50 protein-coding genes and 7 pseudogenes (1 of these 57 running past the window's edge) are annotated in these 57,671 nt (G+C 43.7%); 24 read left to right on the top strand and 33 right to left on the bottom strand.

The annotated features are described in order from the left end of the window. The 5 genes from oxyR to argC form a co-directional block, all read right to left on the bottom strand. Positions 1-385, bottom strand: the 5' end (the start) of a protein-coding gene (oxyR, locus tag Phpb_RS00260) for a DNA-binding transcriptional regulator OxyR (protein ID WP_065388658.1). 521 nt of this gene lie to the left of the window's left edge; 385 of the gene's 906 nt are visible here — the first part of the coding sequence; the start codon lies at positions 383-385; its stop codon lies beyond the left edge, outside the window. A 149-nt stretch (positions 386-534) separates the two neighbouring features. Further along, positions 535-1,914 carry an argininosuccinate lyase gene (argH, locus tag Phpb_RS00255; RefSeq protein ID WP_065388657.1) on the bottom strand — a complete coding sequence of 460 codons (1,380 nt, stop codon included), beginning with the start codon at positions 1,912-1,914 and terminating at the stop codon, positions 535-537. Between the two features lie 152 nt (positions 1,915-2,066). Then, a complete protein-coding gene (locus Phpb_RS00250) occupies positions 2,067-3,281 on the bottom strand; it encodes an argininosuccinate synthase (protein WP_065388656.1) in 1,215 nt (404 codons plus the stop codon). 68 nt (positions 3,282-3,349) lie between these two features. Then, positions 3,350-4,123, bottom strand: a complete 774-nt coding sequence (gene argB, locus Phpb_RS00245; RefSeq protein ID WP_065388655.1) for an acetylglutamate kinase — start codon at positions 4,121-4,123, stop codon at positions 3,350-3,352. Positions 4,124-4,148: 25 nt separating this feature from the next. Next, positions 4,149-5,153 carry an N-acetyl-gamma-glutamyl-phosphate reductase gene (argC, locus tag Phpb_RS00240; protein WP_065388654.1) on the bottom strand — a complete coding sequence of 335 codons (1,005 nt, stop codon included), beginning with the start codon at positions 5,151-5,153 and terminating at the stop codon, positions 4,149-4,151. A gap of 102 nt (positions 5,154-5,255) precedes the next feature. Between argC and argE the strand changes: the two genes are divergently transcribed. The 3 genes from argE (at position 5,256) to Phpb_RS00225 (ending at position 10,217) form a co-directional block, all read left to right on the top strand. Next, the gene (gene argE, locus Phpb_RS00235; protein ID WP_065388653.1) at positions 5,256-6,413 is read left to right on the top strand and encodes an acetylornithine deacetylase; all 1,158 of its coding nucleotides are present in this window, start codon (positions 5,256-5,258) and stop codon (positions 6,411-6,413) included. 280 nt (positions 6,414-6,693) lie between these two features. Continuing rightward, positions 6,694-9,330 carry a phosphoenolpyruvate carboxylase gene (ppc, locus tag Phpb_RS00230; RefSeq protein WP_065388652.1) on the top strand — a complete coding sequence of 879 codons (2,637 nt, stop codon included), beginning with the start codon at positions 6,694-6,696 and terminating at the stop codon, positions 9,328-9,330. Positions 9,331-9,638: 308 nt separating this feature from the next. Continuing rightward, positions 9,639-10,217, top strand: coding sequence for a YolA family protein (locus tag Phpb_RS00225; RefSeq protein WP_065388651.1), 579 nt, complete (start codon positions 9,639-9,641; stop codon positions 10,215-10,217). Between the two features lie 314 nt (positions 10,218-10,531). On the opposite strand, the gene Phpb_RS00220 is transcribed toward Phpb_RS00225, so the two are convergent. Both Phpb_RS00220 and Phpb_RS00215 read right to left on the bottom strand, forming a co-directional pair. Further along, positions 10,532-10,927 carry a type III secretion system chaperone gene (locus Phpb_RS00220; protein WP_065388650.1) on the bottom strand — a complete coding sequence of 132 codons (396 nt, stop codon included), beginning with the start codon at positions 10,925-10,927 and terminating at the stop codon, positions 10,532-10,534. 2 nt (positions 10,928-10,929) lie between these two features. Next, a complete protein-coding gene (locus Phpb_RS00215; protein WP_065388666.1) occupies positions 10,930-11,865 on the bottom strand; it encodes a hypothetical protein in 936 nt (311 codons plus the stop codon). A 321-nt stretch (positions 11,866-12,186) separates the two neighbouring features. Here Phpb_RS00215 and Phpb_RS00210 point away from each other — a divergent pair, with 321 nt between their 5' ends. Further along, a complete protein-coding gene (locus tag Phpb_RS00210; RefSeq protein WP_065388649.1) occupies positions 12,187-12,456 on the top strand; it encodes a type II toxin-antitoxin system TacA family antitoxin in 270 nt (89 codons plus the stop codon). 319 nt (positions 12,457-12,775) lie between these two features. On the opposite strand, the gene Phpb_RS27715 is transcribed toward Phpb_RS00210, so the two are convergent. From Phpb_RS27715 to metB, 5 genes are all read right to left on the bottom strand, one after another. Next, the gene (locus Phpb_RS27715; RefSeq protein WP_075489347.1) at positions 12,776-13,318 is read right to left on the bottom strand and encodes a hypothetical protein; all 543 of its coding nucleotides are present in this window, start codon (positions 13,316-13,318) and stop codon (positions 12,776-12,778) included. 728 nt (positions 13,319-14,046) lie between these two features. Then, the gene (gene tcbA, locus Phpb_RS00200) at positions 14,047-21,567 is read right to left on the bottom strand and encodes an insecticidal toxin complex protein TcbA (protein ID WP_082302497.1); all 7,521 of its coding nucleotides are present in this window, start codon (positions 21,565-21,567) and stop codon (positions 14,047-14,049) included. A gap of 642 nt (positions 21,568-22,209) precedes the next feature. Continuing rightward, entirely contained in the window at positions 22,210-23,094 is an 885-nt protein-coding gene (gene metF / locus Phpb_RS00195; protein ID WP_065388647.1) for a methylenetetrahydrofolate reductase, read from the bottom strand. Positions 23,095-23,436: 342 nt separating this feature from the next. Then, entirely contained in the window at positions 23,437-25,872 is a 2,436-nt protein-coding gene (locus tag Phpb_RS00190) for a bifunctional aspartate kinase/homoserine dehydrogenase II (RefSeq protein WP_065388646.1), read from the bottom strand. A gap of 2 nt (positions 25,873-25,874) precedes the next feature. Continuing rightward, entirely contained in the window at positions 25,875-27,035 is a 1,161-nt protein-coding gene (gene metB, locus Phpb_RS00185) for a cystathionine gamma-synthase (protein ID WP_065388645.1), read from the bottom strand. Positions 27,036-27,333: 298 nt separating this feature from the next. Here metB and metJ point away from each other — a divergent pair, with 298 nt between their 5' ends. After that, positions 27,334-27,651, top strand: coding sequence for a met regulon transcriptional regulator MetJ (gene metJ / locus Phpb_RS00180; protein ID WP_036780112.1), 318 nt, complete (start codon positions 27,334-27,336; stop codon positions 27,649-27,651). A gap of 128 nt (positions 27,652-27,779) precedes the next feature. Here metJ and rpmE read toward each other — a convergent pair whose 3' ends face one another. Further along, positions 27,780-27,995, bottom strand: coding sequence for a 50S ribosomal protein L31 (gene rpmE / locus Phpb_RS00175; RefSeq protein WP_036780114.1), 216 nt, complete (start codon positions 27,993-27,995; stop codon positions 27,780-27,782). Positions 27,996-28,215: 220 nt separating this feature from the next. Between rpmE and priA the strand changes: the two genes are divergently transcribed. The 7 genes from priA (at position 28,216) to rraA (ending at position 36,333) form a co-directional block, all read left to right on the top strand. Further along, positions 28,216-30,414: a primosomal protein N' gene (gene priA, locus Phpb_RS00170; RefSeq protein WP_065388644.1), complete on the top strand. Its 2,199-nt coding sequence runs from the start codon at positions 28,216-28,218 to the stop codon at positions 30,412-30,414. 326 nt (positions 30,415-30,740) lie between these two features. Continuing rightward, positions 30,741-31,769: a DNA-binding transcriptional regulator CytR gene (gene cytR / locus Phpb_RS00165; protein WP_065388643.1), complete on the top strand. Its 1,029-nt coding sequence runs from the start codon at positions 30,741-30,743 to the stop codon at positions 31,767-31,769. A gap of 69 nt (positions 31,770-31,838) precedes the next feature. Further along, positions 31,839-32,666 carry a cell division protein FtsN gene (ftsN, locus tag Phpb_RS00160; RefSeq protein ID WP_065388642.1) on the top strand — a complete coding sequence of 276 codons (828 nt, stop codon included), beginning with the start codon at positions 31,839-31,841 and terminating at the stop codon, positions 32,664-32,666. 124 nt (positions 32,667-32,790) lie between these two features. After that, positions 32,791-33,321 (top strand): ATP-dependent protease subunit HslV, encoded by a 531-nt coding sequence (gene hslV, locus Phpb_RS00155; RefSeq protein ID WP_065388641.1) that lies wholly within the window; start codon positions 32,791-32,793, stop codon positions 33,319-33,321. Between the two features lie 11 nt (positions 33,322-33,332). Continuing rightward, the gene (gene hslU / locus Phpb_RS00150) at positions 33,333-34,664 is read left to right on the top strand and encodes an ATP-dependent protease ATPase subunit HslU (RefSeq protein WP_065388640.1); all 1,332 of its coding nucleotides are present in this window, start codon (positions 33,333-33,335) and stop codon (positions 34,662-34,664) included. A 95-nt stretch (positions 34,665-34,759) separates the two neighbouring features. Beyond that, positions 34,760-35,677, top strand: coding sequence for a 1,4-dihydroxy-2-naphthoate polyprenyltransferase (locus Phpb_RS00145; protein WP_065388664.1), 918 nt, complete (start codon positions 34,760-34,762; stop codon positions 35,675-35,677). Between the two features lie 146 nt (positions 35,678-35,823). After that, positions 35,824-36,333 (top strand): ribonuclease E activity regulator RraA, encoded by a 510-nt coding sequence (gene rraA, locus Phpb_RS00140; RefSeq protein ID WP_065388639.1) that lies wholly within the window; start codon positions 35,824-35,826, stop codon positions 36,331-36,333. Between the two features lie 68 nt (positions 36,334-36,401). On the opposite strand, the gene zapB is transcribed toward rraA, so the two are convergent. After that, complete coding sequence (gene zapB / locus Phpb_RS00135; protein ID WP_065388638.1) at positions 36,402-36,644, bottom strand: septal ring assembly protein ZapB; 243 nt, start codon at positions 36,642-36,644, stop codon at positions 36,402-36,404. A 303-nt stretch (positions 36,645-36,947) separates the two neighbouring features. On the opposite strand from zapB, the gene Phpb_RS00130 reads away from it, so the two are divergent. After that, a complete protein-coding gene (locus tag Phpb_RS00130) occupies positions 36,948-37,778 on the top strand; it encodes an MIP/aquaporin family protein (RefSeq protein ID WP_036780131.1) in 831 nt (276 codons plus the stop codon). Between the two features lie 30 nt (positions 37,779-37,808). Further along, positions 37,809-39,332, top strand: a complete 1,524-nt coding sequence (gene glpK / locus Phpb_RS00125) for a glycerol kinase GlpK (RefSeq protein WP_065388637.1) — start codon at positions 37,809-37,811, stop codon at positions 39,330-39,332. 56 nt (positions 39,333-39,388) lie between these two features. Here the strand turns inward: glpK and emrD are convergent, their stop codons facing one another. Next, a complete protein-coding gene (gene emrD / locus Phpb_RS00120) occupies positions 39,389-40,573 on the bottom strand; it encodes a multidrug efflux MFS transporter EmrD (RefSeq protein WP_065388636.1) in 1,185 nt (394 codons plus the stop codon). A gap of 334 nt (positions 40,574-40,907) precedes the next feature. On the opposite strand from emrD, the gene fpr reads away from it, so the two are divergent. Then, positions 40,908-41,654 carry a ferredoxin--NADP(+) reductase gene (gene fpr, locus Phpb_RS00115; RefSeq protein ID WP_065388635.1) on the top strand — a complete coding sequence of 249 codons (747 nt, stop codon included), beginning with the start codon at positions 40,908-40,910 and terminating at the stop codon, positions 41,652-41,654. 2 nt (positions 41,655-41,656) lie between these two features. Here the strand turns inward: fpr and Phpb_RS00110 are convergent, their stop codons facing one another. Then, entirely contained in the window at positions 41,657-42,091 is a 435-nt protein-coding gene (locus Phpb_RS00110) for a DUF805 domain-containing protein (RefSeq protein ID WP_065388634.1), read from the bottom strand. 67 nt (positions 42,092-42,158) lie between these two features. Between Phpb_RS00110 and Phpb_RS00105 the strand changes: the two genes are divergently transcribed. Continuing rightward, a complete protein-coding gene (locus tag Phpb_RS00105) occupies positions 42,159-42,761 on the top strand; it encodes a YiiQ family protein (RefSeq protein WP_205634715.1) in 603 nt (200 codons plus the stop codon). A gap of 121 nt (positions 42,762-42,882) precedes the next feature. Beyond that, positions 42,883-43,647, top strand: coding sequence for a triose-phosphate isomerase (tpiA, locus tag Phpb_RS00100; protein ID WP_065388632.1), 765 nt, complete (start codon positions 42,883-42,885; stop codon positions 43,645-43,647). A 52-nt stretch (positions 43,648-43,699) separates the two neighbouring features. On the opposite strand, the gene Phpb_RS00095 is transcribed toward tpiA, so the two are convergent. The 6 genes and pseudogenes from Phpb_RS00095 to Phpb_RS00075 all read right to left on the bottom strand — a co-directional run bounded on the left by Phpb_RS00095 (position 43,700) and on the right by Phpb_RS00075 (position 48,746). Next, positions 43,700-44,695: a sulfate ABC transporter substrate-binding protein gene (locus Phpb_RS00095; RefSeq protein WP_065388631.1), complete on the bottom strand. Its 996-nt coding sequence runs from the start codon at positions 44,693-44,695 to the stop codon at positions 43,700-43,702. 174 nt (positions 44,696-44,869) lie between these two features. Further along, positions 44,870-45,841, bottom strand: a complete 972-nt coding sequence (pfkA, locus tag Phpb_RS00090) for a 6-phosphofructokinase (RefSeq protein WP_065388630.1) — start codon at positions 45,839-45,841, stop codon at positions 44,870-44,872. Between the two features lie 374 nt (positions 45,842-46,215). Next, positions 46,216-46,386, bottom strand: a pseudogene (locus Phpb_RS23175) (type II toxin-antitoxin system RelE family toxin); the annotation flags it as partial. Positions 46,387-46,496: 110 nt separating this feature from the next. After that, positions 46,497-47,441: a phosphatidate cytidylyltransferase gene (locus tag Phpb_RS00085; protein WP_181150209.1), complete on the bottom strand. Its 945-nt coding sequence runs from the start codon at positions 47,439-47,441 to the stop codon at positions 46,497-46,499. Then, positions 47,438-48,079 carry a lysophospholipid acyltransferase family protein gene (locus Phpb_RS00080; RefSeq protein WP_036780155.1) on the bottom strand — a complete coding sequence of 214 codons (642 nt, stop codon included), beginning with the start codon at positions 48,077-48,079 and terminating at the stop codon, positions 47,438-47,440. The genes Phpb_RS00085 and Phpb_RS00080 overlap by 4 nt, the downstream gene beginning before the upstream one ends. Continuing rightward, entirely contained in the window at positions 48,072-48,746 is a 675-nt protein-coding gene (locus Phpb_RS00075; protein WP_036780157.1) for a CDP-alcohol phosphatidyltransferase family protein, read from the bottom strand. The genes Phpb_RS00080 and Phpb_RS00075 overlap by 8 nt, the downstream gene beginning before the upstream one ends. Positions 48,747-49,255: 509 nt before the next feature. Between Phpb_RS00075 and Phpb_RS00070 the strand changes: the two genes are divergently transcribed. Then, complete coding sequence (locus Phpb_RS00070; protein WP_065388629.1) at positions 49,256-49,447, top strand: hypothetical protein; 192 nt, start codon at positions 49,256-49,258, stop codon at positions 49,445-49,447. Between the two features lie 235 nt (positions 49,448-49,682). Here the strand turns inward: Phpb_RS00070 and Phpb_RS00065 are convergent, their stop codons facing one another. Further along, on the bottom strand, positions 49,683-49,988 hold the full coding sequence (locus tag Phpb_RS00065) for a type II toxin-antitoxin system RelE/ParE family toxin (protein ID WP_065388628.1): 306 nt from the start codon (positions 49,986-49,988) through the stop codon (positions 49,683-49,685). Between the two features lies 1 nt (position 49,989). Continuing rightward, on the bottom strand, positions 49,990-50,268 hold the full coding sequence (locus tag Phpb_RS00060) for a damage-inducible protein J (protein ID WP_065388627.1): 279 nt from the start codon (positions 50,266-50,268) through the stop codon (positions 49,990-49,992). A 72-nt stretch (positions 50,269-50,340) separates the two neighbouring features. Between Phpb_RS00060 and Phpb_RS24265 the strand changes: the two are divergent. The 4 genes and pseudogenes from Phpb_RS24265 to Phpb_RS27195 form a co-directional block, all read left to right on the top strand. Further along, a pseudogene (locus tag Phpb_RS24265) lies at positions 50,341-50,635 on the top strand (transposase); the annotation flags it as partial. 780 nt (positions 50,636-51,415) lie between these two features. Next, on the top strand, positions 51,416-51,658 hold the full coding sequence (locus Phpb_RS00050) for a type II toxin-antitoxin system ParD family antitoxin (RefSeq protein ID WP_065388625.1): 243 nt from the start codon (positions 51,416-51,418) through the stop codon (positions 51,656-51,658). Further along, a complete protein-coding gene (locus Phpb_RS00045; RefSeq protein ID WP_065388624.1) occupies positions 51,651-51,935 on the top strand; it encodes a type II toxin-antitoxin system RelE/ParE family toxin in 285 nt (94 codons plus the stop codon). Before Phpb_RS00050 ends, Phpb_RS00045 begins: the two co-directional genes overlap by 8 nt. 331 nt (positions 51,936-52,266) lie before the next feature. After that, positions 52,267-52,359 (top strand): annotated as a pseudogene (locus tag Phpb_RS27195) (helix-turn-helix transcriptional regulator); the annotation flags it as partial. A gap of 203 nt (positions 52,360-52,562) precedes the next feature. Here the strand turns inward: Phpb_RS27195 and Phpb_RS00040 are convergent. The 6 genes and pseudogenes from Phpb_RS00040 to Phpb_RS24670 all read right to left on the bottom strand — a co-directional run. Beyond that, positions 52,563-52,910 (bottom strand): type II toxin-antitoxin system HicB family antitoxin, encoded by a 348-nt coding sequence (locus Phpb_RS00040; protein ID WP_065388623.1) that lies wholly within the window; start codon positions 52,908-52,910, stop codon positions 52,563-52,565. Beyond that, the gene (locus Phpb_RS00035; RefSeq protein ID WP_065388622.1) at positions 52,903-53,181 is read right to left on the bottom strand and encodes a type II toxin-antitoxin system HicA family toxin; all 279 of its coding nucleotides are present in this window, start codon (positions 53,179-53,181) and stop codon (positions 52,903-52,905) included. The genes Phpb_RS00040 and Phpb_RS00035 overlap by 8 nt, the downstream gene beginning before the upstream one ends. Before the next feature lie 168 nt (positions 53,182-53,349). Continuing rightward, entirely contained in the window at positions 53,350-53,568 is a 219-nt protein-coding gene (locus Phpb_RS00030; protein ID WP_023045648.1) for an ogr/Delta-like zinc finger family protein, read from the bottom strand. A 54-nt stretch (positions 53,569-53,622) separates the two neighbouring features. Continuing rightward, a complete protein-coding gene (locus Phpb_RS00025; protein ID WP_065388621.1) occupies positions 53,623-54,675 on the bottom strand; it encodes a contractile injection system protein, VgrG/Pvc8 family in 1,053 nt (350 codons plus the stop codon). A gap of 304 nt (positions 54,676-54,979) precedes the next feature. After that, positions 54,980-55,180 (bottom strand): annotated as a pseudogene (locus Phpb_RS23160) (structural protein); the annotation flags it as partial. Next, a pseudogene (locus Phpb_RS24670) lies at positions 55,173-55,265 on the bottom strand (phage holin family protein); the annotation flags it as partial. The pseudogenes Phpb_RS24670 and Phpb_RS23160, both read right to left, overlap by 8 nt. Between Phpb_RS24670 and Phpb_RS00020 the strand changes: the two are divergent. After that, a pseudogene (locus Phpb_RS00020) lies at positions 55,254-56,117 on the top strand (terminase large subunit domain-containing protein); the annotation flags it as partial. The pseudogenes Phpb_RS24670 and Phpb_RS00020 sit on opposite strands and share 12 nt — an antisense overlap. A gap of 104 nt (positions 56,118-56,221) precedes the next feature. Here Phpb_RS00020 and Phpb_RS00015 read toward each other — a convergent pair. The 3 genes from Phpb_RS00015 to Phpb_RS24260 are packed head-to-tail and all read right to left on the bottom strand — an operon-like array spanning position 56,222 to position 57,023. Further along, a complete protein-coding gene (locus Phpb_RS00015; RefSeq protein ID WP_051691050.1) occupies positions 56,222-56,527 on the bottom strand; it encodes a helix-turn-helix domain-containing protein in 306 nt (101 codons plus the stop codon). Positions 56,528-56,535: 8 nt separating this feature from the next. Continuing rightward, entirely contained in the window at positions 56,536-56,766 is a 231-nt protein-coding gene (locus Phpb_RS00010) for a type II toxin-antitoxin system RelE/ParE family toxin (protein ID WP_165603257.1), read from the bottom strand. Beyond that, on the bottom strand, positions 56,730-57,023 hold the full coding sequence (locus Phpb_RS24260) for a hypothetical protein (protein ID WP_205634714.1): 294 nt from the start codon (positions 57,021-57,023) through the stop codon (positions 56,730-56,732). Before Phpb_RS24260 ends, Phpb_RS00010 begins: the two co-directional genes overlap by 37 nt. On the opposite strand from Phpb_RS24260, the pseudogene Phpb_RS00005 reads away from it, so the two are divergent. Then, positions 56,971-57,513 (top strand): annotated as a pseudogene (locus Phpb_RS00005) (tyrosine-type recombinase/integrase); the annotation flags it as partial. The gene Phpb_RS24260 and the pseudogene Phpb_RS00005 overlap by 53 nt on opposite strands. Between the last annotated feature and the right edge of the window lie 158 nt (positions 57,514-57,671).

Raw genomic sequence — 57,671 nt, 5'->3', positions numbered from 1 at the left:
TCTGGGCTTCATACAAATACATTTCCAACTTAGGAAACAAACCATGAAGCCCAGGAATAATATGAGGCAACAGATATGGGCCAATAGTAGGGATCAGGCCAATATGCAGAGGACCAGACATGTTTTCCCCTTGCAGTGACGCCATTTCCTGCAAAATTCTAACCTCACGGAGAACCGTTCTGGCCTGTTCTACTAATAATATCCCTTGTTGAGTGAATAAAACTTTACGGCTGGTGCGTTCCAATAACATTACACCCAGATCATCCTCAAGCTTACGAATTTGCCCGCTCAATGTAGGCTGGCTGACGTGGCAAGAATCAGCAGCACGGCGAAAGTGCCGATGCTCCGCAAGCGCCACAAGATATTCCAGATCGCGGATATTCATTCCCACCTCAACTAATATGAATGATAGAAACTACCAATAGATAATTATATCAACGTGAGGGAAAGACTATCAGATAATCATTAAAAACTTATATATAAAGATCGCATTTATTTTACAGGGGATAGATTCATCTCCCCTGCTGATAATGACTAACTTAATTTTAGCCTCTGTTTAGCCTCTGAAATCGCTTTCATGACCTGTTTTTGCGATACGCCACCCTTTGCAAGTCGTTTGTCCAGACAAGATTGCAGAGACAAAATATCATATACATCATCAGTAATTGCACTGCTGAACTTCTGCAACTCTGCCAATGACAACGCTTCCAGTGCCTTACCCTGAGCAAGCGCCATAATCACAATTTCCCCAACAATATGGTGAGCTTCACGGAATGGAACACCTTTTGCAACCAAATAATCAGCTAATTCGGTCGCATTAGCATAACCCTGTTTAGCTGCTTCTGCACAACGTGAACGCCTGACCTGAATGCCATCTAACACCAACGCTGCCATATGCAAACAATCCAGCCAAGTGTCCAGCGCATCAAATAACCCCTCTTTATCCTCCTGCATATCTTTATTATAGGCCAACGGCAGACCTTTCAACGTCATCATCATGCCGGTCAATGCCCCCTGCACCCGGCCACATTTCCCACGGATTAACTCCAGCGCATCCGGGTTTTTCTTCTGTGGCATCAGAGAAGAACCGGAAGTGACTCGATCTGACAGTTCAATAAATCCTGCTTCACCGCTATTAAAGAAAATGAGGTCTTCCGCAAAACGGGAAAGATGGATCATACTGATACTGGCATTAGATAGCAGTTCCAATACATGGTCACGATCTGAAACACTATCCAGACTGTTACGTGTCGCTGAAGCAAAACCCAGCCATGATGCCAGTTGTTCGCGATCAATATTATAAGCAGTTCCAGCCAATGCACCACACCCAAGCGGGCTGGTATTCAGCCTCTTTAAAGTATCCTGTAACCGACTTTCATCACGAACCAACATTTCCACATATGCCAAACACCAGTGAGCAAATGTGATAGGCTGCGCTCTTTGCAGATGGGTATAGCCCGGCATCACCGCATCCTGATTATTCTCCGCGGTAATCACCAACGCCAGCTGTAACTCCACAATTGCCTGATGGAGATGTGAAATGTATTCTTTACACCAAAGTTTGAGATCTGTCGCCACCTGATCGTTACGACTACGCCCAGTATGGAGCTTCTTACCCAAATCGCCAACTTTACTGATTAGTTGCCCTTCTACCCAACTATGGATATCTTCTGCATCACTTTGCAAGATGGCTTGTGGATTAGCCTGAACCTCATTCAGTAATTCATTTAATGCCAACTCCAGTTTTTGTTGTTCCTCAACGGTTAGCACACCAACCGTTACCAGCGCTTTCGACCATGCAACTGAACCGGTAATATCTTGTTCCGCCAACCGGTAATCAAAGCGAAGTGAATCGTTAAATTGTTTAAACCGTTGATCTGCTTTCTGACTGAAACGCCCGCCCCAGAGTGCCATATTTTTGTTCCTGATTATCTGATGTCTGAGTGATTGATAACCTTGTATAAACAGCAATTTCATTTGCAACATGGAGATAATAGACTAGAGAAATCAAATACAAACATGAATTCACGATCTGACCATTATCTCCATAACCACGAACGATAAAATTACTCTTTACTATTTAACGCCCGAATACGCGAAGAAAGAGAATACAAACGGATAAATCCTCCTGCATGGCTGTGATCATAAACCTCATCTTCACCAAACGTTGCAAACGCTTCAGAATAGAGACTATTTGTTGATCTCTTCTGGATCGCCGTCACCTGACCTTTATAGAGTTTCAGAACCACTTCACCACGGACATCTTCAGCCAACGTCTCAGCGGCTGCCTGAATAGAGTGACGTAGTGGGGCAAACCAACGTCCATCATAAACAACATAGGACATTTCCAGTCCAAGCTGCTGACGCCATTTCAAGCTATCACGGTCCAGAACCAGTTGTTCAACACCACGTAACGCGGCCATCATAATGGTTCCTCCCGGTGTTTCATAACAACCACGAGATTTCATTCCCACCAGCCGGTTTTCCACAATATCGATCCGGCCGATACCATGTTTTGCTCCCAGAGCATTCAGCATTTCAAGGCATTGATATGGAGACATCACCTTGCCGTTAACCCCAACAACCTCGCCTTTCTCAATGGTGACACTGACCAATTCAGCTTCATCTGGCGCCTCTTCTGGAGCAACTGTCCACACCCAACAATCTTTATTGGATTCATTCCAGGTGCTTTCCAGTACACCGCCTTCGGTAGAGATATGCCACGCATTCTCATCACGGCTATAAATTTTCTCCAATGTTGCAGTGGTTGGAATATCTCGCGCTTTCAGATAATCCAACAACGCCTCACGGGAACGCAAATCCCACTCTCTCCACGGTGCGACAACTTTTAGCTGAGGGGCTAATGCCGTATAAGTGCTTTCAAACCGCACCTGATCGTTCCCCTTACCTGTTGCGCCATGAGCAAGCGCATCCGCCCCCACTTTCAATGCTAATTCAACCTGTGCTTTAGCAATAATTGGTCGTGCCATTGAAGTGCCCAATAAATAGCTACCCTCATACAGAGCGCCAGTTTTCAGCACCGGATAAACATAATCTTTAATAAACTCCTCACGTAAATCCACAACATGACATTCTGATGCGCCAGAGCGCAAAGCTTTCTGCTCCACGCCCTCCAGATCTTCACGGCTTTGTCCCACATCGGCGACAAACGCAACAACTTCACAATTATCATAATGCTCTTTCAGCCAAGGAATAATGGCAGAAGTATCCAGACCACCAGAATAAGCAAGAACGATCTTTTTAATATCTTTAGTATGCATGAAGTTACCCTTTAAAATTCCGTTGTTATTCATCAGCAAAGCTTTGCCGAAAATTAATCAAACTTAATTTAAGCCAGAATACGAGTACCGACGGGAACACCGTTAAACAGGTCGGTCAGTTGATCTGCATGACGCCAACTAGCGATATCTACCGGGCGACCTAATGTCCTAGCGGCATCTAGAGCTGCATTCACCTTCACAACCATGCCGTCAGTAATGATGCCCTGCACAATAAGTTGTTCCGCCTTCTCAGCATTAATGTCAGGGATCTTCTGCCCTTTACCATCTAAAATACCGCTAACATCAGAGAGTAATACCAAATCAGCACCTAACGTTTGAGCTATCGCCGTTGCTGCCTGATCGGCATTCACATTCATCAATTCCCCTTTATCAGTTACACCAATGGAACTAATAATGGGTATATAACCTGCATCCAGCAGCGTTTTCAGCAACTTAGCATCGCCCGGCATCGCTTTCCCCACATGCCCCAACTCTTCATTCAGTTGGGAAACCCTGACCACATTACCATCTCCTAAATATAATCCAACTGATGCAAGTTGATATTTAGTCGCCCACGACAACAAGGTCTTATTGGCTATACCCGCTAACGCTCCCGTAATCATCCCAATTTGATCAGCGGGTGTTACCCGCAATCCTTGTTTCTTCTCTATCGGTAGCTGCAACTTCTGCATCAACTCATCCACCAGACAGCCACCACCATGAACAATAACCAACTGGCGTTCATGCGTTTGTCGATATTCCTGCAATGCAGTAAACACGCGTTCCAATGCTTCTTCATTGTCCAGTAACACGCCACCTAATTTTATGACTAAAGGTTCCATTTGCTTTACTCCTTCATGTCAATCATTAAAGTAATGCCTGAGTTTCTTCAAACCCAAAACGTATATTCATACACTGAACTGCCTGAGCCGCCGCACCTTTCAAAAGATTATCCTCAGTACCCACAACAATCAGGTGATCATCCTGTACAACGAAACCGATATCACAGAACGGTAACCCAACAACGGATTTCAGTGCCGGTACCCCTTTGTTGTAGAGCCGCACCAATGGCTTATCCTTGTATGCTTGCTGATAAGCTTCATTTATCTGTTCTGCGGTAACACCTGACTTCAATTTACAGGTAATTGTGGCAAGAATACCTCGCACGAAATTGCCAAGATGCGGAGTAAAAATCACCTTAGTTCCCAGATGTTCCTCAATCTCCGGTTGATGACGGTGAGTAAATATTCCATAAGGTTGCAAACTGATTTCGCAAAAGCTGTTAGTCATACTGGCTTTCCGACCCGCGCCGCTCACGCCACTGGTAGCATTAATCACTGGCCGATGGCCAGTATCTAGCAAACTATTTTCCAACAGTGGCTTCAAAGAGAGTTGAGAAACTGTTGGGTAACACCCCGGTACAGCAACCAATTGAGCCTGTTTGATTTTTTCAGCCTGCCATTCGGCAAGTCCATATACTGCTTGTGCTAACCATTCAGTATGCTTATGTTTAAATCCGTAGTATTGTTGATAAATCTGAGCATTTTGTACGCGATAAGCACCGGAGAGATCGAACACAATGCAACCTGCCGCCAGAAATAACGGCGCAATGTCATGACTGACTTCATGGGCGGTGGCAAGGAAAACCACATCAATCCCTTTAGCAACATTAATAATATCAGTCAGCGGTTGCAGCGGCAGATCAACAATGCCTTTATACTGTGGATGTAAATCTGAGAAACATTTATCTGCATCAACGCTCTGAGCAGAAACCATTAGTCCAACCAGATTTATATGCAGGTGGCGATGCAGATATGCTGCCAGTTCTGCTCCGGTGTAACCACTTGCACCAACAACCAGCGTATTCAACATAGGATATCTTTACCTTGTGCTCAATATGTAAACGGGATAATGTATTTTTATTCAAAAAAAATGCATGAATATTGATACTATCATGAATAAAGGCTGTCAACAGTGAATATAAAATTACCTCCATTTATTGAGTTATTTCGGCAACTAATCGCGACTCCTTCTATCAGTGCCACCGATGTCAGTATTGACCAGAGCAATGAATCTCTCATCAACCTACTGGCAAGTTGGTTAAAGGAAATTGGTTTCGAGATTGAGATACAACCCGTCCCCGAGGCCCCCGGAAAATACAATCTGCTGGCGACGCTGGGGAGCGGCCCAGGTGGATTACTCCTATGTGGACACACTGATACTGTCCCCTTTGATGAAGGACTCTGGGCTAAAGATCCCTTCACCCTGACAGAACGAGATAACAAACTGTATGGTTTAGGTACAGCAGATATGAAAGGCTTTTTCGCCTTTATTATTGATGCATTGCGAGACATTGATGTCAGTAAAATAACCCGTCCGCTGTACATTCTGGCAACCGCAGATGAAGAGACAACAATGGCGGGAGCCCGCTATTTTGCCGCAAGTACCACTATTCGACCGGATTTCGCTATTATTGGTGAACCGACCTCATTGCATCCTATCTGCGCACATAAAGGACATTTATCGAACGCTATCCGCATTGTTGGTCAATCCGGGCATTCCAGTGATCCAGACCGTGGTATAAACGCCATTGATTTGATGCACGAATCTATTGGGCGCTTGATTGAACTACGCAATACGCTAAAAGAGCGCTATAACAACCCGGCATTTGCCATTCCATATCCAACCATGAATTTCGGCTATATTCACGGAGGTGATGCAGTAAACCGTATTTGTGCCCATTGTGAATTGCATATGGATATTCGCCCATTACCGGGACTAACGTTACAGGATCTGAACGGACTGTTAAATGAAGCCCTAGAACCAGTGAAGCAACGTTGGCCTGGCCGTCTGACTATCAACGAATTGCATCCCCCTATTCCCGGTTATGCATGCCCAACCGATCACAAGATGATTGATGTGATAGAGAAACTGCTAGGCCGCAAGGCTGAAACGGTCAACTACTGTACCGAAGCGCCATTCATTCAGGAATTATGCCCAACGTTAGTCCTTGGCCCAGGCTCTATTGAACAGGCGCATCAACCAGATGAATTTATTGATATGTCGTTTATTGAACCTACCAGAAAGATAATTTCTCAGTTAATAGATCATTTTTGCCTAAGCAATAATTAATCGCTTTACTCGTCCCCCAAAAACCAGGGGGACTCAAGCATCATCAAGCAACAAAAACACCTTCCCCAAGCCTCCTGCGCATTAAGTAATACTTATGGAACATGACCCGCCATTAAATTTTAGAAATTTCGCCCAAACTGATGATTTTCTGATATGAATATGAAGGCTTAGGGTGAATGAAACACTGTGGCGATACAAAAAACAACTTTACGCCACTTAAATGAAATTTTTCTACAGAAACAGAATCAACATTCTGCCAGCAATAAAGGCCAAGAGTCATATGAACCAACAATATTCCGCAATGCGTAGTAATGTCAGCATGCTAGGTAAGCTGCTCGGAGACACAATCAAAGAGGCATTAGGAGAAGATATTCTCGATAAAGTCGAGACTATTCGCAAATTATCCAAATCATCCCGCGCAGGCAACGAAATAGATCGCCAGCAACTATTATCTACCTTGCAAAACCTATCTAATGATGAACTATTACCAGTTGCCCGCGCTTTCAACCAATTTCTCAACCTAACAAACGTTGCAGAACAGTATCACAGCATCTCCCCACATGGTGAAGCTGCCAGTAATCCAGTTGCGTTAGCGAAATTATTCACCCAGTTAAAAGAAAAAAATTTCAATAACGACGATCTGAAAAAAGCGGTCAATGAGCTGTCTATTGAACTGGTCCTCACCGCTCACCCTACTGAAATCGCGCGTCGTACATTAATTCACAAGCTGGTGGCAGTTAACACTTGCCTATCGCAGCTCGATCACGATGATCTGGCAGATTATGAGCGTAACAACATTATGCGTCGTCTGCGTCAGTTAGTTGCCCAGTCATGGCATACCGATGAAATCCGTAAAATTCGCCCAACTCCAATTGATGAAGCTAAGTGGGGCTTCGCTATGGTGGAAAACAGCTTGTGGGAGGGTGTACCGGCATTTCTACGCGAATTTAATGAACAACTGGAAGAGTCAATCGATTACAGCCTGCCGGTTGAAGCGGTACCCATCCGCTTTACTTCTTGGATGGGCGGCGACCGCGACGGTAATCCAAATGTAACGGCTGAAGTGACTCGTCATGTGCTACTGCTTAGTCGCTGGAAAGCAGCCGATCTCTTCCTGAAAGATATTCAGGTTCTGGTTTCTGAACTATCCATGTCTGAATGTACACCCGAAGTTCATAAGCTAGCAGGTGGTGATGAAGTTCTGGAACCTTACCGAGAAATTGCTAAAAAATTACGGACACAACTCAGCAATACATTGACCCATTTGGAGAAACAACTGAAAGGGGAGCAAGTTCTGCCACCAACTGATCTGCTGGTGGACAACGAACAGCTCTGGCAACCACTTTACGCCTGTTATCAGTCACTAAAAACCTGCGGGATGGAAATCATCGCCAATGGTCAGCTATTAGATATCTTGCGCCGTATCCGCTGTTTTGGCCTGTCGCTGGTACGCATTGATGTGCGCCAAGAAAGTACCCGCCATACAACCGCCATTTCTGAATTAACGCAATATCTGGAATTAGGTAACTACGCCAGTTGGTCAGAAGAAGAGAAGCAGGCTTTCCTACTGCATGAACTTAATTCCAAACGTCCACTGATCCCACATAACTGGCACCCAAGCGCTGAAACGCAAGAAGTTTTCGCAACCTGTAAAGTCATTGCAGAGTCGCCACAAGACGCTATTGCCGCTTACGTTATCTCAATGGCTAAAGTACCTTCTGATGTATTAGCGGTTCACTTGCTACTGAAAGAAGCTGATTGTCCGTTCACCTTACCCGTTGCACCGCTATTCGAAACCCTTGATGACCTGAATAATGCCGAAAATGTCATTCAGCAATTGATAGATATTAAATGGTATCGCACACTGATTCAGGATAAGCAGATGGTGATGATTGGTTATTCTGATTCGGCGAAAGATGCCGGAGTGATGGCTGCGGGATGGGCGCAATACCGAGCACAGGATGCCTTGATTAAAGTTTGTGAAAAAGAAGGCGTTACGCTGACTTTGTTCCACGGTCGCGGAGGTACCATCGGTCGAGGTGGCGCACCAGCACATGCAGCACTGCTTTCCCAACCACCGGGAAGCTTAAAAGGTGGCCTACGTGTAACTGAACAGGGTGAAATGATCCGCTTCAAATTCGGTCTGCCACAGGTCACTATCAGTAGCTTAGCCTTATATGCCAGTGCAATTCTGGAAGCAAACCTACTACCACCACCGGAGCCTGACCTGGAATGGCATCAGGTGATGGATACCCTATCCGATGTTTCCTGCAAGATGTATCGTGATTATGTACGTGAACAGCCCGATTTTGTACCTTATTTCCGCGCAGCAACACCAGAACAGGAATTAGCTAAATTGCCTTTAGGTTCTCGTCCAGCCAAACGTCATCCGGCGGGTGGCGTGGAAAGTTTACGCGCTATCCCGTGGATTTTCGCCTGGACTCAGAATCGCCTAATGTTGCCAGCTTGGTTAGGTGCAGGTGCTGCGCTACAAAAAGTTGTCAATGATGGGAAACAGGATGTACTAGCAGAAATGTGTCGTGATTGGCCTTTCTTTACCACTCGCATTGGTATGCTGGAAATGGTCTTCGCTAAAGCCGACTTGTGGCTAGCGGAATATTATGATCATCGTCTGGTAGATAAGAACTTATGGCCGTTAGGCCAGAAACTGCGCGAACAACTTTCCGCAGATATTAAGACGGTATTAACCATTTCTAAAGATGAACACCTGATGGCAGATCTACCGTGGATTGCAGAATCAATCGCCCTACGTAATGTTTACACTGATCCATTAAACGTCTTACAGGCAGAACTATTACTGCGTTCCCGTCAACAGCAACATCCCGATCCTCAGGTTGAACAAGCGTTGATGGTAACCATTGCCGGTATCGCAGCAGGAATGCGAAATACAGGTTAGTCACTGTCAATAGGAGGCAATCTTCGTGCGATTGTAGTGACATCATTGAGCACAGTACTGAAATCTTTCCCAAACAAACTAGTACAAAATGTGCTCAATAGACAACAAAAAAGAGGTTATTTCTCACCAAGTGAAGCGTAATTGAAGAAAGATTCCTTATAATTTATCCACCTTTGTTCCGCAGTGAGATAAGCAAGCAAACAATCACTCCCGCAAAAATCTCGATCATTACATAAATAAAATTTAATAATGTGATTTTCGCTCACTTCCCTAAAATTGGATTTTTCCATTTCTAAGAGAATTCAATAATGAAGAAAAATAAACTTGCTATGCTGTTATCTCTTGCTTCCTTGTTTGGCGTTAATGCCTATGCCCAAACAGAACAACCGAAGGAGGTCTCTACTGCTCAAAACGCCCTGGCAGCGCAATCCCAGCTACTGCCTAACCCTGAGAGCCCCATCCGAGCTGAAGAGAAGGAGCTCAACACTAAGTCTGAGGTAGCTTACGTTGCCGCACCTCCGCTAACCAATATGTGGGTCTATGCCGTTGGCTCGACGAATTGCGGATGGGAATACACTTCCAACTTGCCGGTGACAAACTGCAATCATGGAGGATATCAGCTCCGCGCCGCCGTTCTGGAAATTGGCTATGGGTATAATTCCTTTGCTTGGATGAACGGCGGTACACTGCCATACTCGCTGTACTCTTCTACACCAGTGTGCATTACAAACGGGCAATACAATTGGCCATGTGCTGCGGGCCAAATTGTGGTTGGCTTCCTTAAGGAATACAGTCTTGATGGCTACCAGAATGGTATCTTCAGTTACCAGAACACTTCTGCTAATTGGCCTCGAAATACCATGTCAACGCAGATCAGTATTCTTTGACCTGCTGAAACCCATTTAAGAGTCTGTAAGGGGCGGGAAACCGCCCCTATTTATTTTTACGCACAGGTATCGATGCCGATGGTTTAGCCTTGTAATTAGGCAATTATATAAAATTAATTTAAAAGTTTACCTCGGTGAATTTCTCACAAATTATTTCCGTTAGGCTTCCCCTGTAGGAACTCCTGTACCCAGTAATAAAGTCATTAATCCACAATCCACGAATGGTATAACGAATGCGCAAAATAATATCGCTCGTGGCTTGCAATAAATAATACACTTAATTAATTCCTTAAAGCTTCTGGAAGGTTTTTCACCTAAACTTTGTGCCACGAACTCCCTTGGATACTGAACGGTGTCCGCTCTTGGCTTTCAGCGACGGAAGCCGTGGCTGTAAGGTCCCTGGCTTGCTGTAACATCCGTTCGACTAAACTAACCAACAACTCAACATCTAGCCTTTCTAACCATTCTCGGCTCCAGAGCAAGGTCTCACCCTCATCGATACGGCTAAGTTGTAGCGTCGGCCAATCGGCTAGTGTAGCCAAAGAGCGGGGTTCAACATCACCTAGCGGAATAAACAAAGTTACCAACTCATCGCGTTGGCGGATATGCAGGCTAAAAGGGCCGAGAGATAGATCGAGTCCTTCCAAGTGCAGAGATTCTTCGGCCTGCCCAAGGCGTCGGCACAGTTCTGATAATAAGGAATTGAACATGGTTACTCTTTATGGTTGTCAAACACAGATTCAGTCGGCGGCCACAAGTTAGCGATCGGAGGATTACTTGGCGTACCTTGCAATCTACCACCTATGGTAGCAGCCCAAGGATCGATGACATATGCCTGAGAACCCCAAGTTTCGGGTTTGTTAAGCTCACTATTGGAATCGCGCCCGACCACCACGAAGCAGTGGGTCTGGGTATGCCCCTTGACGCCACGATGAGCGACTACCTCAATACGTTGCTGGTCACCTTGATTGTGCTTCATCAGTTCGGCTGCCGCAGAATAAGCCAAAGTGGTGCAGCAACCCGCTTGGGCTTGGGCGACACGGGCGGCGATAGATTGTAGTTGGTTGAGACTAACGTTACCTTGTCTAGCAGCGATAGCCGCCATGTTGGACATCATGTTGGCTTGGTTGTTACCCCTCAAACGATCCGGGTTGTCATTGAATGACTTCAATCTCTCCATGATTTGTTGATAATGAGGATTCTGCTTGCTGACGAAAGTGCCGGCATCAGTGCATGCGTAAGTTCCCATCTTCTGTAAAGCTGGCATAGCCTGCTGCAACATAGCTTGGGGACCGGTTGCCATTACCTTTGGCTGGAGAGTGCGCACCACGGCGCCCTGTTCTGTCAGAGCTTGTTTAAGCTCGGCAAGGCAGGTGCTACGGGCCGCTACCTCTTTAGGATGGTGGTTCTCCCAGTGCCGGATGGCATCTTGCACCCGTTGAGCCTGTGCGCTGTTGGGAGTACTCTGCAATTGGCGCAATTCGGCGATCAAATGCTTGAGATCTGAGCTCTGGAAATGCAGCGGGCCACGTCGGACAGACTGTTCAAACAAGCGGTTACCCTGTTCGAGTAGGGAAGAAGATACGGTGTGCTGAGGAGCTTGCGTTTGGCTAAGTGGCACATGACCGCTGATGGATGAAATTGGCATAACCTTTTCCAACATAAATTGAATTAATTAAGGGCATCTTAGTATTTTTCCTGTCCTGCTTATGTAAAAAAGTGACCCGATTTTTATCTGTTTTAGATGTCAGAGGAGAAGGATTATCCGGGGATAGGTGTCTAGGATTATTGAACCACAACAGTTCATATTGGACGAAGGCTTATGGCGGACCTTACTTATTAAACCGAGATAATCTAACAATGACAATGTAGTGTGGGGATACAAACTCAATATTAAAACTTGTTTACTCAATTTTTATGCAGCAAAATACCGTATACGTTAATTTACCGTACTTAAAGAGGAATAGTAATGACTGCTATCACTCGATTTGATTTAAAGATGGACACAGATGAAAGGGAAGTTATTTCTCGCGCCGCGGCTTTAATGGGCACAACAATGGCTGCATTCGTGCGCACAGCAGCTAAAGAGAAAGCACGTGAGCTATTAGATAGAGATTCTCGCATAACAATGACAGTCCAGGATTTTCAAGCATTCACAACCGCTTTGAATGACGCTTTTACCCCCAATACCGCTTTACAAAACGCAATAAATGCTGCGCGCAAGGTGAAACGTGTTTGAAGAGAATTTCTTGATCCAAACTACTAAGAACGTACCCAATACAAACTATATTGCCAGAAAAAATAAAAATCCATATCTGCATTGAGTCGATATCCATATAGCTATTTAACACGAAATGGACAAGAATATTTTACAATATATGTGTAGAATATAGGGCGTATACAGTGTTAACTATATACTTTAAAAGGCGTATGAACGGGATAGCGGAAGCTAGGCGTCTCATCCAACCAATGGTTACCAGCCCAAGAGCGGTTATAAAGAGTTCCCAGTTAATTTTCTTAGTTATAAAGTAAAAAACCTCTCATTATTGTGAGGTTTTTTACTTTATAAGTTTTCTAACCTGAATATTGTGGGCAATAACAAAGAAATTTATTTTTTTCTTCTGTGGCTGAATCGTACCGTGATCACTATCTCTGACGTAGGCAATTTCTACAAATAATCGCAATTTCCCTCGGCTTTCTCGTGACACTTTGAAATAGATTTCATAGTCTACAATTTCTCCATTGTCATTAGTGAATTCAATAGTAAAAAAATTCTCTTTCCCTGTCTTGTAACAAGTTCTTGAGTTTATCGTTTTTACTATATCTGGAAGGCAGAAAGACATAACGTATCGTTTAAAACAAAAAACACGTGTTTCTCGAAAATCTGAGTAATAGAGATCTCTGGGATAATTAGAAAGGGTTTCACCTTTGCGCTTATTAGGCTTCAGGGTAAAACAGTGTAGACCAAATTCAACAATGAATTTATAGCTCTTCTCCGGCTTAATACCCTCTTTTTCTTGAATGTAAGTGAATTCGAATTCATCAAGATGATTAAGTCTATATTCTTGACCATTAAAAGTAAAACCACCCCAGCTTTTAATAATTCCCTCCCTGAATTATGACATAAAAGTAATAATAATCATATATTATTCTGGAATTGAAAAAACGTCTCCAGAAAAATAGATATAAAGATTTTCACGCCAAATCGCCTTACAACTCTCCTCACATTTATACAATAATTAATAGTTATTCCACATTTAAATACTCTCAATTACTCATTAAATTAATCAAACTAAGTAATTTAAACAATATCATATAAATAAGCATAATTATCTCTACCCAATGGATATTATACAAAATAGTTATTTTCCGCAATACTCTTCATAAACAACCTTTAATTTATAATCAGGCACAAGACAAGAATACATGTACGTAAAATCTAAAACTTCTTTTTAGTTTAATCATTAATAATGATCATTTCAGGTACGATATCGAAATTATCAATTTATACCAAACCTTAAGCTAAGGTCCTAAAAGACCCATTCCAGGCCAATCAGAATCATCACAAGAGATCTCACCTTTTTACATTACACGCCTTTAAGCAAATAAGTAAACAGAAAACAGAAAACAGAAAACAGAAAACAGAAAACAGAAAACAGAAAACAGAAAACAGAAAACAGAAAACAGAAAACAGAAAACAGAAAAATTAAACTTCAATAATATAAAAACCTCAAGTTAATTTAAAAGATTATCTTCTATAAATATCTCATAAATTGCTTCTATCAGGCTCTCCCAAAAGAGAGCCTATATTATTTAATAACGAAATTAATTAACGTATGGTATAACGAATATGCAAAATAATATCACTCATAGTTTGCAATATTGCTTTCTGCTTGTCGGTAGCATTCGGGAATTGAAGATCCAGTGTACCCTGATCATCAAGAGCAATACCTTCAAATGGCAGGTATTTGCCGTCATTGAAATCCAACTGGAACTGACCACTATCATTGGTACCATGAGACACAGCCAACGCTGAACAGCCTTTCGGCAACTGAGTACTGCCACCATAGCTGAGCATAGCCTGAATATCCTGATAAGGCCCAACCAATGCAGGTAGCGAAACACTGATTTGCTTAATACGACGAACCTTGTTGCTACCAACGATGCTGTCTGGATAATCCGTTCCCAGTTTCAAGTCGGATAATTTGACCGAAGCTGACAGAATAGCATTAGCCAATGACAACCCATTTTCTTCAGTTCCTGCTGTTCCCTCCCCCTTATCCAATAATGCAGGTATTTGTTCCGCTAAATTAAAACGATCATTACTTTCCAGTGAATCATAAACCACTGCCAATGAAACAGTGCGTTCTACTTCCAAAGCGCGAGATTCCCATTTCAGATACGCCTCTTCCATCTGTGCCAGATTTTGGATCAAAGCTTCTCCACACAATAAACCGGCGTAAGTTCCTTGCCATGCACCCGGTTTGACAAAGCTAATGGAATTATCATTAGCTTCCCATTGATAGGATTGCTCTGCCATCAGGCAACGTGATACGGCCAAGTCATAGAACTGGAAATAAATACCTGATAAACGCCCTCGTAACCAACTATATAACGCTTGGTTACTGAATTTGCTTCTTAAGAAAGTAAGTTGTGCCTGCGCCTGAGCTTGTTGGGTTTTCAGGTACTCTTTCTGCATTTCAGCGGCTTCACGGCGAATAGACAGTGACTCCAGTTGCGCGTTTAACTGATTAATCTCCGCTTGTGCGTTGTCACGCTGAATTTTCCATTCTTGACGGCGACGGCGATATATTTCCGACTGAGCCACTTTCTCCGCATCAACCATCTTGGCAGAAGCGCTCAACTCAATACCGTCAGCGATAGCATAGGCAATAGCGCCATAATGCATGCCGCCATCAGCCAGGCCGAAGATATTTGGCGCCATATCAACACCCGCGCCAGCCATACGGGAAATCTGCGCTCCCTGAGATTCAATAGCAGATTCTGAGCGTAACGCCAGCGCTCGCTGCTCACCTGCGTTGATGTTCTCCTCATACAGTTGGCTATAGCTGTCAAACCGTTGTTGTACTCCAGCTAAAGAGACTTGCAAGGCGGTTTTTTCCGAATCCAGCTCTGCCAATTGGTTATCCTGCATACGAATGCTGGTCAGTATTAACTCACTGGCTTGGGTTTGCAGTAGTTGGCTCATAGCTTCCGCATCCTGACGCTCACTGTATCCCAATAGTGAACTACCAAACTGCATAAGCTGGTTAACCAAGCCCCGTGCCCCTTCTAGCATTTGTGGGAAACGGTGAATCGTTAGCGGCGCTTTCGGTAAGTCAGCCCCCCCTTGAGAAGCAGAAACCGCTGCGCTCAGTAAAGCTTTTGGATCAGCCGGTTTAGCATACAGCGGCAAGGAGAGCGGCTGGCCGTCAATCGACAGATTATGACGTAAATTAAACATGCGCTGCGCCAGTATCCGCCAGTAACCTTTGAGCTTGCTATTTTCCTGCGGCAGGAACAAAGCAGTCAGGGAATTGGCTGTTCCCAGCAACGGGGTTTTTACCGTGCTATTGAGACGCAACTGGGTAAGTACTTGCTGACGAACCTGCTGTGTGGTTTTTGAAGCAGCATTGCCCAAGGTTGGATTAACCCAAGTCGTACTCAACATCACTTGTGGCTCATCACCCAACAGGTTAAGCGCCTGTGTATACCACATCTTAGCCTCAGCCAACGTATCACGTTCTAACTGGCGGTAAGCCGCATCACCACGGGCCATTAGCAGATCCAACGTCGCCATAAAGGTAGCCACCTTGTAGTGCATCGGATCATCTTGGGCTACAGCATCTGGATCGGTGGAGTCCAGTTGTTGTGCATTCCAACTGGTGTCTTCTTCCAGCGGTCGCACGTTCCAATGGTAGATAGCAATTTTACCATCAACGATATAACCGGACGGGCTCCAGACATAACGGAACCAGTGGTTCGCCGCATCAAAATTCTGTTCCTGCAACAAACGATGAGCCATCATCATCGGCGTGTAATAGAACAGTTCCCAGAAGTAGAGAGCATTGGCGCCAGAGAAATCCATCGATTCACTGTCGTTCTTTAATGCCTGTGCGGAAGAGAGGCCACTAAAAGTTTTATGATCGTCGCTAAGAAACCAACCGTGCGGATCTTTCTCATCAGTACGATCAAATAAGATCTTATCAGTCGTTCCCTTTTGGTATTTTGCACATACCCATAAGTGGTTCTTATTTCCAGTCGCCTCTATAAAATAGGGGAGAAAAACTTTCACAACAGTTTGGCTGGTTTCACTCAATTCCCCCTGATAAATAACAAAATTATCTCCATCTTTAAATATATCAGTATATTCAATCGCAAAGCTTTTATTAGTGCCATGAATAGACTCATCATATTTATCCAGAACAAGTTGTACATACGTACCCGCTCCTAATTGAGGTTCCTGAATATTCTGAGTTTCCATACTGAGCACTGCATCAATGCCACGATTAGCACGGCTAACCAACTGTTGAGCGAATAACGTATTCAAACGGGTACGATATGCACCAATTTGCATATATTGAACACCGTTATTTTCGCTATATAACGCAATCACGTTCTCAGTACCGAGAACTTTTTTAGTTACCGGGATAATAAAAGTTTCTGAACCCAAGAATCGGCCATCTTGTGCCGTAGCAGTGAAATCAATCTCAATATGAGCCTGATTGTCGATGAAATTTAAATTCTTACAATCTATGGTGAGGTTATTGAACTGATAAATCATCTCCTCAAAACTGGGTGCCGGCTGCTGAGGAACATAAGTGCTATTATCAGCAGTAAAGATTTGATCGTCACCACCCGCTTTTACGGTGATTTTTACTTTATCACTATCAATGCCCGTATTGATATTAATCGGGTTGGATATTTTATAACTCGACCAATATCCACCAGAAGAGATACTAATTACATCAATCTCCTGGAGATTAAGGTAAAAATCTTTGTTACTGGTTCCAGCATCTATACATTGAGTTCCACCATTATAATCCGCTGTTTTATTGTCATCTTTCGAAGAAAAATACCACTGCTTATCTTCGGAGGAAGGGTTTTCATTATATATACAAATACTATCATCTGAGTTCTCGTCTTTTCCGAATTTAAACAATGGCACCAGATTAAAACGGTTTGCATCATCAAATGATGAATCATAAATTATAAATTTATCACCTAATGCAGCGTATTTTTTCATAAGGTTACATTGTATACGGCGAACAGTTGTTCCATCCCCATTATGAATAATGCTTAGAGCCATATTGATGGATAATTTTAAATCTTCCGCGGCAGACTGAAAGGTAATACTAGGAACACTGCCCCCATAAAGCATAGTTAAACTGTAATCACCCCAAGAGTAACCACTGTTACTTGTCACAGAGGAAGGAATTTCATAATCCTCCGCATAGCGGTTATTAACTCTCCTAGTTATGATTTTCTTATTGCTATGGTCCGGATCTGCCGTTGTAGTATCAAATTGGGGATAACTGTTATTCCAATAGTTAGTTGCTTGTACATCTGTCATATTGTCTGATGACATATCAGCGAAAATATATAACCCAGTAACCGGCGCCTTATTATCAGTATAGGAGCTATAACTACTCTGCATCGAATAGAACATAACCAACAGAGTGTCTTCTCCCTGATAACCAGAACAATACAGCCCAGGAGATTCAATCGTGTCAAAATTCAATGTGTCATTATGTACCCTCTCAGTCACATCAAAGGTAAATGGTGTATTCCAACTACCATCGTAACGAATATGAGCCAGTTTTAAGTTATATTGATAAATCGTGTCTTTACCATCATCACTTTTCTTTGATTGCTGCTCCAGCCATAGCAGATATAAGCGGGACATATAAACAACCGGACGGATGATATTTTTCCAAGGATTGACAGCACAGGTAATTTTATTCCATTCACCCCAAGCATTAGCAGCAAACTTGCCATTTTCACATTTGCTGTGATCGACACTACGCCAGTAATACGTACCCGGAGCCGCTTGGTCGATACCGATAAAATAAGTTAATCCTTGATCCACATTCACATTATCGTGGTAAGCACTAATTACTTTCAGATTTGCTACCTGCTCAAAACTGGTCAAATAAGTTTTGAAAGCATCTTCCACCGTATCCGTATTTAGCTGGCTCTGGTTGATGGATTGCAACAGCGTATCCATCATTTTGGTTTGCCCAATGCGCTGAGTGGGATCAACATAGTTTTCTGGATAATAGACCAGTTCAGAGACACCAGCCCAAGTGCTGTAACGTTTATTGTAGCGCTCCCAGTCAGTGAAGAACTGACTAGTACTAACATCCGATGCAAGCTGACCTTCATCCCGATTTAAAGCCCGGTTAACGTACAGTTGAATACCGGCGATAGCTTCTGCAATACGCGAAGTGATCACATCGGCAGAAACCTGATTATCAATCAGCAAATAGGTATATAAACCGTTACGATCACGTACTCCAGCTGCACTATCTACAACAGCATTAATATAATAGTTACATAGTGCCCTACTGAACGTCTCATCCAGTTTTTTCTGTGCTTGATTAGCATGATCAGCCATCAGCGCAGCCGCCGCAGCTTGCCAGGCAGCATAGTTATGATCTATCCCATATTTCAGGGCCATCATCCCTGCCAGATCCAACGGCGAAACCGCCAAGGTCGAAGACATCTGTAACCATTGCAGAATAGCGTCAATCTGTGTCCAACTGGTCAGTTTTGTTAGACCCTGCTCCACCTGATTAGCTGCCATTTCCAGGAGAGACTCCTCCTTATTCATGGCTTGCGCTACATCGGCGACCGTCAAGGTTCCGTCTTTCAACGCCGCCAATATCAAGGAAGCATGTTGCCCCAAGCCATTCACCCAGGTATGAAAGCCTTCCAAGGCCATCAGGGTTAACAGACCATGATCCAATACGTTTTTGCCTGTCACTAGCAAAGAAGATTGAGTCACGATCAGTGACAGTTCCGTTTCACTTAACCCAATACGACGATAGATCAGACTCAATTGTGCCAACACCTGAGCAAAGGTAATCACTTTCGAGCTGGTTGGTGCTGTTTGCACTTCTTTCCAAAACCCATCAACAGTTATTTGTGCCGGTTGAATCTGGTCTATCCACAACAGCAGGTCATAGGCAACGTCTTGAGAAGTCAAATGCAAAGCTGAAGTGAAGCAAGGCGCCATTGCTCTTTTTAGATCTTCCCCAGTCAAACTCTCTTTGCCATGCAGAGTTGAGGACAATGTAGCCGTCAGATTGCTAATTTCTGGCGTTAAAGTAGTGCTATAAGTGGCCGTGGTCATCAGAAACAGGTCAGTAACTGTCCATTTTTGGGCCTGTAACCATTGCGTGATCCACGACAATGTTTCTACTATTTTGGCCAAGTTATCGTCGGTAATCTGATAAATGTTGGTGTCGCCATAGCCACAAATCACCAACAGAATGTTCAATTCAGCAATAGTCAGGTTATGAACCTGCGCCAACAAGCTAACCAAATACAGATCAGACAAATTCTCTAAGTTATTTTTGATAACACCGTCTTCTTTACGATCAGTGATCAATAACATCTGATACAACTCACTGGCGTTAACCTGAAACGCGCGTTTTAAAACAGCCTTGCGTTGATCATCACCGGTACTGTCTGGTTTAAGGTTCAGATCAGGATTAGGAAGATGTTTGGAGTTGTCCTCACTGATTTCATAGCGAATACCATTGAGCGGAGGATTATTAAATAGTTGCTCAAACTGGCTAAGCTGATTGCCGACAGCTTGCTGAGAGATATTAATATTAGCCAAAATAGCGGCTGTCTCTTCACTGATTCCATAACGATCAATATAGAATTTTACCCGATAAACCTTGTTTAATACCTCAACCGTGATGGATTTGGTGTTATTAACACTATCAACAATACGCTCCAGCGTAGCAAAAGAGAGGCTGGTAGCTTTGAGCAATCGAATAGCCTTATTCATCTTAAGCAGGAAAGCTTTCGGGGAGTATTGGTCAATTTTAAAATTAGCGGCGGCAAAGTTATAACTGCCGCCATGCCATCTTTGCAATCCTATACTGAGTATATTGCCAGAGTCACTACGATTGATTATCGTTTGTGATTCATACTCCTGATTTATGACCATATCAGGATAGGGATTATGGGCAATCTCAGTCCAATCAGCGGAGCCATCTTTATATTGCAGATAAAAATCATCCAAACCAAAACTATTGCTTAGATTGTATTTAATCAGATAATTGTCACCCCCCTGTGGATACAGCTCAATATAATTCGTCTGACTGGTATAATTATCCGATGGTGTGCGGGTAACACGAACTACTTCCATCTTACCCGCACCATCGACCAACGGAATAACCAGAATATCACTGCTATATCCAACATGTGATAATGAAGTCGTCACGTAGGCAATATCTTCCGGTGAGACGCCATAATACCGGGCCAGATAACTTGGGGACATTAACTGAGCGGTGGTAATATCGCCAAAGTTTGCTTTATAAAGCGCATCAAGTTTAGTTTCATCACTCTCCGGAATTTCCTCAATGAGTAGCTTATAAAGCTCTGGAGAAATATGGGAACTGATACCCAACAAAGTCACAGGATCGAGCTTGGCAGCAACAATGGGGGCCTGTGATAAATAACGAAATCCCGGATCACGTTCATGAACGATTTCACGAACAGTTTCATAAGCGTGATGATAAGGAGTCTCCCCGCTTAAGCGATAAGTTGACAACATATCCATCACTTCATCTTGTGATTCTCCTGTTTTTGTTTCGATCCCGGCAAGGCACAATTCATTAGAGAGAGCCAGCGTTGAAATTTCCTCATCCATATTTTTCTGGCTGAGCATTAAGCTTGCTAAATCCGGGCGACGTTTATCCAGATAATAAATTGAGCTGCTGTCATGCAAGTTTTTGGCTTCACGGTACAATTCCGTCAAATAAGCCGCCGGTGAGAACATCGATGCAACCGAGCCTGGCGCGGCATAGTTATCAGCACGATTACCAAACAGATCACTATAACCTTGTATAAAACCCAACATTTGCCGGATACCCAACCGAACAGCGTTTTTCAGCAGCGGATTGGCATAGGCAAAAATACGTTTTTCATGAAGTAGGTTTCTATCCTGTTCCGCTTGTGCAATTTCATAAATCCGTTTTGCTTCCCCCCAATTAACCATTTCCCGAGCTTTTTCCCGGAAAGTCTCAAAGGGATACAAAGCAATTTCCGCCGGACAAGTTAGTTGCAGTTTCTGACAAATAGTATCGATGGTACTTGATAATGAGTTTTGCATAATTGTCTCTCATTGATAATGTTATTGCAGCAGGCAAACAGAGACCAACTGCAAATGTGCAGTATTAACAGGTTAGGGATCAAAAACACGGACGAATATTATTGAAATAATATCGCCTGAAAACACCCATAGGGCTGATTCATCCTCTAATTTGGTTGGTATGAAATAGTGAATACGAAAAAATGCCACATAATGATATCAGGCATGGGAAATATATTTATCAGCCCAGAAGGGGAAGCCACAAACATATTTTTTTACGTTGGAGTGTTAAAAAATGATATGGTAATCGTTGATATTTACCAAGATGCGGGATTTTATACGAGATGATAAGTCTGACGACTATAATTAGTTAATTTTATTTCTAATAAAGAGAATGAGAAAGTGATAATCATGTGAAAGATATTATAAAGACGTTATAACCATAGTCGTTATTTACTATAGTTTATATTTAATAATTTAATTAATAACAAGATTTTATTAATTACCATTCTAATTCCTCCATTTATTCAACTTTATAAAATTAAATCTCAAAAATAGATTAACCCTAATTATCTAGATAGAAAATAAAAGCCTAAGCTCTGTAAAAATGCGATAGAAAAAAACACGCTCTTACCAAGGAATTTCCTTAGTAAGAGCCAACGATTAAGGACGAACACCCAAAGTATGACAAATTGCATAACTCAGTTCCGCGCGGTTCAAGGTATAAAAATGAAAATCCTTCACACCTTCGCGGCTTAAAATCTTCACCATATCCATTGCAATAGAAGCACCAACCAAATTAGCGCTTTCAGGATCATCATCCAACCCCTCAAACATTCTGGTCATCCAGCTTGGAATACGAACATTGGTCATGGTCGCAAAACGTTTCAGCTGACGGAAATTGGATACCGGCAGAATACCCGGCACGATTTCTACATCAATCCCGGCAGTAACACAGCGGTCACGAAAACGCAGGTAACTTTCCACATCAAAGAAGAATTGGGTAATAGCCCGGTTCGCACCCGCATCAATTTTTCGTTTCAAGCTAATCAGATCAGCCTGAGAACTTTTTGCTTCTGGATGAACCTCAGGGTAAGCAGCAACGGAAATATCAAAATCAGCTTCCTTCTTAAGTAATTCAACCAGATCAGCCCCATACATTTTGGGTTTTTCACCGTTTTCCGGTAAATCACCCCGTAAAGCCACAATATGGCGAATACCATTTTTCCAATAATCACGGGCAATTTCGCATAACTCATCACGGCTAGCATCAATACAGGTAAGGTGCGGAGCCGCTTCAAGGCCAGTTTTCTCTTTTATTCCCTTGATTATGCTATGGGTACGATCACGCTCGCCAGAGTTAGCACCATAAGTAACGGAAACAAATTTAGGCTTGAGGGTGCTCAGGCGATTAATGGATTTCCACAAGGTTTTTTCCATCTCGGCTGTACGTGGTGGAAAGAATTCAAATGAAACACGGATCTGCCCTTCCAGTTCAGCCAGATTCTGATTCAGCGCCTCTCGCTGATTTGCGTGAAAAAAACTCATACCCTGCACCTCGTTAACAAGCGGAATAATTTCCCATCTCAATAATTTGCCAGTTATTCTTGTTTACACTTCTAAACACCTATACGTTTAGACGTCTAAATAAGATGAAGGATCGGCATTTTTTAGTCAACAATAAAGTTGAGTTAAGTCAGTGAGGAATATTCACCCTGAATCGGAAAAAAATTCATCAAGGAATTTTTAACTTTGTTTATATCGGCTTGGCAGATCGATGCCTAAAGCAAAGATGAGGAAAGATGCCCTGTTCAGGACATCCACCCTATCGTTACCTCAAATATCAAGCGAAGGAAATCACATTTGATCAATCAATGAAGGTTATAAAACTTAAAGCCGTTGTGACAAACAGTTAAGATCCGACTGAATCGCTCCGGCAGTCACATCACGACCCGCCCCTGGCCCGCGGATCACCAACGGATTATCGCGATACCAACGGCTCTCAATCGCAAACACGTTGTCACACGGTAGCAAGGAAGCCAATGGGTGATCAGGACGCACCGCCTCAACACCCACTTTTGCCTTACCATTCGCATTAAAACGAGCGACATAACGTAACACCATGCCCATTTCCTGCGCCGCAGCTAATCGTTGCACCATTTGCTCATTGATCACACTGCTGTTATCAAAGAACTGTTCAATAGAACCTGATGCTGCTTCTTTCGGGACCAGTGACTCAACACGCACCTGCTCTGGCTCAATCTCATACCCTGCTTCACGGGCAAGGATAATCAATTTACGCATCACATCCTGACCAGACAGATCAATACGCGGATCAGGTTCTGTCAATCCCTGTTGCCACGCCTGTTCGACTAAATCACTAAATGGTACTGAACCATCAAATTGCAGAAACAGCCAAGATAATGTACCGGAGAAAATGCCGCTAATGGACAAAATGGTATCGCCACTCTCCCGTAAATCTCTCACTGTATGGTTGATCGGTAAACCCGCGCCAACTGTCGCATTGTAAAACCAATGACGACCTGTTTTAGCAAATGCGTCACGAATAAGGCGATAGTCGCTGCTACTGGAAGCACCCGCAATTTTATTGGCGCTGATAACATGGAAACCATAGCTGGCGAAATCTCTGTAACATCGAGCTAGTTCTTCACTAGCGGTCACATCCAAGATCACCAGATCGTCATAAGGGTGCGCTCGCATCCACAGAAATAATGCATCAACATCATATTCTGTCGCTTCATCATCAAAAAAAGCTAATGCTCGACTCGCATCAATCCCTTGATAGTCGAGTAAGCTCCGATGACTATCCACCACACCAGCCAGAATAAATTCAAAATCACTGCGAGCCGAAATATTTTTCTGCTCACGAGCGAATAACTCCAACCAACGGGAGCCAATATTTCCTTTACCAAACAAAATTAGACCAATCCGCTTTTCAGCACGGAACAAACTCTGATGCAGCCCCTGAATCACATGTTCAGTCTGATTGGTCCGCAGCACAGCGACAAGACTGATGCCATCTTCCGCATGCCAGATAAACTCTACCGGCTGATCTTTAAGTTGCTGATAAAAACGGTGGCAATGTAATGGGTTCTTGCATACACCAGCACCAACCAAAGCCACCAGCGCCAGACCTTCTCGTAGGGAAAATCTCCCCGGAAGCGCAGCATCTTCCAGCACACCCAGCGCACTATTCACCACTTCCGAAGTGTAACAGAGCTGAATCAAATTACAGTCTGGATGGATACCTGTTGCCAATGGACGAATTTGTTCCCGTTTTAATAACAGATCAATGTCTTTGTATATCTGTTTAAAATCATGATGAGCAGCCACGTGCAACTCAATCAGGCAAACATCATCATGGCTAGTAACAATTTTTGCGCCAGTTCCAGAAGCTAAAACTCTTTCAATACGCGTTGAGCCTTGTTCCGGCTGGTAGCTGCAACGTAATAGCAAATCAATATCACTGATGGAAACAGGCTGTAAGGTACGGGTATGCAGTACAGGCGCGGCAAGACGGGCAAGCTCGCTGGCTTCATCCAAACGCAATAGCGGCAACAAACAGGCATCTTTAACTTTTCTCGGATCAGCGCTGTACACACCAGCAACATCACTCCAGATGGTTACTCGTCTCGCCCCTGCCAAAGCCCCGACTTGAGTTGCAGAATAGTCACTGCCATTCCGCCCCAATAAAACCGTTTCTCCATCATGATTACTGGAGATAAAACCGGTCACGACCAGTCGCTTATTTAGATTTTGAGTTAACAACTGATTTAACAACGGCTGGGAAAGGGTAACGTCGATTTGTGGTTGAGCCGCTCGCTCTGCACGTAAAAACTGACGAGCATCCACCCAAGCGCTAGGAATACCCTGGTCTTCAAGCACGGCTGACATCAAACGTGCGGACCAGATCTCTCCGTGTCCCACCACTTCTGCGTAAGTCACATCACTAACCGGTTTATCCAGTAATGTGCTTAACTTTTCAAGATCGGCAATAAAACGCTTCACCAACTCTTCAGCAACAGTTTCAGGTAATAAACCTCTAATCAGATCCTGCTGATAACGGCGCAGAACCTGCTGTACCTGGTGGGCAGAAATACGGTCGTTCTGGCTAAGTTTAAGCCAATTAATTAACTGATTAGTCGTGCTGCCTGCTGCGGATACCACCATTAAATCACCGGGTTGGCTGTAATTAGCCATAATCTTGGCTACCCGTTGATAACATTTCACATCCGCGAGACTGCTTCCACCAAACTTATGTAATTGGCGGCCATTTTCCGCCGTTGCAACTGCCAGTGCACTCATGGTCACTCCTTTACTACTGCCTGAAATGCATTTTCTAAATCAGCGATTAAATCCTGACTATCTTCAATACCCACAGAAACACGCAATAGTGAATCCGTAATCCCCGCTTCCACCCTCGCATGTGCTGACATTCCAGCGTGAGTCATGGTAGCCGTATGGGAAATTAAGGTTTCCACCCCGCCCAATGATTCCGCCAAAGTAAATAACTTTAACTCAGACAGGAAACGACGTATCGCCTGTTCATTACCGTCTAACTCAAAGCTTATCATTGCGCCAAAACCAAATTGTTGTTTACAAGCAATTTCATGCCCTGGATGATCCTTCAAAGCTGGATAAAAAAGTTTTTTCACTAACGGTTGATGTTGAAGATAATCGACAATCTCCAATGCATTCTTTTGCTGTAACAAGACCCGTGGCGATAAAGTCCGCATGCCACGCAATAACAAGTAACTATCAAACGCAGCGCCGGTTACACCAATATTATTCGCCCACCAAGCGAGTTCCGTTGCAACCTCTTCATCCTTTGCAATAATAGCTCCAGCAATCACATCAGAATGTCCGTTAAGATATTTAGTACAGGAATGCACAACCAGATCTGCCCCCAACTCCAGAGGTTTCTGTAATACCGGGCTCAGGAACGTGTTATCAACAACAACTGTCGCACCTACCTCATGGGAAAGCTGGCATATATGGGCAATATCGACAATACGTAATAAAGGATTACTGGGCGTTTCAATCAAGACCAACTTTGGTTTTTTGGACAATACTTGCTTTAATGCCTGTTCATCACTCTGATCGACAAAAGCCACATCATAAGCACCACGTTGACTCAGGCTATCAAACAAGCGGTAGCTACCGCCATAACAGTCATGAGGAGCAACCAACAGATCGCCAGGCTTAAGGAAAACCGTGCATAACAGATGAATAGCTGACATTCCGCTGCTGGTCATGATAGCACCCGCTCCTCCCTCCAACTCAGCTAACGCCCGTTGCACCATATCGCGGCCTGGATTACTCCTGCGGGAATAATCATGCGTCCTTGGCTGATTAAAATCTGTAAAATTATATGTACTGGAAAGATAAATAGGTGGAACAACACAGCCATACTGCTCATCATTATTCAGCCCATTGCGAACTGCTATTGTTGCCGATTTGCGTGTCATATCAGCTACCACTGTCTGTCATAAATTGAATCAGAGAAGAATATCCGCTAGCACAATAGACGTCAATACATCTAGACATCTAAACCTCTTTACGGTTAGATTAAACGATAGGAAAATTATTCATCATAACTAATACTGCTTTGTTTGTTCTTTATTTATTAATAGCCATTAGTTTATCGCATATACTATAACTGTATAATTGATAAGGAAATCACGATAAAATGACAATATGTTACAACGAAAGCTGGTGTTGTTATCTGGCTTAATTTTATGATTTTACGACTATTTAAGGTACCCCATGGCTGAGTGGAACGGTGAATATGTCAGCCCTTATGCTGAACATGGCAAAAAAAGCGAACAGGTGAAAAAAATCACAGTTTCAATCCCTTTGAAAGTGTTGAGGATCCTCACTGACGAACGCACCCGTCGCCAGGTAAATAACCTGCGTCACGCAACTAACAGTGAATTGCTGTGTGAAGCATTCCTGCACGCATTTACTGGGCAACCGCTGCCCGATGATGCTGATTTACGCAAAGAGCGTAATGATGAAATCCCAGAGGCTGCCAAAAAGATCATGCGGGAATTAGGTATTGATCCCGATACCTGGGAATATTGATAGTAGCGCAAAAAACTCCTGTAGAAATTCAGGGATTTTTTATATGGCTAAAATACAAAACGCCCGATGCAAAACATCGGGCGTTAGTACCAGTTGGCTTGTCATTACAGACAGGCACAATTCTGCAATTATTTGCTGACACCTGGAACGTTGAAACGTTTCTTAAAGCGATCAACACGACCACCAGTAGCAACATCACGTTGTTTACCCGTATAGAATGGGTGACATTGGCCGCATACGTCCAAGTTCAGAGCGTGACCAACGGTAGATCTGATTTGCATTACATTACCGCAAGAACAGGTTGCAGTAACTTCTTCATATTTAGGATGAATACCTTTTTTCATGGGATAACCTCTGTTAAGGCCGTGTCGCTATCCAGCCCTGTTGCCGCCAGACACCACACGTCGTGTTGATAAAATGAGTTTGGTATCTTCCGTACCAAAGGCGGCGGATCATACAGAAGATCTGCCTATCTCGCAATGAAATCCACTCAACACCTATGGTACTCTATAACCAATTTTTGATTATATTCTAACTTACCCTTTGATTTTACGGAATAATTTTATGGTTGTCGTTCAGGTTGCTCTGCCTGTCCCTCTTACCCGCTCTTTTGACTATCTGTTGCCCGCAGAAAGTCAATTACCCGTTGCAGGAATGCGGGTAACAGTCCCTTTTGGCAAACGTAAAGCTATTGGTATCGTTACCGGGATAGCTGACAACAGTGATATTCCAGCAGAACAACTGAAAACCATAGAATCTATTCTTGATACTCGCTCCTTATTTTCAGAAAATCTTTGGCAGCTATTACTCTGGGCATCCAGCTATTACCATTACCCCATCGGTGAAGTCCTGTTCCATGCATTGCCGGTACTACTTCGTCAGGGAAAACCCGCGAAATCAGCCCCATTATGGCAATGGCAAATCACTCCAACAGGCGCTGAATTACCGCTGACACAACTGAAACGCTCACCAAAACAGCAGCAGGTACTGGCAACCCTACGTCGTAAAGCCATATATCGCCATCAGATTACAGAACTAGAACTAAGCGAAAGCGCTTTTCAGGCGCTCAAAAAAAAGTTACTTATCGATTTATACCCTGTGCAACCTGAATCTGAGAACTGGAGAAATCACTTCCAAATCACCGGCGAACGCCTGAAATTAAATACTGAACAAGCCACCGCGGTTGGTGCTATCCGTGCAGAAGACCAGCAATTCTCTCCCTGGCTACTGGCGGGCATCACCGGATCAGGTAAAACAGAAGTTTATCTCAGTGTATTAGAAAATATTCTGGCGCAAGGTAAACAAGCACTGATACTTGTACCGGAAATTGGCCTGACACCACAAACCATTCGTCGTTTCCGCGAACGTTTCAACGCCCCGGTTGATGTTCTTCATTCAGCCCTGAATGACAGTGAACGCCTTGCTGTATGGCTACGGGCGCAGCAGGGTGAAAACGCAATTGTCATCGGCACACGCTCAGCCCTATTTACCCCTTTCGCCTGTCTTGGCATCATCATTATTGATGAAGAACATGACAGTTCTTATAAGCAACAGGAGGGCTGGCGTTATCATGCCCGTGATCTAGCGGTATTCAGAGCAAAAAAAGAGAATATCCCGGTGATCATGGGTTCTGCGACTCCAGCACTGGAAACACTTTACAATGTGCAACAAGGCAAATACCGCTCGCTGACATTATCCAAACGAGCAGGCCATGCTCAACCAGCGACTCAACATCTGTTGGACTTAAAAGGTTTACCACTTAAAATCGGGTTATCTCAACCACTAATAAAGCGTATTGAAGAGCATCTACAAGCCAATAATCAGGTCATACTTTTCCTTAACCGCCGCGGTTACTCACCTGCCTTACTCTGCCACGAATGTGGCTGGATTGCAGAATGTCAACGCTGTGACCATTATTACACACTGCATCAATACCATCGTCAGTTACGTTGCCATTATTGTGACAGCCAACGCCCCGTTCCCCGCCAGTGCCCGCAATGCGGTTCTACCCATCTTCAACCTATTGGCCTTGGCACAGAACAGCTTGAAGACGGTATTTCAGCCCTATTTCCTGATATACCCATTACCCGCATTGACAGAGATACCACTAGCCGCAAAGGAACACTGGAACAACAACTGGCTGACATTCACACCGGAAATGCCCGTATATTGATTGGCACCCAAATGTTGGCAAAAGGACACCATTTTCCTGATGTCACACTGGTCGCTTTACTCGATGTTGATGGTGCCCTGTTTTCAGCAGATTTTCGAGCGGCGGAACGTTTCGCACAACTTTATACACAGGTTTCAGGTCGGGCTGGCCGAGCAGGTAAACGAGGCGAAGTGGTTCTTCAAACTCATCATCCTGACCATCCATTACTGCAAATTTTGCTCAATAAAGGCTACGACGCTTTCGCTATTCAAGCTATGGATGAGCGCAAAAGTGTGTTTTTGCCGCCATTTACCAGCCATATTATCTTGCGGTCAGAAGATCACGATAATCAGCAAGCACCTGCTTTTTTACAGCAATTGCGCCTACTTTTCGAACATCATCCTTTGCGGGATGATAACTTATGGATCATGGGTCCGGTTCCTGCACTACAGTCAAAAAGAAGCGGTCGTTATCGTTGGCAACTATTAATTCAACATCCATCCAGAACTTTTTTACAAAAAATCATGGCGATGGTTTATCCACAAATAACAACTTTACCGCAAATTCGAAAAGTGAAATGGAATATCGATGTTGATCCAACAGACAGTTAGCGATTAATTGCCTCTATTTTAAAACACATAACCTGAGCAGATTAAACATACTCTTATTTACTATTTAAAAAATCGCACCTGACAATCAGTAATCAATGAAAAATTATTCACTAATTTGCGAGCCATATCGAATAAATGATTTATATCACACTTTTTTACAAACTAAGGAATAAATGAATTTGCCAAACTGTTTAGAATGATCCCTTAATAACATTGTCATAACCTTAAACCGCATGTCATTACTTTTCTTAAAGTCACTGACGGTTTCCCGGCAACCAGAAATTGACAATCATTTAACTAACCCGTCAGGAAATGAGGAGTGAGTTTTGGAGCAGAAAAAGAATGGCACCTCCGCAACAATGAAAGATGTCGCTGAAGTGGCTGGCGTTTCTACCGCAACAGTATCAAGAACACTCATGAATCCGGAGAAAGTTTCTTCCCAGACCCGACAAAAAGTGGAACAAGCTGTACTGGCTGTAGGTTATTACCCAAGTAACTTATCCCGTAATCTTAAACGCGGTGAGTCAAAAACTATTTTAGTGATAGTACCAAATATCAGCGATCCCTTTTTCACTGATGTGATTTGCGGCATTGAAGAGACAGCGGCACAACATGGCTATCTGGTTTTAATCGGTGATTGCCAACATCAGCAAAAACAGGAACACGCGTTTCTCAACCTGATTGTCACCAAACAAATTGATGGTCTATTGTTACTGGGTTCTAATATCCCATTTGATGCCAGCAAAGAAGAGCAAAAAAACCTACCACCTATGGTAATGGCGAACGAATTTGCACCAGAGCTAGAGCTACCGACTATTCATATTGATAATCTGACCGCCGCATTCAATGCCACTCATTATTTGCAAACATTGGGACATAAACGCATTGCTTGCCTCTCCGGTCCAGAAAACATACCGATTTGCCGCTATCGCCTTCAAGGATATATCCAAGCCCAGCGTCGCTCTGGAGGAACAATTCGGGAAGATTATATTGTGCAAGGTAATTTTACCCATGAAAGCGGCGCAAAGTTAACCGAACAATTACTCTCTCTGCTAGATCCTCCTACCGCCATCTTCTGCCACAGCGATGTTATGGCGATTGGCGTGATATGGCAGGCTAAAAGAATGGGCTTAAAAATACCGGAAGATTTATCAATCATTGGGTTTGATAACTTAAGTCTCGCCATGTACAGCGATCCGCCATTGACAACCGTTGGACAACCCCGTTATCAAATCGGCCACAAGGCAATGTTACTGTTGCTAGCTCAAATCCAGGGCCACACAACATCTGGCGGTTCCCAGTTACTGGAATCGGAATTAATTATTCGGCAAAGCACCTGTTCGCCTAAAAGCTAGGCAAATAACCGCAGGTTAAGTAACATATCGTTTATTTTCTTTTATTTAAATTACTCAGCGAATTAGACAGTGGCACAACGAGATTATGTGAGTCGCGGGCGTTCAAACACCCGCCGTAAAAATACCGATAAGAAAAAATACCAATCCCAAGGGCTGCCAAAAGCAACGCTGGCCGTCGCGGTAGCATTAGTCGTTATCTTCATTGGTGGTCTTTACTTTATTACCCACAATAAACAAAAAAGCGAACCAGAAGTCGTGCCAAAACATTCTCAGCAAAACGGTGGGTTACCGCCAAAACCGGAAGAGCGCTGGCGCTATATCAAAGAATTGGAAAATCGTCCCGTTGGTATCGAGACACCACGTGAGCCCTCATCCGGGGGGCAAATCAATTCACAAACTCAGCTAACCGCCGAGCAACGGCAGTTACTTGAACAAATGCAAGCAGATATGCGCCAACCGGCGACTTCGCTGCCAGAAGTGCCATACAATGGTGTTCAAGTGCCACGTTCACAAGTGATCATCAAACCATCAGCGGAAACACAACAACCGCTGGAAACAAAGCCGCAACCACAGCCTCAACAAACGTTACCACAACAACCAATGCAGACTCAGACAGTTCGGCCACAAACGCTACCACCAGCCGAAACCGGTAAACCTAAACCCGTAGAGAAGGCACAGCGTATGATTTTGCAATGTGGTTCATTCCGCAATATGGACCAAGCTGAATCAGTACGGGCCAATCTGGCATTTGCAGGTATTGAGAGTCAGATCACAACGGGAGACGGCTGGCATCGTGTTGTTCTTGGCCCCTACAGTAAAAACACCGCAGAAAAAATGCGGGAGCGCCTGAAAGGCGTTGGCGTATCAGGTTGCCTTCTCCGTGTTACTGGGGGTTGAAAAATTATAATTCTCCCCCATCTATACTGCTAAACACCGTGCACACGGTATTTTCGATAGCCGTATATACTGTCGAAAGTACCGTGCGTCACATTTATCTATTTTTGTAACCAAGGGCTTACTCGTGACTACAATCGTAAGTGTTCGCCGTAATGGCCAAGTCGTAATCGGTGGTGATGGACAGGCGACGATGGGTAATACCGTCATGAAAGGCAATGTCCGTAAAGTTCGCCGCCTCTATAATGACAAAGTAATCGCGGGTTTTGCCGGCGGTACAGCAGACGCTTTTACTCTGTTTGAACTGTTTGAACGTAAACTTGAAATGCACCAAGGACATCTAACCAAGGCTGCGGTTGAGCTTGCTAAAGACTGGCGCACTGATCGCATGCTACGCAAACTGGAAGCACTGCTGGCAGTCGCAGATGAAAATGCCTCTCTAATCATTACAGGTAGCGGCGATGTTGTTCAGCCAGAAAATGACCTGATTGCCATTGGTTCCGGTGGCCCATATGCACAGTCCGCCGCACGGGCAATGCTGGAAAATACTGACCTCAGCGCCAGACAAATCGCAGAAAAAGCGCTAACAATTGCCGGTGATATCTGTATTTACACTAACCATAATCACAACTTCGAAGAACTTCCTTCAAAAGCGTAAGGGTAGATAGTATGTCTGAAATGACTCCACGCGAAATTGTCAGCGAACTTGACAAACACATTATTGGTCAGGACAAAGCGAAACGCGCTGTAGCTATCGCACTCCGTAACCGCTGGCGTCGTATGCAGCTAGATGAAACGCTGCGCTACGAAGTAACGCCTAAAAATATCCTGATGATTGGCCCAACTGGGGTAGGTAAAACCGAAATAGCCCGTCGCTTGGCAAAACTGGCAAATGCGCCATTTATCAAAGTCGAAGCGACAAAATTCACCGAAGTTGGCTATGTTGGTAAAGAAGTCGACTCTATCATCCGTGATCTGACCGATGCCGCAGTTAAAATGGTTCGCCTGCAATCCATCGAACAAAACCGTTATCGGGCAGAAGAACTGGCAGAAGAGCGTATTCTTGATGTCCTGATCCCACCAGCAAAAAATAACTGGGGACAAACAGAGACGCAAGTCGAACCATCAGCCGCACGCCAGGCATTCCGTAAAAAACTACGCGAAGGTCAACTGGATGATAAAGAAATCGAGATTGATGTTGCCACCACACCTGTAGGCGTCGAGATCATGGCGCCTCCGGGCATGGAAGAGATGACGAATCAGTTGCAATCTATGTTCCAAAACCTTGCTGGTCAGAAACACAAATCTCGTAAGCTAAAAATCAAAGATGCTTTCAAACTACTAGTCGAAGAAGAAGCCTCTAAACTGGTGAACCCGGAAGAATTAAAACAGCAAGCCATTGATTCCGTTGAACAACACGGTATTGTCTTCATTGATGAAATCGACAAAATTTGTAAACGCGGTCAAACTTCAGGCCCTGATGTTTCCCGTGAAGGTGTTCAGCGTGATCTGTTGCCACTGGTGGAAGGCTGTACGGTATCCACTAAACACGGCATGGTAAAAACAGACCACATCCTGTTTATCGCCTCAGGTGCATTCCAGGTTGCCAGCCCTTCCGATCTGATCCCTGAATTACAAGGGCGTTTGCCAATCCGCGTGGAACTACAAGCATTAACCACAGAAGATTTTGAGCGTATTCTGACTGAACCAAGTGCATCTCTGACAGAACAATATAAAGCTCTTATGGCAACAGAAGGAATGAACATCAGTTTCACGACTGATGGTATCAGCAAAATCGCTGAATCAGCATGGCAGGTAAATGAATCAACCGAAAATATCGGTGCTCGTCGCCTGCATACTGTACTTGAACGATTGATGGAAGATATCTCCTTCGAAGCCAGCGAGCGCCAAGGTCAGTCAGTTAACATTGATGCCGACTATGTTAAACAGCATCTAGATGAACTGGTTGCAGATGAAGATCTGAGCCGCTTTATCCTATAATCGGTGTATACGATTCCTGATCCACTGTAATTAATGATGGGAGGCTTGCCTCCCATTTGTTTTTTATAAATTTACAGGAGTAAGTGAACGCAGAAATGAACTCATCAACCTCCATTAGTCAAACTCAAGCATGGCTGGAAAGTTTGCGTCCTAAAACGCTGCCGCTCGCCCTTGCAGCCATTATTACTGGTTCAGCGCTCGCTGCCTGGACAGGGCATTTCAAGCTACCGGTTGCTTTACTGGCGCTATTAACAGCAGCCATACTGCAAATTCTGTCCAATCTCGCCAATGATTACGGTGATGTTATCAAAGGTAGTGATACTGAAAAGCGTATCGGGCCACTACGTGGTATGCAAAAAGGCATTATTACCGCCTCACAGATGAAAAAAGCGCTGAAGATTATTGTCCTGCTAGCTTGCCTGTCTGGTGGTGCCTTGATTGCCGTTGCCTGTGAAGAACCCGGCGATATATTCGGTTTTCTGGTACTTGGCCTGCTAGCAATTATTGCCGCAATTACCTATACCGTTGGCGCAAAGCCTTATGGCTATATGGGGCTTGGCGATATTTCAGTCCTGATTTTCTTTGGCTGGTTAAGTGTTGCCGGTACTTATTATCTTCAAGCAGGTTTTTTTGACTCGGTTGTCATACTCCCGGCTACAGCCAGTGGTCTCCTCTCTACTGCTGTTTTAAATATCAATAATTTGCGTGATATCGAAGATGACAAACGGCATGGCAAAAACACCCTAGCTGTCCGCCTCGGCCCTAAAAAAGCCCGTTACTATCACGGCTGTTTAATAATCACAGCAATACTTTGCTTGGCATTATTCACCGTACAAAACTCGTCTGGCTGGTCAGGCTGGCTGTTCCTGCTCGTTCTGCCTTGGTTGTTCACACATATGTGGTATGTACTTAATGAACCCACACCAGAGGGAATGCGTCCAATGTTGGGGCAGATGGTTAAAGCGGCATTACTGACTAATATTCTATTTTCAATTGGTCTTATTTTTAACTAGACAGCATTTGTGCTGCTTTTCCGGGGAAGTTGAACTTAATCATTCTATACCTGTTAACAATATCAATTTAATAATTGATGATTTTGCTAACATCGACCTGAAAGGGATATACTTACTGTTCCATACCTTAACCAGACGTAAATCCTATGAAATATGATACTTCCGAGCTTTGTGACATCTATCAAGAAGAAGTAAATGTGGTAGAACCTATGTTCTCCAATTTTGGCGGGCGTACTTCATTTGGTGGTCAAATCATCACGGTTAAATGCTTTGAAGACAACGGGTTACTTTACGACCTGCTTGAAGAGAACGGTCATGGACGCATTTTACTGGTAGATGGTGGTGGTTCTGTACGCCAAGCATTAATTGACGCTGAGCTGGCACAACTCGCCGTGCAAAATGGATGGGAAGGCATTGTTGTTTACGGTGCTGTACGTCAGGTTGACCAGCTAGCAGAATTCGACCTCGGTATTCAAGCTATAGCCGCTATTCCTGCTGGTTGTCGTGATGAAGGAACCGGTTCAAGCGATATCCGGGTGAATTTCGGTGGTGTCACCTTCTTCTCTGGCGATTATTTGTATGCCGACAACACCGGTATCATTTTGTCCGAAGAGCCACTGGGACTTGATGAGAGTGGAGAAGATGAGATCATCTGATGACAACGTATAATAGAATTAAGGGCGATTTTTTAGATCGCCCTTATTTGTCTGCTGGAAATTTGTAATTACTGAACATCTTCCATTTTGCCCAACAAAGCACGCAAACGTTCTTGCCATACTTGTTGCTCTTGCTTTAATTGCTCATTCTCATGAGTCAGGGACTCACGGCTGCTAGCGGCATTCTGAATTTCCTGAGACAAAGATCGGTTTTTTTCTTTTAATTCTTCAATTTCCATTTGTAGCAGGGTAATAGTATCAATCGCCTGCTGAACCTTGGCTTCCAGCTTTTCAAAAACTTCAAATGACATTCTCGGTTCCCCCTTATAAGCAATTGTCTGATTGTATGTAGCCAACGCGCCCCTGTCTAGCAACATCCCCAACACATGAAAAATAACTACCAAATAAAAACCTCAAAGTGTCTCACACTTTAATTTTTAGCAAAATAGCGGATAAATGCGGATTCGCTCATTTTGTTGACACAACACACACATTTCAATTTCGCTATTTCTCGTTTCCGCGCATTAACGATAAATTTACATTTTCCTCCTTTCAATGCTGGAAGGCGACAATAATAACTACCCCTCTAAAATCTTCTTCGTAGGATAGAACATATGAGCCAAACCACTAGCACGACATTAACCGGACAATGTATCGCTGAGCTTCTTGGTACCGCACTATTGGTTTTCCTTGGCGTAGGCTGTGTTGCCGCTGCACGTATTGCCGGCGCACAATTAGGTTTATGGGAAATCAGTATTATTTGGGGTATGAGCGTTGCGTTGGCTGTTTATCTTACCGCAGGTGTTTCCGGTGCTCACCTTAACCCAGCGGTGACAATTGCCTTATGGTTGTTTGCCCGTTTTGATGGCAAAAAAGTTATCCCTTTTATTATTGCCCAGATGATTGGTGGCTTTATCGCTGCCGCTCTCATTTACATGATGTACTACAGCGTATTCCTTGATTACGAACAGGTACATAATATCGTTCGCGGTACTCCTGAAAGCTTGTTTACAGCGGGTGTATTCTCTACTTATCCAATGGCGTCACTGTCCATTTCTCAAGCTTTTATGATAGAAGTTATCATTGCCGCTATTCTGGTCTGTTTAATTCTGTCACTAACTGACGATGGTAACGGTATTCCTCGCGGTCCTCTAGCTCCGTTACTGATTGGTATTGTAGTTGCCGTTATCGGAGGTGCATTCGGCCCATTAACCGGTTTCGCGCTGAACCCGGCCCGTGACTTTGGCCCCAAATTAATTGCTTATCTAGCGGGTTGGGGAGATATTGCCCTGACAGGTGGACGTGAAATCCCTTACTGTCTGGTTACTCTGACCGCACCCATTATCGGCGGTATTGTCGGAGCATTTGGCTACCGCAAACTTATTGGTCGCCATTTACCCTCTGATGTTCATAAAACTGAAGATCAGAAGAAAAAGAGAGCCTAGAGTAGAGTATTACCAGAACAGGTTATTATCATGACAACAGAAAATATGATTGAGACAAAGTACATTGTCGCCCTTGATCAAGGAACTACCAGCTCCCGAGCGATAATTCTTGATCACGACGCCAATATTATCTCAATTTCCCAAAGAGAATTTACGCAAATTTACCCTAAACCGGGTTGGGTAGAACACGATCCAATGGAAATTTGGGCAACCCAAAGCTCAACTTTGGTAGAAGTATTGGCGAAAGCGGATATTAGTTCTGATCAGATTGCCGGTATTGGTATTACCAATCAACGTGAAACGACGATTATTTGGGAAAAAGAAACCGGTAAACCTATCTACAATGCCATCGTTTGGCAATGTCGCCGTACCGCGGACGCATGTACTAAACTAAAACAAAAAGAGGGATTGGAAGAATATATTCGCCAGAATACAGGGCTGGTCGTTGACCCTTATTTCTCTGGCACCAAAGTAAAATGGATCTTAGATAACGTCCCAGGCGCCCGTGAACGGGCTGAAAAAGGTGAGCTACTGTTCGGTACTGTGGATACTTGGCTGGTATGGAAAATGACCCAAGGCCGAGTTCACGTTACCGATTTCACAAACGCCTCTCGAACAATGCTGTTCAACATTCACAATCTAGAATGGGATCAGCATATTCTTGATGAGTTACAAATCCCGCGCTCCCTACTGCCTACCGTTCATTCATCTTCTGAGATTTATGGTCAGACCAACATCGGCGGTAAAGGCGGCACCCGGATCCCTATCGCAGGTATCGCAGGTGACCAGCAAGCTGCTCTATATGGTCAACTTTGTGTCCAACCGGGTATGGCGAAAAACACCTACGGAACAGGCTGTTTCCTGCTGATGAATACAGGCACAGACGCTGTGCGCTCCAATCATGGATTACTGACAACCATTGCCTGTGGTCCCCGCGGTGAAGTGAACTATGCACTTGAAGGTGCGGTTTTCGTTGGTGGCGCTTCTATTCAGTGGCTACGTGATGAACTGAAACTTATTGCAGATGCTGCTGATTCCGAATACTTTGCCACCAAAGTTAAAAATAGTAACGGCGTATATGTGGTTCCCGCTTTTACCGGCCTTGGCGCGCCATATTGGGACCCCTACGCACGCGGCTCAATCTTTGGCCTGACCCGCGGCACCAACAGTAATCACATCATTCGTGCGACGCTGGAATCCATCGCCTATCAGACCCGCGATGTCCTGGATGCCATGCAAGCTGATTCAGGCGCCCGACTGCAAGCACTGCGGGTAGATGGCGGTGCTGTTGCCAATAATTTCCTGATGCAATTCCAATCAGATATCCTTGGCACCCGCGTAGAACGCCCTGTGGTGCGTGAAAGCACTGCATTGGGCGCCGCATTCCTCGCAGGATTGGCGGTTGGTTACTGGAAAGATCTCGATGAAGTGAAAAGCAAAGCCACCATTGAAAAAGAGTTCCGTCCGGGTATTGAAACCACCGAACGAAACTACAGATACAATGGCTGGAAAAAAGCGGTTGCCCGCGCACAGGATTGGGAAGATAAAAGCTAAGATTTGCTGAATAAAAGAGAGGGGGGAATAAGTTCCCCCTTTCTTTAACTGCTTGATTAAACGACATGTCCGTGACGCTGCATCCTATGCGCCAACGGTAACCAGCAAATCAGGATCAAAACTGACGTAAAGAACATCAGCATACCCACGCTGAATTGATTATTTTGCGGCAGCATTGCGGATAACCAGGTTGCTAAGCCAGAACCAACATTCTGCAAACCGCCGACCAACGCCCCTGCTGCACCTGCCAGATAAGGAAAAGGCTCCATTGCCCCGGTTGTTGCCAGAGGAAACAACATTCCCGCACCGAAGAAAAAGAGCGCGGCAGGCACCAATAGCGTCCAAATATTCATGACGCCGAACCATCCCGGCAACCACATCAACGCACCGGCCAATAAACAGCAAACCACTGAATGCCACATCAAATTATAAAAAGTTCTGCCTTCTCGCCCAGCATACCATGCACCAAAGAAAGCCGCTGGAATGGGCAAAATAAACAAAATACTGACGGTAATACTGTTCAACCCAAGCACTCCCCCCATCAGCACACCACTACAAGCCTCAAAGACCGCAATCCCTGACAGACCACCAATTAACATCACCAAATAAGCAGTAAACGAGCTATTTGATAACAGTTGATGGAAAGAAGTGAGCATTTTTCGTTTTTCGGTTTGCTGCGGCCGAGTTTCCGGCAACTTACAAAACACGTAATAAACAACACCAATACACAAAAGTAATAAAAACAGATAACAGGAACGCCAACCAAAGAAATGCGCGACCACACCGCCAATCATCGGCGCAAGTAACGGACTAACTAAAATTCCCATATTCAACAAACTATTAGCATAACGCAGCGCAGTACCAGTATATAAATCCCTTGGCATCGTTCTGGACATCACACCTGCAACCCCCGTTCCTAATCCTTGCAAAGCACTGGCAACAACCAACACATCTAAATTAGGAGAGAATAAAGCACAGACAGTCGCAAACAGGAAAATGATCATACCGGTCAGGATAACCGGGCGCCGACCAATTTGGTCTGAAAGAGGGCCGTAAAAAAGCTGTGAAAGCCCATAAGAAAACAGATATGCAGCCATCACACGTTGTACAGAGCCTATCGGCACATTAAAATCTTTAGCAATATCTGCAATAACAGGCACATAGATTGTCTGTGTCATCTGCCCTACAGCAGCCAGTGCAATCAATATCAGCAATAAATGAAAGTTTTCTAATTTTCTCATCGCATTCACAATAAGTTTATACAATTCATAAAGTCACAAGAAACCCCAGGCTATGTAAAAAATGGCCTGTATTCTCTTACTCCACTAATGTGACTAACTTAACAAATTTAAAATATTTTGCGAGATAGTGCACAATTTTATTTGTAGAAAAAATAACAGTTAATTACGCCATATCTGGCAACAAATATGTACATATAAAACTAAGTATTAATAAAATAATGGTTAATTTTTCTATAACACAGAATCGATAATGGTACTTATCTCTATAGGACTAAAATAGCGACATAAAAACAAACGGTTCGGAGATTTCTTTCGGGATAGGAGATAAGTTCCAATGGCAAACTGGGTTACAGGAAAAGTTACACAAGTTATTCACTGGACGAATACCTTATTCAGTATCAGGATATATGCACCGATTGAAGAATTCACCGCTGGTCAGTTTGCAAAACTAGCGATGGAAATAGATGATGAACGAGTACAGCGGGCCTACTCTTACGTTAACGCCCCGACAGATAACAATCTTGAATTCTATTTAGTGACGGTTCCTGAAGGCAAACTTAGTCCACGATTAGCCGCGCTGCAACCCGGTGATGATCTATTAGTGACAGAACAAGCCGCAGGTTTCTTTATTCTTGATGAAATACCTGATTGCAAAACATTATGGATGCTCTCAACGGGAACAGCTATTGGCCCTTATCTGTCAATTCTTCAACAAGGGGACTACCTGGAAAGATTTGAGAACATCGTACTGGTGCATGCAGTCAGGCTCACACAGGATTTAAGCTATCTGCCCTTAATGCAACAACTAGTTGAACATTTCAATGGCAAATTACGCATTCAAACTATCGTCAGCCGTGAACAAAACCCCGGCTCACTGACCGGCCGTATCCCGGCACTGATTGAGAATGGCGAACTTGAGGCCGCTGTCGGGCTTACAATGAGCAGTGACAACAGCCATATTATGTTATGCGGTAACCCTCAAATGGTGAAAGATACCCAACAATTGCTAAAAGAGCAGCGAGGAATGACAAAACACTTACGCCGTAAACCGGGGCATATCACCAGTGAGCAATATTGGTAATTTCAGTCATCTTTGACAGAAATAAAGTCCACTTTCTCTGTTGCTTCACTAAACCGGTTTGGCCCATCGGTGCCACGGAATACACCGCAATCAAGCACCATCATTACAATGATCAATGTGGGGATAAAACGGCCAATCCCCCATTGCCAGAACGGAGCCATACCCCCCCAATCAACAGCAATCAACAACCCTGCCAGTAATAAAAGCAGCGACCACCCTCCCTGCTTATTTCGGTCATGCAGACGCTTAACCATCATTGCCGTTGCGGGATACATCACCAAGACAAGGGCAAAAATAGCATAGTGCATGGTTAAAGAATTCATTCCCTGAATAGTCAAGATAACAAATATCAAGGCCAGACAAACACTAATGCCAATCCAGAATTCACGCCGCCCAATTCGTCCTTTGAATGCAAAACCCCATTGTTGTAATGTCATCTATTCTTTTCCAATCGTGTATTCTGTTTCTCAGCGCAGTTTAACCTAAGCGAGCGGCAACATGAAAATGGACGTTAATAAATTTTTAGCCATAATATTCGCGGCAAGCAGCATCGGTTTGCCGTTGGTAGCCAATGCTGATGAATCCACAACCACTGGACCCACAGTGCAAGCAACCTATCTTCTACCAAATGCTCCCTCTTTTGATGAAACCATTCCGCGATTTCGCGAAAAATATAATCGCCACAACCCGACATTGCCACTACGCGAGTATCGAGTAATCATAAGTAAAAACATTTATCTGCCACTGACACGAGCTGCCAGCAGAATCAATGAAAAACTTTATTCTTCCGCCGTACTTGAGCGAGGGAGTGAAAAAATCAAAAGCCTGCAACTGACGTTATTACCATCAGAAAGCGAAACAGAAACACAGAAAAACCATATTCTGGCAGAACAATATATGATAGCTCTGATGCGCCACTTTAACCCGACTATTTCACAGGAACAGAGCAAAGAGAATATTGATCACTTGCTCAGAAACAGCAAAAAATCGCCATTTTACAGCCGCAACATCGGCGCCATTCGCTATATTGTGGTAAATAGTAGCGAAAAAACGCTTACTTTCGCCGTTGAACCGATTAAGCTATGGTTATCTGAACCCGATAACTAATCAAATTTAGGAATAAAAAAAGCTATTGTTTACAATGATCACTATACTGTGGAGCATTGATCTACCAAATCGATCCTAAATTCAGCTTACTACTTAAACTTCTCTGATTGGAGGAAAAAACATGCGACATCCATTGGTGATGGGTAACTGGAAATTGAATGGCAGTACCCATATGGTAAACGAACTTATCACTGACCTGCGTAAAGAATTAAGCAGTATTACCGGCTGTGACGTCGCTATCGCGCCACCAGCACTTTATCTCTCTCAGGCTAAACAAGCGCTGGCTGGCAGCCGTATTGCTCTGGGCGCACAGGATGTTGACGTTAACCTATCTGGTGCATTTACCGGTGAAACTTCCGCCACAATGTTGAAAGACATTGGCGCAGAATACATTATCATCGGCCACTCTGAACGCCGTACTTACCACCAAGAAAGTGACGAATTCATCGCGAAAAAATTCGCCATTCTTAAACAACAAGGTCTAATCCCTGTTTTGTGCATCGGCGAAACTGAACAGGAAAATGAAGCCGGACAGACTGAAACCGTATGCGCAAGGCAAATTAATGCAGTTCTGAACACATTGGGCGCAGAAGCATTCCAAGGCGCGGTCATTGCTTACGAACCTGTTTGGGCAATTGGTACAGGCAAATCAGCAACACCGGCACAAGCTCAGGCTGTGCATAAATTCATTCGTGATCATATTGCGAAAAGAGACGAAGTAATCGCACAACAGATCATTATCCAGTACGGTGGCTCTGTGAACGCGGATAATGCCACTGAACTATTCGCTCAGCCAGACATTGACGGCGCATTAGTTGGTGGTGCCTCTCTAAAAGCTGATGCTTTCGCTATTATTGTAAAAGCAGCTGCTGCGAAAAAAGCTTAATTCATATTTCAACGATAATTGACCGCCGTATGCCTACGGCGGCTATTCATTTTCAGCGCTGAATAATCTCATCAAACACGCCGCCCGTCGCAAAATGCACTTTTTGCGCTTTTCCCCAACCACCGAATATTTTATCGACAGTAAATAATTCCAACTCAGGAAAAGAAGAGCGATACTTATCGGCAACTGTTTTATCACGTGGCCGATAATAGTTTTTAGCCACTATCTCCTGTCCAACTGGAGAGTAAAGGTATTGCAGATATTCTGTTGCTAGCTCACGGCTATGACGTTTATCAACGACCTTATCAACAACAGAAACCGTCGGTTCAGCCAGAATTGAAAGGCTAGGTGTCACAATTTCGAATTTATCTTTATCAAGCGCATTAATCGCCAATAATGCCTCATTCTCCCAGGCAATTAATACATCACCGATTCCACGCTCGACAAAAGTACTGGTCGCTCCTCTTGCGCCAGAATCGAGCACTTCAACATGCTGGTAAAGGGTTTTAACAAACGCTTTCGCTTTGTCCTGATCCTGATTGTTATGAATCAACCCATAACCCCATGCGGCCAGATAATTCCAGCGTGCGCCACCTGATGTTTTTGGATTAGGCGTCACAACAGATACGCCTGGACGAACCAAATCTGACCAATCTTTAATCTGTTTTGGATTACCTTTCCGCACTAAAAAAACAATGGTTGAAGTATAAGGGGCTGAATTCTCTGGCAAACGCTTGATCCATGCTTTCGCTATCCGACCACGTTCGGCAATGGCATCCACATCATAGGCCAAAGCCAGTGTCACCACATCCGCCTCAAGGCCATTAATAACAGAAGTTGCCTGTTTACCCGAGCCACCATGAGATTGCCGGATTATCACTTTATCCCCTGTCTTCTGCTGCCAATAATCACTAAACGCTTGATTATATTGCTGATACAACTCTCGGGTTGGATCATAGGAAACATTAAGAAGTTGAAGATCTTTTGCCCATACGCTGCTACTGGTAACCAATAGTAACGCCAATGCTACACGCCATCTGATTCTCACTTAAATCTCTCCAAAGCTGTTTTTAACTGTTATGAAATCCAAGGCTGACAGAAAGCGTTATCACTCAGAAATAATTAAAAGCATTTATTTATATGTGATAGGAATATGTGACTGCTCCCCGCCGTAAAAAACGGCGAGGCTGCAACAGATGTAGATTTACCGGGATTGACGCGATCAATACAACTTTTTCGCGGTTTCCAACCAATCCTGTTTAAACACACGCTTCATATTCTGCACTGCATCAATGATGTCATGATGAACAAGTTTCTCGTTCTGAATACCAACACAACGACCACCATAACCTTCCAACAATAATTGAATGGAATACGCCCCCATACGGGAAGCCAGAATACGATCATAAGCAACCGGGGAACCACCACGCTGAACATGGCCTAAGACTGTAGCACGGGTTTCATGATGCGTCTCTTTTTCGATATGTCTCGCCAGTTCATAGACATCACAAACATGTTCGGTAATTGCAACAATGGCGTGGCGTTTGCCTTTATCGATACCCGCTTTAATTTCAGCTACGAGCTCATCACAACTAAATGAGACTTCCGGCAGAACAATAAATTCACAACCGCCTGCAATAGCGGCTGACAAAGTAAGATCACCGCAATATCGTCCCATCACTTCAACAATGGAAATACGTTTATGGGAAGTTGAAGTGTCACGCAGACGGTCAATAGCTTCAACCACCGTTTCCAGCGCAGTGAAATAGCCGATGGTATAGTCCGTACCCGCCACATCATTATCAATCGTGCCCGGCAAACCGATGCAAGGGAAACCCGCTTCTGTCAGTTTCTTCGCCCCAAGATAAGAACCATCGCCACCAATGACGACCAATGCATCAAGACCATTTCTTCTCATATTTTCAATAGCGATGGTCCGCACCTTCTCATCTCTAAACTCAGGGAAACGAGCGGAGCCTAAGAAAGTCCCACCGCGGTTAATCATGTCGGATACACTGAAACGGTCAAGTTTCTTCATGCGGTTTTCATACAAGCCAAGATAACCATCATAAACACCGAAAACCTCTAACCCTTCGGTTAACCCTGCACGAACCACACCACGAATAGCTGCATTCATACCTGGCGCATCACCGCCACTCGTTAAGACACCGATTCTTTTGATCCCATTGCTCATGATGACCTCTGACTTGTAGATGTAATAATTGCAAACCCGCTAACGGCGGATTCCGTATGCGATCATTTTGCCTGAGAAATCTGCCTTTTTAACCTGTTACTACTTTAACCTGTTACCACCTAGCATACTGAAACAATCAAGCTGAATTGATTCAACTTTCATATAATACGGTAAAAAACCAAGTCTGCATCAACATAAGTCCCTTTTTTGAGATCAAATTGGCTAAAAAGCCATTTAATTATGCTGCTATAGCTCTTAAGATCATCAATCAACCTCCGAGAAATCCTATCCTTAATATTCCCGTCCATACTGGACAAGGGTTTACAGCGTTTTTTGCCAATGCAGCGAGGTTGACGTACAAAATGCGGTGCACTTTACCGCTCATTGGCTAGGGTATAAACCATATCTCCAGCTCGTTTACCAATAGCAATGACGAGCAAGATAATCTCATTATCATTCACCTCATAAATCAAGCAATAGCCAGAAGACCGCAATTTGATTTTATACCGGTTAACTCGACCACTTAGTCTTGCTGACGGCACATGAAGGCTTTCTAATAAAGGCCGTCATCAACAACAGGAAACCAGCACTGCGGCAATCCATACCACAGTGCTGATTCAGCATAATCTTTATTCATTACGTTGGTATCTTTCCATCATGTATAGAAATAACGCGTCAGGTGGAAAAATACCGGTGCTGCAAAGCATAAAGAGTCGATCCTATCCAACATACCGCCATGTCCTTCAATCATTTCGCCGAAATCTTTAATGCCACTATCACGTTTTATCGCTGACATACACAGACCACCAATAAAGCCCATCAGCGTAATTGCTAACGACATCAAACCTGCCTCCCACGGAGAAAATGGCGTTACCCAGTAAAGTGACATTCCTAACAAAACGGAAGCCAAGATACCACCGGCAAAACCTTCAACTGTTTTATTCGGACTCAACTTAGGCACAATCGGATGTTTGCCAAACAATTTACCGAATACGTACTGCAAAACATCCGACATCTGCACCACAATCATTAAAAACAGCAATAATTCGACATTCTCCCCTTCATAACCTGGAATATCCAACATCAATAAAGCGGGCGCATGGCTAATACAGAATACAGCAACTAACATTCCCCACTGTATTTTAGCTGTCCGTTCCAGAAAGTTCGTTGTATCCCCAGCCAATGCAATACGAGCAGGTAAAAACAGGAAAACATAAACAGGAATGAAAATAGAAAACACGCCATACCACTCAATACCAACGGCAACGTATTGCAATGGCATGAAAATAAAGAAACACCAGAACATCGCCTCATGGTCACTTCGTCGTGTTGGTGTCAAAGTGAAAAATTCCCGTAAAGCGAAAAATGACATACTCGCAAATAATAACACTGAACCGATTGGCCCAATAATCACCGACAACACACAAATAACACACATCCCCCACCAGCCACGGATGCGGGCATTCAAATTATCGATTGTCGCATTACTGTTATCCCTTGAATATTTGGAGGAGAGTATCGCACCAACAATACTGGCAATAATTAACGGCACGAACATCCCCCCCAACAACAGGAGTAGTTTATTATTAAGCATAGTCATAATATTAACGCCTCCAATGCCTGACGAGCTCGCTGTAAAAAGTCAGCTTTTTCCTCTTTTGCACCTAATTTTTCCAGGGGTTGCCCAAATGTTGCCGAGCAAATAACAGGAACAACAAGTGCCGAGCCTTTTGGCAAGACTCTGTTTAAATTTTCCAAATAAACAGGAATAAGCTCAACATCAGGATATTTCTTCGCTAAATAATACAGACCGCCTTTAAACTTATTAATTTGCTCCCCACTTCCTCGTGTCCCCTCTGGGAACAAAATTAAAGACTCACCTCGTTTTAATACATCTTCCATTGGCGTAAGAGTATTTCCCTTTAAACAATCCTCACCTCTACGATCAATCAGCACAGCCCGAAAAACTTTATTGATAAAATATTTGCGCAGATAAGTCTTACTCCAATAATCACGGGCAGCGACAGGATGCACCCGAGAACGTAATACCCGAGGAAAACCAGCCCAAATAACTAACCCATCCAAATGACTCGAATGATTGGCATAATAAATTCGGGAAGCTACCGATGGCTTACACCCAATCCAACGAATTCTTACCCCAGTTAACAAACGGCAAAGCCCGGACAGGAAAGAACCCATACCTTTACTTACCAACGTCACTTCTTGTGATTTATTCATTACAAGCATCCTTCTCTTGTAATTCACTTAATATAACTCTGGTTCGCCGAATACATGTCCAAAGACAACCTAATGTGATAACGACTAATACCGCCAATAAAAGATACTGGCTCCATAACTGCGGTAAAAAAGCGGCAACAATTGAACTAACAGTAATTAATGCCATCCGATGCTGTTTTGCCATTGGACCCAGGAAGCGTTGAGGCAAACCACAAGTACCCCCTAATAAGCGAATATAAGCCGTCAAAACAGCCAGTAATGCCGCAATACAGCCAAGAGAAACTGCAAATGGAAAAAGTGTTAAGCCATACCCCACCCCAATCAGAATAAAAGAATCAGCAATACGATCTGGAAGATCGTTAAAAACAGAACCAGCAGCCGTCTTCAATCCCCCTTCAACAGCAACCATACCATCCAATAAATTACATATTAGCCGACCTTGAATAAGCAAAGCGCCAATAATCAATAAAAGTGAAGTCAACCAAAAAGACTCAACTAAAAAACACACGGCAAAACACACGCCAGCTAATACAGCAAAAACAACGCTGGCAACAGATATGCCATTTGGTGTCGCCCCTTTACATTGCAACCATTTAGCCATCTTACTGGCCCACACTGCATTGCGTGTCTTGATCGGACGCCGATCTTTTACCTCGTTACCAGACATATCCTTTCCCTTTTTGAGCACAAATGAACAATCAAATCTACTTAAGTTAAATGAAATAAGATAAACAGGATTGGTTAGAATAACAACAATAAAAAACCATCGGAAAGAGTACCGCCTGACCAAATCGGACAATTAATAGACTAAAGGGCCTTGTCAGAGCTGACTCGCAACAGTTTCCATTTGTCATGAAAACAGCACGACTCTCACTGCAAAGAAGAAGACTCAATAGCCAGAGCACCACATCAGATCGCTTACTACAGAATTGCTCAAGGGTCTCATATATGAATAAAGCCACCTTATACAATTTTGAGATTAACTGTACTTATTCCATTCAATTTTCTAGCAAATAAACAAAACACACTTACTGCCTATTCCAACAGCCATAATGAATTACAGACCATTCTTATGAACGAACAGTGAATACAAAAATGTGCAAGAAATGGTGTTTTTTATGTAGTTGTTATAGAAGGAATAAAACCCTTACCAAGACTCAAGTTGAAAAGGTGCGGATGCAAAGCCAAGCCAATCTGGAACGAATAATCGTTATTCTGGCCTTTATTTCTTCGTCTTTAGCGATGGCAATAAGAAAGAGTCATCTGACAAAGTTGAAACAGCAAATAAAACCCTCGCTGATTATAAAAAAGAGCCACAAAGCAACAGGCAGAAAATTGATCTCAAAACTGGAGAACCAATTGGGTTAATAGAGTAACAAATCTAACCCTACATACTGGGTGGGACTATTTAAGGCATTATTCATTGATTATAATGGGATTTTAAAATGAATTATCCACATCTCATCTACTTTATAATTGAAACCCTTAACAAAAACCCTTCGTATTTCGAGAGGCTTTTTATAACTCAGTTTACTGTCAGACAAAGAAATGCTCCCAGTTATCTGGCTGGAATATTCTTTAAATTCACCTCAAAGTTTTTTACTTAAAAAAGCCCGGTTATTTTTCTGGAGATGTACAATATTCTGAGAATTTTTATATTTTCTATATCCTCATCGTAACGGTAGAACATGATGAAAGGAAAATGAAGGACAACGAGTTTTCTATAACGTTCATCTGGGCTGTTACGAGCCTTTATGCCTGCATATGGGCTAACTTTCAGAAGTTCAGCCATTTCCGAAAATTTTGTATCAACTTTATCAGCCAACAACAGCCCAGCCTGCTCAAAGAAGTAGAGATAAATTTGCTCCCGGTCAGTTTGGGGGGTTTCTTCCCATGAAATACGTATCACTTTATCCCCTGCTCAGCTTATTACGCAGTAGAGCCATCCGGCGCTGGCTTTCAACCTCATCAATAAAATGAGCCGAACCGTTTTCACATCGGTCAATTGCTTTCTCAATTTCCGCTTCTAACCAGTGAGCATGGGTATTTTTTTGATACTCACGTTCTTCATTCGCCAAATCTTCGGCTTTTTGTCTCATTAACTTTGTTAAGTCTGTCTGATGGCGTTTGGCAGTTTGCATGGCTAAACGCTTGGTTTCTTCATCAATACGAAAATGAATCGTCTCCATTCACCCTCCTTCGTTCACTATTGCCTCAAAGAATGTTGTCATTTGTGTTGTCATATTAGCAAAATAGCCTGAAAAATGATAACCCGCCATATTTAGGAGGCCAGTAAAAAGCAAGCCAGAGAAAACCGATTAACCCCGTGGGGGAATAAAGATCTACAAACGACGAAAGGAGGCGATAAAGCGCAGTTTTGCGGATGCGAAGCAACATCACGGACACCGTTATACCCGTTTTCGTGGGTCGCAGAAAGTGCAAATATAGTGTTTTTTGGCAGCAACAGCCCAAAATATCAAGAAGATAACATTGCTGATCGCAATGCTTTGTTGCTTTTATTTCTGGAGAACAAGCATTTTATTGCAGGAGAAGTGAAAATAACGCCCTGACGGAGGGTTAGACCAGGTTAATGAGGAAAATGGAGACATTATGATTCGTAACGAAAGAAGCAACCCCTTTATTTTCAACGAGGTTTGTCAGCAGTTTGAAACCCCTCATATATGTATGAGGGGTTATAAGCCCTTTGCGGGAGAAATTTTTAACAAAGCCCTTATAGGGAATAATCATACTCTAGTTGATAGAATCCAAAAGTCAACTTTCAGATTTACCGATAAGACTTGATGCGCCGATGATTTTGATTATTGCACGTTGTATCTTTTCAACATCTTCACACGTCAAATTATTGCTGAAATTGTTCATAGCTAAAATAACGTGCTCAAGCACCAAAAATATTCGTTTTTAGTAACTGATATTCATGTCACTTCACCTTGCCAAAAAATTTATACACAAGCTATCTTTGCATGAGTCAACTAGATTAAATAAAATATATAGCAATTAAATCTTTAATTTTCATAAATATAGGTAGTCGCCGGGTATCTGCGATAACTGCCAACTTTTCTCTACACCAACCATAAGAACAAAAACATTTGTTTGTGCAATCCCATTCTTTTGACCGATAGATCAGTGACTTATCGATTGCAAAAAGCTATTGCCAAATCTCCTCAAATGGCAATTAGTTAACGCAACCATTGTCTGCAAAATTTATTGGTCAAAGAAGGCATTGCTGATCGGGTTGGTAGGACTAAGCAGAACGTTGGTAATGCGGCCTGATCTGCCGTATACTTGACGTATTAACTATTAATACATTGGTGAGATATGAGAAAAATTACTACTGTCAGTATGGGCGAACAGCTTGACAGGTTCGTACAGCACATGGTTGAAAGTGGTCGTTATGGAAATGCCAGTGAAGTTATGCGTTCAGCTCTGCGTTTGCTGGAGCAACAAGAAACTTACGATGAGATTGTACGCAAGGCGGTTATTGCTGGCTTGGAAAGTGGGGAAAGCTCGCTGACCCTACGGGATATAGCGGAACAACGGAAACGCAGACATAATGTATAAGCTCACGGATCAGGCTGCTGAAGATTTTGCTGGGATTTATGATTATACACTTTTGCAGTTCAGTGAAGCTCAAGCTGACCATTATACGGAGGCACTGGAAGCATTTTTTGACACGCTAGCTGAGATGCCACATATAGGGAGGGAATACCCATCTGTCCCAGGTGTAATGCGGGTTGAGTTTCACCGCCACACGGTTTTCTATACTATCCGGGATACCGATATTCTGATTGCGCGTATCCTTCATCAACAGATGAATCACCCCCGTCATCTTCTTTGAGCGGGCGGATGCTACGTTGTTAAGCAACCGTAGCACTCAAAAGTGTCCACACTTAAAAATTTCCACGCTACTTATGGGAAATTATAGTTAGCAAGTCTGAATTGCAACCTGATTTATGATAACGATGATCTTCGATATGAAAATCATAAATCGCTGTTAACTATCAGAACATAACTGGCACATCATGTTCGAATTTAAAAATGGTGATGCTTATACTTTAAACTTGGAGGATTATCACTAATGAGACAAGCTATTGTTTCTCATCCGGGCGTTATGGTATCCAACATGCTGGAGGATTTGGGGGGTTGGCGTTCACTAGTTTGCTAAAAACATCGGCGTAACTCCAGCGACGATTTCCCGCTTTCTTTCGGGCAAAACGGCGTTAACCCCGGAGCTCGCCATCCGCCTGTCTGCTGCACTGGGGAGTAATCCAGCGTTTTGGATGCGCTTACAGACGAACTACGACTTGCGCCAACTGGAAGATGAAATCGACACGTCAGAGATTGTTCTCTACGGCGACAATGACGAAACACCGCAGATCACTTCAAAGCATTAAGCAAAAGTAAAAAACCAACAACCCCAAGCAGCAATAAAAACAAGTTTCGTCATTGTCCGGCATTATCTATTTTATTGAAGTTCCCGCTCAAGCAGCTGAACTATGAACTGGTTCTTTGAGACTGCGTGTGATATTGTCACCGCAGTCAAGCGAGCTTCCAGCCAGCCAGGATAACGAAGAGTAAAAGATTTTAGCTTGCCCTCCTCCTTGAATGGGTTAATTCCCTCTTCCTCGCACGTTTCTATATATTCAGCCAGTGAGATTTGTCCCTCTTTTTCAAGCCCGTCAATACTGTTTGATACGAAATCACAATATCCGGTGACATCCAGAAATTTGCCGCGAAAGGCCCTAATTTCTGCTTCGTAGGTAACAGAAGCAGGATGGCCGTCGATAGTCATAATGTTGTTGCTTTTAATCATGTTCGACTCCTATTACATTTTCGAACCACTCACGAAGGCCATTGACTGCGCCTTTATCCATTACGTTACCAGGATGAGGTTGATGAGTCTGATAGACTGAGCCCATGAGGATAAACTTCCGGCGTGATCCGTTGCCGTTCTTGATCTTCCCCCCCAGTTTGTTAATCAGGCTGACTACATCATCCCATTTTATGCCGGATTTCGGCGGGATGGTCAGCACATCCGCAAGGATCTTGCGGTGCTTTGAACTCAGCTCTTTAACCTTAATCATCTTTCATCCCATTGACGTCATTTGATGATATCATTCTATTTTGGTCCCATTATGATGTCAAACAATGACGTCGTTTTTCGCTTCTTAAGTTTGTTAATTGGGGCTTGAGTTGAGTAGACCCGCCGGTTACCCGGACGTGCTGAACTACCGCATCCGGCTCCCGACAGATCAGAATACCAGCACGGTCTGTTGTCCACTATCAGGATGCGGTGGAACCGCTTCAATCAATGTCGGCTTGGTGACGAACCGCACAAAGGTTTCATGACTAACAAACGTTGAGCCACAATTAATATTCTGGCACTGGTTGTAACGTTCCTTAGTTTGAGGCGTGTGTTCAAAACTGCTGCGAGTGTGGGCGGCATGGCCACATAAGGGGCATCTCATCATAGCGCGAGTACCTCAACAAACAGGTTGCCATAGCTGAAACTGGCACTAAAGCAACTATACCATATCTGAATCAGAAATTTTTACTTCCAATCGCAAAGATGACGTTAATCCGCTGTCATCCAAGGTATGAGTGACAGTAACCAGAGTCCAGTCTGCCATATCAATCTCAGGCTTGAAGCCGCTCACCCTGACTTTCATTTCAAGAAACAGCTCTGGCCTTCCCTTCGCCAGTCGAATAGAGAATGACGCCACACCGCGCTGAATTTTCTCCCATTCTGCTTTAGCTGCACGTTCGGCATTGGCCTTGTTAGCATAGATGTGCTTCATCACAAAAACGTTACCCTCACTGCCAACCAGATAATGGTCCTGTTTTTTCTTTTCTTGCTGCGGATTAGTCTTACTTCGCTTGCGTTTGACAGTGATGTTCTCTTTTTTCCTCGGATTACGAGTATTAAGCCAACTGGCGGAAACGCCGGTATAAGCGCCCCGGTCAGCCAGTGAAAAACGGTGATCGTCTCCAGATTGCCGGGTAATGATAACCGAAGGCAGGGACTGCCCGCTGGCGGCTTTGTTCTGCCCCTGTCGGATAAAAAGCAAATAACCATTCTTGATAGTAGCAATGGCACTCTCCTGTTTTGCCAACCGGGTTAGAAAATTGCCGTCAGATTCGTTGGTCTGGTCAATATGGCTGAGAGTGATGTTGGCTAGCATTTTGTCCACTTTCGGCGTCAAATCGTTACGCACGGCAATAGTGTGCACAATATCACTGATCGTTTTCTGGTGATAAGCCACCTCGCGATTGATATTAAGCGTCGCCCGAAAATCTGCACTGCGGGCACGGATGATTATCTTGTCCGGCGCACCACTGTATTCGATTTCATCCACAATAAACTTGCCTTTGTGGATCAGTCTATCTAGCTTCCAAACAACTAAAGTATCTCCTTTTTTAAGTTGTCTTAAAGCCCGCTTTAAACCGGGTCTGTTAGTTGTTTTTCCACTTAATTTATCCTCAAAGATTTGTTCACAATTTATACTCATCAAAGCATTTTTTTGTAAATCGCTGTTTTGGTCATTTGTTGACACCCGGATATAACCGATCTTTGACATGTAAATTCCGTCGCCGCACATAGAATAAATTGTATTTATCAAAATTAGCTCTATGTGTGAGTGTGCGGAAAACCTCACGCTGACTTACAGTGCTTCCATTTGTATAGGTCGCTCAGACGGCTTTTTTAGATCAATTAACGTTCAAAATGAGTGTTTGTAGGAATGTAGAAAGAAACGAGTGAAATGCAGTCAATTATTGACTATAAAAGGGGCTAAATAAACCACATGTTTTGATAAAAAGCGCGGCGCAGAAATTTTATCAATTTAAATGACGCGCTTTTTCAATTTACGCGGCTCGCTACACCCAACGAGAAATTGTCTGCCGGATACTGTTCAATCCATATTTTCGTTCATAATTGCGGATAATCTTGATAATGGCCCGTATGCCGTATTCTGGTGACACAAACTGACAAAATGACGGGTCTGTTTGTATGTCGTGTAATCCCAGCCATTTATCGCCGTGGCGAATATTGCCCGGATTATGATTGCGAACACCTCTAGTCACATGATTTGTCTCCCAAACGTTTATTAATTGCGCGAAGGGCAAATTCACGCAGTTTTTCAACACCAATAAAACCAATGGCGCCACCCTGTATTTTCTCGGCACCAATGCCCGCACCGCGCAAAGCTATCACGGCAATCTCTATCTGGATGAATATTTCTGGATTCCGAAATTTCAGGAACTGCGCAAGGTAGCATCCGGTATGGCGATGCACAAAAAATGGCGCTAGACTTACTTTTCTACCCCGTCCAGCCTGACCCACAGCGCATACCAGTATTGGTCAGGCAAACTGTTTAACCGTGGCCGCGCCAAGGCCAATCGCATTGACATTAATATTAGCCATCAAGCATTATCCGGCGGCCTGCTATGTGCCGATGGTCAGTGGCGGCAGATCGTCACGGTTGAAGATGCCGTCAGGGGCGGCTGTAATCTGTTTGATATTGACCAGTTACGGCTGGAATACAGCCCGGACGAGTACCAGAACCTGCTGATGTGTGAGTTTATGGACGATATCGAATCCATTTTCTCACTGCAACTGATGCAGGGTTGCATGGTCGATAGCTGGGAAATCTGGGACGATGTGCAACCCCTGATGCTACGCCCCTATGGTTATCACCCTGTCTGGATCGGTTATGATCCCGCCAAAGGTGGCGAGAATGGCGACAGTGCCGGCTGTGTCGTAGTCGCTCCACCGCGGGTACCGGGTGGCAAATTCCGCATCCTTGAACGTCATCAGTGGCGTGGAATGAACTTTCGCGCTCAGTCTGACGCCATTAAACGACTGACGGAACAGTACAACGTCGAATATATCGGTATTGACTCGACCAGCGTCGGGCATGGGGTTTACCAAAACGTCAAAGAATTTTTCCCGTCTGTGCGGGAATTTGTCTATAACCCCGCCGTTAAAAACGCGCTGGTACTTAAGGCATGGGACATTATTGGTGCTTTGTAGGGCATGAGATCCTTTTTTGATCTTGCGGATTGGTGCGGGGAATGGAGGGTTATGCCCCTTATGCGCACCCGCAACAAAAGAATAAAAAACGATCACTTTATTAATGATAAGGATATTTTGATATCGTTAACACCACAGGCACGCGCATAGCGACTGAGTGTATCAATGGATGCCTTAACGATATTTCTTTCTATTTTTGATACAGTCGGTGGTTTGATACCCATTTTTTCAGCAACCTGAGCGCTGGTCAGCCCAGCATGTTTCCGCCATTCAGTCAGCATATTCTGCATCTCAATCGCGAACTCAAGCTCTTTCTCCTCTTCCGCTAACGTGGCTTTAAATCGGGGGTTTTCTTTGGTTCTTTCCTCAATGTAGAGGTCTAAGTCATCACGCATCATATTTCCTCTTAATCTCTTGATGGTTCTGTCAGTTCATTTTTTCGCGCAATCGCTATCCTGAGTTCATTCAGGGGAGTGGCATTAGTTTTTTTCACAAAGCATCGTAACAGATAGATTTTCTTCCCTGTAGCATAACAAAAAAAACTTCTGGCTATTCCGTCTTTGGCTTTTGCTCTCAGCTCAAACAGCCCTTTATATCCCTCTATCGGTTTCGAATGCGGCTCTCCTGTTTCTGACATTCCGTCTCTATCGGAATAAAACTGCCATCCGTCCATAACTTGAACGACTGTTCACCTATGTTGATTTTTCCTCCGATGATTAATGACTTCGCCATAGCCCGGCTAAAATCCATGCCGATTGAATCCGCATAATCGATAACTTTTTCCACTAACAGATCACCGCCTCTGGCCGTACTGTCACACCCCGTACAGTTATTGACAGAACTCCAAGGATTAGAACCATTAAGCGAGAAAAATGTTGCTATGACCCATCTCACAACACCAGAGATAGAACTACTGCTTAATTCTCTAAATAAAGAGGAAAAAAAGCTGGCTTTACTCTGCCTTAGCACTGGCGCGCGCTGGGGGGAAGCGGAAAGTCTGGCAGCTCAACAGGTATTAAAAGGCCGTGTAATTTTTCTAAATACCAAAAATGGAGATCAACGCATCGTTCCCATTTCTGACAAATTAGAGAAAGAAATTCGCGGCAAAAAGAAAATGGGCAAGCTGTTCAATGTTGACTACATAAATTTCTGCAAGATCTTACATGTAGTAAAGCCCGACTTACCTAAAGGGCAAGCAACTCATGTCCTCAGACACACTTTTGCCAGCCACTTCATGATGAATGGAGGGAATATAATTGCATTACAACAGATATTAGGGCACACCAGCATAATCCAAACAATGGTCTATGCACACCTTGCCCCAGACTATCTGCAACATGCCATTACATTAAACCCTCTTAAGGGTGAGATAGAAGTAGAATAAAGCTAGAGAGTGTGGCGAGCGTCCACCGAACGTCCACACTCAAAAACTTTCGTATACTTTCTAACCCCTTCATACTAATGAGATGGTCGCCCTCACCCTGTTAGCGATATATTGACAGCGTGTGATTTATTTTTTTAAGAGGCCATCATCATGAACAC

This window comes from Photorhabdus namnaonensis (genome assembly GCF_001684335.1).
GTDB lineage: Bacteria > Pseudomonadota > Gammaproteobacteria > Enterobacterales > Enterobacteriaceae > Photorhabdus > Photorhabdus namnaonensis.
Note: the sequence above shows the minus strand (reverse complement) of the source record. Positions and strands in the feature narration are given on the sequence as shown.

Coding starts and splice junctions, on each gene's coding strand:
- argH (WP_065388657.1), bottom strand. CDS start 1,914: ATGGCACTCTGGGGCGGGCGTTTCAGTCAGAAAGCAGATCAACGGTTT.
- Phpb_RS00250 (WP_065388656.1), bottom strand. CDS start 3,281: ATGCATACTAAAGATATTAAAAAGATCGTTCTTGCTTATTCTGGTGGT.
- argB (WP_065388655.1), bottom strand. CDS start 4,123: ATGGAACCTTTAGTCATAAAATTAGGTGGCGTGTTACTGGACAATGAA.
- argC (WP_065388654.1), bottom strand. CDS start 5,153: ATGTTGAATACGCTGGTTGTTGGTGCAAGTGGTTACACCGGAGCAGAA.
- ppc (WP_065388652.1), top strand. CDS start 6,694: ATGAACCAACAATATTCCGCAATGCGTAGTAATGTCAGCATGCTAGGT.
- Phpb_RS00225 (WP_065388651.1), top strand. CDS start 9,639: ATGAAGAAAAATAAACTTGCTATGCTGTTATCTCTTGCTTCCTTGTTT.
- Phpb_RS00220 (WP_065388650.1), bottom strand. CDS start 10,927: ATGTTCAATTCCTTATTATCAGAACTGTGCCGACGCCTTGGGCAGGCC.
- Phpb_RS00215 (WP_065388666.1), bottom strand. CDS start 11,865: ATGCCAATTTCATCCATCAGCGGTCATGTGCCACTTAGCCAAACGCAA.
- Phpb_RS00210 (WP_065388649.1), top strand. CDS start 12,187: ATGACTGCTATCACTCGATTTGATTTAAAGATGGACACAGATGAAAGG.
- tcbA (WP_082302497.1), bottom strand. CDS start 21,567: ATGCAAAACTCATTATCAAGTACCATCGATACTATTTGTCAGAAACTG.
- metF (WP_065388647.1), bottom strand. CDS start 23,094: ATGAGTTTTTTTCACGCAAATCAGCGAGAGGCGCTGAATCAGAATCTG.
- Phpb_RS00190 (WP_065388646.1), bottom strand. CDS start 25,872: ATGAGTGCACTGGCAGTTGCAACGGCGGAAAATGGCCGCCAATTACAT.
- metB (WP_065388645.1), bottom strand. CDS start 27,035: ATGACACGCAAATCGGCAACAATAGCAGTTCGCAATGGGCTGAATAAT.
- metJ (WP_036780112.1), top strand. CDS start 27,334: ATGGCTGAGTGGAACGGTGAATATGTCAGCCCTTATGCTGAACATGGC.
- rpmE (WP_036780114.1), bottom strand. CDS start 27,995: ATGAAAAAAGGTATTCATCCTAAATATGAAGAAGTTACTGCAACCTGT.
- priA (WP_065388644.1), top strand. CDS start 28,216: ATGGTTGTCGTTCAGGTTGCTCTGCCTGTCCCTCTTACCCGCTCTTTT.
- hslU (WP_065388640.1), top strand. CDS start 33,333: ATGTCTGAAATGACTCCACGCGAAATTGTCAGCGAACTTGACAAACAC.
- Phpb_RS00145 (WP_065388664.1), top strand. CDS start 34,760: ATGAACTCATCAACCTCCATTAGTCAAACTCAAGCATGGCTGGAAAGT.
- rraA (WP_065388639.1), top strand. CDS start 35,824: ATGAAATATGATACTTCCGAGCTTTGTGACATCTATCAAGAAGAAGTA.
- zapB (WP_065388638.1), bottom strand. CDS start 36,644: ATGTCATTTGAAGTTTTTGAAAAGCTGGAAGCCAAGGTTCAGCAGGCG.
- Phpb_RS00130 (WP_036780131.1), top strand. CDS start 36,948: ATGAGCCAAACCACTAGCACGACATTAACCGGACAATGTATCGCTGAG.
- glpK (WP_065388637.1), top strand. CDS start 37,809: ATGACAACAGAAAATATGATTGAGACAAAGTACATTGTCGCCCTTGAT.
- emrD (WP_065388636.1), bottom strand. CDS start 40,573: ATGAGAAAATTAGAAAACTTTCATTTATTGCTGATATTGATTGCACTG.
- fpr (WP_065388635.1), top strand. CDS start 40,908: ATGGCAAACTGGGTTACAGGAAAAGTTACACAAGTTATTCACTGGACG.
- Phpb_RS00110 (WP_065388634.1), bottom strand. CDS start 42,091: ATGACATTACAACAATGGGGTTTTGCATTCAAAGGACGAATTGGGCGG.
- Phpb_RS00105 (WP_205634715.1), top strand. CDS start 42,159: ATGGACGTTAATAAATTTTTAGCCATAATATTCGCGGCAAGCAGCATC.
- tpiA (WP_065388632.1), top strand. CDS start 42,883: ATGCGACATCCATTGGTGATGGGTAACTGGAAATTGAATGGCAGTACC.
- pfkA (WP_065388630.1), bottom strand. CDS start 45,841: ATGAGCAATGGGATCAAAAGAATCGGTGTCTTAACGAGTGGCGGTGAT.
- Phpb_RS00085 (WP_181150209.1), bottom strand. CDS start 47,441: ATGACTATGCTTAATAATAAACTACTCCTGTTGTTGGGGGGGATGTTC.
- Phpb_RS00080 (WP_036780155.1), bottom strand. CDS start 48,079: ATGAATAAATCACAAGAAGTGACGTTGGTAAGTAAAGGTATGGGTTCT.
- Phpb_RS00075 (WP_036780157.1), bottom strand. CDS start 48,746: ATGTCTGGTAACGAGGTAAAAGATCGGCGTCCGATCAAGACACGCAAT.
- Phpb_RS00070 (WP_065388629.1), top strand. CDS start 49,256: ATGCAAAGCCAAGCCAATCTGGAACGAATAATCGTTATTCTGGCCTTT.
- Phpb_RS00060 (WP_065388627.1), bottom strand. CDS start 50,268: ATGGAGACGATTCATTTTCGTATTGATGAAGAAACCAAGCGTTTAGCC.
- Phpb_RS00050 (WP_065388625.1), top strand. CDS start 51,416: ATGAGAAAAATTACTACTGTCAGTATGGGCGAACAGCTTGACAGGTTC.
- Phpb_RS00045 (WP_065388624.1), top strand. CDS start 51,651: ATGTATAAGCTCACGGATCAGGCTGCTGAAGATTTTGCTGGGATTTAT.
- Phpb_RS00040 (WP_065388623.1), bottom strand. CDS start 52,910: ATGATTAAAAGCAACAACATTATGACTATCGACGGCCATCCTGCTTCT.
- Phpb_RS00035 (WP_065388622.1), bottom strand. CDS start 53,181: ATGATTAAGGTTAAAGAGCTGAGTTCAAAGCACCGCAAGATCCTTGCG.
- Phpb_RS00030 (WP_023045648.1), bottom strand. CDS start 53,568: ATGATGAGATGCCCCTTATGTGGCCATGCCGCCCACACTCGCAGCAGT.
- Phpb_RS00025 (WP_065388621.1), bottom strand. CDS start 54,675: ATGTCAAAGATCGGTTATATCCGGGTGTCAACAAATGACCAAAACAGC.
- Phpb_RS00015 (WP_051691050.1), bottom strand. CDS start 56,527: ATGATGCGTGATGACTTAGACCTCTACATTGAGGAAAGAACCAAAGAA.
- Phpb_RS00010 (WP_165603257.1), bottom strand. CDS start 56,766: ATGTCAGAAACAGGAGAGCCGCATTCGAAACCGATAGAGGGATATAAA.